This is a genomic window from Emticicia agri (assembly GCF_004168285.1).
Taxonomy (GTDB): domain Bacteria; phylum Bacteroidota; class Bacteroidia; order Cytophagales; family Spirosomataceae; genus Emticicia; species Emticicia agri.
Window position 1 is genome coordinate 173,015 of record NZ_SEWF01000003.1, and the last position, 57,671, is coordinate 230,685.

A 57,671-nucleotide genomic window follows, 5' to 3' on the forward strand; every position below is an offset into this window, starting at 1 on the left:
TACAAAATTAATAGCCAAAGCAAGATATACTCAATTTGGTGAAAAGTATCATTTTGATGAAATATTAAGTACCGCTATTTTTGAAAAAGGCACGGAATTTTACAGCAAGTTTCAAGAATTAGTTCCTATTTACGACTATAATAAAATTTATGACGAATGGTGGTATAAGGCACGTAATGGCGAAAAAAATGTTTGTTGGCCTGGTCGTATAAAATACTTTGCTTTAAGTTCAGGCACTTCAGATGCCGCTTCGAAAGCAATTCCGGTTACCAAAGATATGATTAAGGCTATTCAAAGAACCAGTATTAATCAGATTATTTCTTTAGGTCATTATAATAAGTTACCCTCAAATATCTACGAGACTGGGTACCTGATGCTGGGTGGAAGTACAGCACTTAACGAGGTAGATTCGCACTATGAAGGAGATTTAAGTGGTATCACTACAGGAACATTACCTTTCTGGTTTCAGAATTTTTATAAACCTGGACAAAAGATAGCAGCCGAACGCAACTGGGGCAACAAGCTTGAAGAAATTACAGAAAATGCCAAAAACTGGGATATTGGTTTTTTAGCCGGTGTACCAGCATGGCATACCATTCTCCTTGAAAAAATCATCAAGCGTTATAATCTTAAAAATATTCATGAATTGTGGCCTAATCTAACAGCCTTTGCATGGGGCGGCGTTTCCTTGGAGCCTTATAAACAAGGTCTGGAAAGGTTGTTTGGCAAACCAGTTATTTATATTGAAACCTACATGGCCTCTGAAGGTTTTCTCGCTTACCAAGACCGACCTGATGGAAATTTAAGATTAGTACTTAATCAAGGCCTTTTTTTTGAATTTATTCCTTTCAATGAAAACAACTTTGATGAGGATGGAAATCTTGTTGCAAAACCTCAGACCCTGATGGTACATCAGGTAGAAGAAGACATTGATTATGCTCTATTGATTTCTACGTGCGCAGGAGCGTGGAGGTATCTGATTGGTGATACAGTAAAATTCACCAACAAAAACCGGGCAGAAATAAAAATTACAGGTAGAACCAAGCATTTTCTGAGTTTATGTGGAGAGCATCTATCGGTTGATAATATGAATAATGCGATTGAATTGGTTTCTAAAGATTTAGGTATTGATATTCGAGAATTTACTGTTTTAGGCATTAAACATCCCCCGTTATTTGCTCATCAATGGTATGTGGCAACCGATGATAAAGTTGATGAAAAGCAACTGTGCGAGCTAATAGATAAAAAGCTATTTGAACTCAACGATGATTATGCCGTTGAAAGAGGACACGCACTAAGGAATGTTTTCTTAAAAGTTCTGCCAACCAAGGCATTTTATGATTGGATGAAACATAAAGGTAAAGAAGGCGGACAACATAAATTCCCGAGGGTTCTCAAAGGAAAATTAGTTGATGAGTGGCAAGATTTTATTAAAAAGAATTATGAAAAGGTTGGGGTTTAACCCCAACCTTTATTTTTTCTTATAAACATCATCACTTACCTCGTTAGGCTTTGCTTTCAGAAATTCTGCTATTTGCTGCTCTGTCATTCCTAAATCTACTTTTAAATCAGGCAAATTTTTCTTTAACGCCTCTACACCTTTAGGGGTTACTTCGGTTTTCCACAAATACAGTTTTTTAAGATTTTTTAAAGAAGCAAGTTGCTTAATACCAGCATCTGAAACTTTTGTACCTATAAGGTTGAGGTATTCCAGATTAGTTAATTTGCCTAACTGATTTAACCCTTGGTCGGTAATCTTGGTTTGTTCCAGATGTAACCTTGTTAAATTAGTTAATTTTACTACCTCTGCTAAACCCTTATCTGTAATCTGGGTATCGCTCAACCTCAGCCAGAGTGTCTGGTCCTGTACTTTCGAAATTCCGGTTATCTGGTCGTCAGTAAGTTTTGAATTATTAATATAACTGATTTCTACAAAATTATTATTCTGCGCAAAGGGCAAAATCAAGGCTCCTGATTTTTTCAATTCTACTAATATATTATCATTTATAGGTGATGTAGAACCACTCAGAATTTTTTCTTCTATCACAAACTTATCCTGTTGAACTCCTTTAGTTTGTTGAGTATTAACAGAATCTCCAACTCCCAAACTTGCCAGTACAGGCTTAATTGCATCAGTAACTGTTACTTGAGAAACTTTCTTATCAAAAGGGACACCTTGTTCAATCCACCATTTCATTAAAGCCAATTCATTTTCAGTAATCTGAATTTTGCCTTTAGGTGGCATATGGTCATCATCTGATTCCGGCAAAAGTATCCTTTTGATAAACTCACTTCCCTCAACGTTATTAGCTTCAAAAATAGCACCATGCTTCCCTCCTTTTTTCAATAAATCTATTTCATCCATTCTCAACTCACCTTTCATTTTATTGGCATTGTGGCAGGATTCACACTTCTGTTTAAAAATAGGCCGGATAATATCCTGATAAACCATTGCTTCATTGATATTCTGAATTTTAGGCTTATCGGTTAAACTTTCTGATTCTTTTTCAGTTTTTTCGGGCATTCCCAACCAGGCTCTGAAAGGTTGTGGAGTGTTATCAGTGAGGTAAGTTTCACCATGCGTCAGGTTGCCTCCATGATGGCCTGCCACCATCATCAAAATCAAAGATAAAATCAGAGCAGGGGCATAAAGTATTTTATTAACCCCTATTCTTTCATTCAGATATGTGTTTTTAGCCAACCATGCTACCCAACAGAAAACTGCTAACCATATACCCTGTATTTTGTGTTCTTCAAGCATTTCATCGTTGTAGCCCCCTTCTAATGATAAAAAGTATCCTGCAACACAGGCAAAAGTAGCACTAATCGCAGAAATAAATAATAGCACTCTGATTGTCTCCTGGCTGATAGTTAAGCGGCCGATGATTTTTAAAAGTTCAAAAACGCCGACAACAATCAGGAAACCTATGGGTAAATGAACCAGAATTGGGTGGAAACGGCCAAAAAAAGAAGTCCACTCTGAAATGGCAAGGATAGACATTAAAAATGGATTTAAGGTTAATTTGTTAAGGTTGATTTTTCTCAAAGATACTAACAATCAGCATAAAATAAAATAGCCAAAGTCTATGACTTTGGCCATTTTAAAATATTGAGCTTATTTATTAATACCCTGGGTTTTGAACTAATACCGGTTTGCCATCTTTCTGGCTATTCAGAATTTCATCCTGAGGAAGCGGATAATAGTTATTTTTAGAAGTAAATACCTTACCAGCCATATAACCGCGCTTAACGAATGTTCTACCTGATGGTTCTTTTCCAGGAACGGCCTCTTCTTGGGCATATTTGTTTAATACTTTCTCTGCAATTCCCCAACGAACTAAATCGAAGAAACGATGACCTTCCATAGCAAATTCCAAACGAGACTCCATGTGAACCGCATTTCTTGCAAAATCAGCACCTTTTGAGGCAAAAGTTCCGGCAGGATAAAGCTCAATCTTGTAATTTACCGAAGCATCCTGAACACTTCCGGTTTTTGCACGGTTACGAATCATATTTACTAACTCTTCACCTCTTGCCAGATTGCCCAATTCTATTTCAGCTTCAGCTAACCACAAAATTACACTCGACAACTTAATGACTCTAAAGTTATTATTCGTACTGCGTTTATTAGTTGAATGGGTACTGCTACCTTCTTCAGCTAAATAGTACATCCATTTTTTACCAATGAACGGACCTGCATAAGTCTGGTCACGTACCCAGGTAGAACCCGGCATGCCACCCCAATCAAGGAAGTTAACCCCTCTGCGACCTACTGTCCAGTCTAAACGAGGATCAACAGGAATTGATTTGTCTAATGTAAAAGCAGTACCTGCAGTAATACCCTGATCGTTTGGTAAATCGACCTGGTTGTAAGTGTCTTGTGAACCATCTACTGCACTACCAATTAATGGCAAACCGTTTTCATCAGTTTTGAACGCATTTACGAGGTTATGAGAAGGTTGATAGAAACCACAACATCCTCTACCAGGTCCTGTTGATGCGTAAGGCCAGTTAAGATTATCTCCTACATTACCGTTGTCACCATTAGTACCATCATTGATTGAGAACTGTACTTCAAAGATAGATTCAGCATTATTATTGGTAACATTTCTATAGTTATCATGATAATTTGTCATCAATCTTTTACCTGAATTAGCAAGCACATCATCTAACAAAGCTTTTGCTGGTGCCCATTTCTTTTGAAAAATGTAAGCCTTTGCAAGATAGGCTTTTGCGGCCCATTGCGTTGCTCTTCCTTTTTGCGTTTGAGTTGCAGGAAGGTTCTTGGCTGCAAAATCAAAGTCAGCTTCAATTTTTGGCCAGATATTTTCGCTATTAGGAATCTTTGTAGAATTAGGGTCAGCGGCTACGTACACACTTTCGTCAATGTAAGGAACGTTATTCCACATTTTCTTACATTCAAAATGGTAGTGTGCTCTTAAAAAACGAGCTTCGGCAATTACCACATTCTTTTCTGCTTCAGTCATATCCTTAATTTCAGGGCTTTTTACAATTTGAATGACTTCGTTGCAACGCGCTACTCCATCATACATACCCCACCATTTTCCAAGGAAATAAGTATTATCTGCCAGCCAGTTATATTGCTCAATGAACGATTGTTCTGGTTGATCACCTGCATCAGTACCTTTAACAGCGTCATCGGATGCAACCCCGCCGAATACATAATTAGAAACAGTAGATGTACGGCCCGTATTACCAGAACCAACACCGTCAAGTAAAGAGTAGGCCCCTACTAAAAGAGCTGTAACCCCGTTTTTATTCTTGAGCTGATCTACCGAGGCACGCCCTTGTGGTTTTATATCGAAGAACTCATCAGAACAGGCAAAGTTTGTTCCGATTAAGAGCGCTATTATAATTAATTTTTTCATTCTCTTTTTTGCTGTTTTTTTTAATAATTTTAGAATCCTAAACGCAAACCAACTAAATATGATTTTGCAACAGGGTAAGCACCTTCATCAATACCCATATGAATATCCTGGTTATCATTACCAGATCTTCTCAAGTTAATATCAGGATCAAGACCAGTATATTTTGTCAAGGTAAACATGTTTTGTCCTTGAACATATACCTGAGCTGAACCTAAACCAATTTTCTTAATCCAACCTGTAGGAAGTGAATAAGTTAACTGAACGTTTTTCAAACGGAAGTATGATCCATCTTCAATAAAGTAAGTAGAAATTTGTTGGCTGGTTGCATCACCCGAGTTTAGGCGAGGAAGTTTAGCCACATCACCAGATTTTTTCCATGAATTGTATAACATTTCATGTGATCTGTTGCCCTGGAAAGTATTGAAGTCTGTCCAGTATCTAACATAATTGAAGATTTCGTTACCTTGAGAGCCTTGACCGAATAAAGTCAGATCCCAGTTTTTGTAGCCTAAACTAATATTAACACCATAAGTAAAATCAGGATGAGGATTACCGATGATAGTTCTGTCGGCAGCTGTAATTACACCATCACCGTTTACATCTCTGAATTTGAAAGTTCCTGCTCTTGTATAGGTACCAAATTTAGGAGCTGCTGCTGCTTCGGCATCATCTTTAATAACGCCATCAACAATATAACCATAATAGCTTGCAATCGGTAAACCTGCTTTGGTAGCCGAAATAGCCGGAAGACGTGTGGCAAAACCAAAGATAGTAGCATTTGGATCATTGTTAAGTTTAATAACTTTGTTTTTATAATGAGCAAAGTTAACACCTACTGTATATCTGAAATTACCCACTTTATCTCTGTAATTCAGACCTATATCAATACCTTTGTTTTGTACTTCACCAATGTTTGTGAAAGGAATAGTACCTGTTCCGGCTGTTCTTGGGATAGCAATCTGAGTCAACATATCAGATGTTATACGGTTATACAAATCAACAACTACTTCTAATTTGCTGTTGAATAATACCGCATCTAAACCAATATTAGTAGAAGTAGTAGTTTCCCATTTACCATTAGGATTACCAAATTGGACAAGGTCAAATCCTCCTACAATTGAACTACCGGTACCATTAATATCATAAGCATTTCTAATAGGGTCAGCCGCATAAAGTGTGTAAGCATTATACACGTTAGGAATTAACTGGTTACCTGTTTTACCCCAACCTAAACGAACTTTCATATCGTTCAAGAACTTCAAATCTTTCATGAAAGCATATTCAGATAGACGAACACCTACTGAGAACGCAGGGAAAATACCATATCTGTTGGCAGCAGAGAAACGAGAAGAACCATCACGACGAAGTGTAAAGTCAGCCAGATATATATCTTTATATGAATAGTTAACTTTACCGAATTGAGAGAACAAGGCACTGATGGTAGCACCACCACCTGAGTTATTTAAACCAGAAGCCGAGCCTGCATCAAGATAACGATACTCTAAATCATCAAATGCGAAACCAGCTCTATTTGCCTGAAAGCCGAAAGAATAAGTTGTAACGGCCTCAGTACCTACTAAAACATTCAGGTTATGTGCTCCAAATTCTTTGTTATAATTCAAAGTGTTAAACCAGGTAACTGATCTATCGAAGTTATTGATAACGTTTAAGCTGTTTGCAGCTCTTGCTTCAGCCGCCTCAATATCACGGTGGAAATATTCAGATCTGTTATACAGGTTGTATTCAAGACCCAAACTTGTTCTTGCTTTCAAACCAGGGATAATGTCTAATTCCCCAAATACGTTTCCAAATACGTGAACACCTTTTGTAATATTGTCTTTTTCACGATACAATCTTGCTAATGGGTTGGGTGCGTTTCCAAGGTTAACACCTTTACTTCCTGCAAAACCATTGTAAGGCGAGCTGTTAGTACCGCCTAATTCAGCAGGACCACCTGTGATGTCAAATACAGGAATGATTGGGTGAACACGAATGGCAAACATAATCGGGTTTGACTCATCGTTGTTAGTTATACCTTGTCTTTCATCGTATGAAACGGTTAAGTTTTCACCAAAAGTAAATTTACCTTTCTTAAATTCAGTATTTGCTCTTACTGAATATCTGTTATATTTCGTATAACGCAAGATACCGTCTTGTTTGAAGTAGTTGGCAGAAATGGCATATTTAGCATTGTTTGAACCACCTGTTGCACCAATCTGATAATTTGAAATCGGAGCCGGGTCAAAAATTACATCTTGCCAGTCAGTACCTTCTTTATTAGCTTTAGTAATGTTAAATGCTGTTTTACCAAGGTTAGGGTCAGCAATATCATTGGTGTAAGTATAGTTAGCAGGTAGAGTTCCGTACACGTTTGGATAAATATAGTCAGCAATGGTTTGTTCACCATTAGGGCCAAATTTATACTGAACCGAAGGAGAAGTAACCGAAGGGTTTTTTCCTGCACCTAAATCAGCCTGATAAAGATATTCTCCCAATTCTTTCGTATTTAACAAATCAAGCATTCTGCCGGGTCTTTGTGTACCTGTGTAAAAATCGAACGAGAAGCTCGGCTCACCAGGTTTACCTTTCTTGGTTGTAATGATAACCACCCCATTGGCAGCACGTGCACCGTAAATAGATGCAGCAGAAGCATCTTTCAACACCTGCATAGACTCAATGTCGTTAGGGTTAATCTGGTTCAGCGTCCCTTGTGTTGGCACACCATCAATTACATACAATGGGCTGTTGTTGTTAATAGAGCCGAATCCGCGGATACGCACCATTGTACCACCACCTGGCGAGTTATCGTTTCCAACAACTACCCCTGATGCTCTACCTTGCAGCATTTGTGTAACACTCGCAGTTGGTGTAGCCGTCAATTCTTTGGCACCTACAACTGTTACAGCTCCTGTAATGTCTTTTTTACGTTGTGAAGCGTAACCTGTTACAACCACCTCATTAAGCGATTTGGTGTCTGCATTTAAAGAAACATTAATTTCAGAACGATTACCAACTTCCTCTTCTCTCGTTTCATAACCAATTGACGAGAAAACGATTGTACCTCCATTTTGTGGAACATCTAATGAATAATTTCCATTAGCATCTGTTGCAGTACCTTTTGTACCACCTTTGATGAGGACAGTAACCCCGGGAAGGCCAATCTGAGCATCGGCATCAACAACTTTACCGGTTACTTTTCTTTGAGCGAAGGCAGCAGACCCGAGAATAAAGAATAGCAGAATCAGCGCTCTCGCCCTGATAGGAATAGAGTAGGATTGTTTCATTGAAAAATATAAAATTAGGTTAATAAAAACAGTGCAATAATATTGCGTTTCAAATATAAAATTTTGCTTTATCTATTTCTAATATTGAATGAAGATTTTAACAAGAAAATGCTAATCCTGAAGCAACAAAAAAATAGGGTTAAAAGGTTAAGTTTTGGCGCAACATTAAAAACTATTACAATAGTATTATATTAAGAGTAAATATAAAAATATGCACATCAACAAAAAGGCACAAAAATCTATGCAAACGTTTTAAATTGATGTAATTAACAAAAAAATTACATTAAAAATTTCTATTTTTACACATTGCAAATTTATTAAAAGGTACTGTATTTCTTAATCCGGGTAAACTCTTATCAGGAAAGTTTTTTTTAATAAATTGAATTTCTCCGGCAATTAGCTAATAATTTTTAACCTAAAGTAAATTGTTATAATTTCGCAACCATGAATGAGAATAATAATCCCTGGACAATCCTTGACTCTGAGGTAAAATACGAGAATAAATGGATAAAAGTATTTCATCAGAATGTGCTGAATCCGAATGGTGGAAAAGGGGTTTACGGCACGGTACATTTTAAAAATGTGGCCATTGGCATAGTACCCATTGATAACGATGGAAACACCTGGCTGGTTGGCCAATACAGATTTCCGATTGAAGAATACTCATGGGAAATACCTGAGGGAGGAAGTCCTGAAGGAGAAGACATATTGGAGACAGCTAAAAGGGAGCTTTTAGAAGAGACTGGGTTGATAGCTCAAAACTGGACAATGCTTTCAAAGCTTCATACCTCCAATTCAGTCTGCCGTGAGGTTTCCTATATTTTTTTGGCTGAAGACCTTACGCAAACAGATAGCCAACCCGAAGAAACTGAACAATTGCAAATCAGGAAAGTACCTATCCTTGAGGCCTATCAAATGGTTTTGGCGGATAAAATTACAGACTCTATCAGTGTGGCAGGAATTTTGAAAACCATGATAGTAAGATTCTCTAATCTATTGTAGGTCTTCTATTAAATTAACACAACACCAATATGCTTGAAGCAATTTCTTTAGGTTTTCTAACAGGTCTCGTATTAAGTTTTGGGTTTGGAAGTGTATTTTTTGCTTTAATTCAGAACAGCATTGACTATGGTTATATGGCTGGTGTAAAAATATCATTAGGGGTTATTTTTGGTGACCTTATTATGATTGTTATCGCCTTTTTAGGCACTTCTTTTTTACCGGATATTCCACATTTCGCTACATATTCCCGTGTTTTTGGCTCTCTCTTATTGGTAGGCTTAGGTGTTGCGCAATTCAGTAATTCCAAACCTCCCGGAAAAATTCAGGATTTTAAGTTGGCTCGTTTCTTTTATTTCTTCGGAAAGGGATTTCTGCTGAATGTCATTAATCCGGTAAATTTTATTTCGTGGATGGTAGTATCAGCTACACTTAAGGGATATAAATATGATATTTATGACGAAACTGCCTTTTTTCTTACTTGTATCATTATAATTTTTGTAATGGAATCAGCCTTCGCCATTTTTGCTGATAGAATCAAAAGCAGGATGAATAATTTGACTATTCAGCGAGTTAAGTATTTTTCTGGAATAGTTTTTATAGGAATAGGAATGAAATTAATCTATGATATTTTCTGAATGAAAACGGGAGCCTTGCCGGGCTCCCGTTTTCAAGTATCTATTTCTTTGCACTCAGCTTTTCATTCGCATCTCTTTGGTGCATGGCCATCATCTGTTTCATAGTTCTGTCCATTCCCTCAACCGAGCCATCCAGAAAAATAACGTTGCCTTTCCCCTCTTCTGCAAAATGTTTCAGCGATTCAGTCCACAACGAAAACAGAATTAAAGAAGAATCAAGATTGGCTTTTTCCATTTCTTTGGCGGCTACTGCCATACCTTTGGCAACTTCTTCTCTGAATTGAGCCAAACCTTGCCCTCTTAACCGGGAAGCCTCACGTTCAGCTTCAGCCTGAATCCGAATATAATTTCCCTCTGCCTCTGCGGCTTTGGTTTTTGTAATTAATAAAGCCTGCCCCTCATTTTCAGCAGCAGCCCTTGAATTACTTGAAGCTACCACTTTTGCCATTGAGCGAATGATTTCTTCGTCAAAAGTGATGTCATTGATTTGCAAGTCTATTAAATGATAGCCCCAGCCTAATAATATATGGTCAAGGTTTTCTTTTACATCCAAAACGATTTCTGTGCGTAAACTCAAAATTTCAGCCTGCCTTTTTGTTGCTACAAAACTACGGATAGAACCCTCAATCGAACGAACTAAAGCCTGCATAAAATTGGCCTGGTCTATAAATTTGAATGCCACATTTTTGATAGACTCTTCCTGTTGGTCGGTTACTGTATAGAGTAACATGGCTTTGAAGTACACGTTAGCCTGATCGTTAGTGATAGCCTGAAACTGAAGTTCAGCAGAACGGTTCTGAATAGAAATAGTACGGAAAACGTACTCAATAAAAGGAATCTTAAAATTAAGTCCCGGAGTCATTATACGTTGATATTTACCAAAAACTGTAATAACCGCAACATTTCCTTGTTGTACTATTACAACTGATAAATAAAGAACAATTATTACAATAACAATACCGATTATGGCATTCATACGATTGAAAGTTTTAGTTAAATAATGAGTCAAATGTAATTTGCTTGCCGAAACCTACAAACTTTTTTAGGGATATATGGCAATTTTCAAGAAAATATAAGTAGAAAATTTATTTGACGCATGTTCTTCAATCATTTAGACCTAACAAGTCTCCTGAAAAAGAAATCGGTTCAGTTAAATTTGTTGTATTAACCGAACCCATTATAACTTAAATATCAGAAGGCATAATAATAAAGTACCTTATCGTCTTTAAAAACAGCTACTCCAACATAGTCTTTTGTAAAATCAGGTTTACCAATTAATTTCCCTTCAAAACGTCCGGTTATCACTACTTTCTCGCCTAACTCTTTGAACTGCATATTTGTAAAATTATACACTTCAAAATTATTTCTATGCTCCATAAAAGCCATAGCGCCTTCTTTTCCCTTAAAAACGGTTTTAGATGATTCTGCCCCATCTGTATAAATACTTATAACCACGTTGCTATCACATATTTCTTCAAAAGCAGTAACATCTTTATTAATAGCAGCCGTAAATCCTTTTCTGGCTATTTCCGCTTTAGAATTTTTTGGAAACTTGGCAGCAATTGAAATAAGTACAAGTACAGCTATGGCAATAATTTTTTTCATGGCATTTAAAAACTTTGATTGTTCGGTTTGATACCACAAATCTATTCCGAATCAAAAAATCACAAAATAAGCGATTGACGGGTGGTTTTATCAATCTTACAAGTGGTTAATTTTGGTTGAAATACGGCAAATAAAAAGAGTAGCCTTTAGAGCTACTCTCAGGACTCCATTTGACTTTATCAGTTAAATTTTTGTTTCCGGCTTATAAACAAAGCGTTCAATCGGGTTCTTAATCGGTTTTATAGTTTTTAAAAACTCATAAATAGCTCCCAAATCTTTCTCTGTCATTCCGGCATACATTGTCCAGGGCATAATCGTATTAAATTCCCCTTTACCAACAGTATGTGCTTTATAAGTACTATCGCCATAAGTTTTAAAACGGGTAATGAATGATTCTTTTGTATAATTACCAATACCTGATTCTTTATCAGGAGTAATGTTGGCAGAAGTAACAATTCTACCACCACCTATATTAAATGACCAACCACCTGCGAAATCCATTCCTGCTACTTTATTCCCTTTATCATCTGGCTTGGTATGGCATTCATAACAACCTGCACTATAAACCAGATATTTGCCATACTCTACCTCATTATTTGAATCAGGGATTTTTTGATGCGCAGGAGCAGTCGGAATAGTATTCAAAATAAAATTCATCGGAAAATCAGCCTTTGGCTCGTCAGTTACATTTTCAATTGGTTTTAATGTCCGTAGAAAGGCAATTATTGAGTACACGTCTTCTTTATCCATTTTTCCATAGTAAGCATAAGGCATCACCGGAAAGATAGGCGTTCCGTCCTTTTTTACACCTGATGTAATCGCACGATAAATTTCACCATCCGACCAGTCTTTCAAATTAAATGGGGTAATGTTTCTGGCAATGAATCTACCCGGAAAACCAAAACTCTGGTCAAATACCTCACCACCTTTTCCGTCTGAACCTGCCACTAACGGTGCCGAAAAAAGATTGTAATCACGGGCACTATGACAGTCCATACACACCGTAACATGATAAGCAAGATACTTACCCCTTTCAACTCTTTCCGGCGTGGCCTCCACCTGGAGGTCTTCGGGAGCATCAATATTAGGTAAAGCAAATTTTACATAAGCTAAGGCAATTCCAATGGCAATCACAACAAACAGAAGTGTAAAGCCAAGAATACGGAGAGTTTTTTTCATGATTTTAAGGAGTGGTAAATAACTGGTAGTAAATAAGTTGTAACAGAGTGGCAAGCTAAAAAAAGTTTTTTGCTACACCAAATTATTAAACTATCTATTTATCGAGTGGTAATATTCCTTAAAATCTGATAAAATCAAAGGCTCAAAACTTTCAGAAATTCATTTTTTTTCTCTTCTTCCTTGAACACTCCTCCGTAATAAGCTGTTATAGTTGAACTTGTCTGGTCAGCTACCCCTCTTGAAGATACGCACTGATGGTCTGCGTCTATCATTACAGCCACATCTTCTGTCATCAAAGCAGCCTTTAAAGCAATGCCAATTTGCATAGTCATTCGCTCCTGTACCTGTGGACGGCGGGCATAATAATTAACAATCCGGTGTAGCTTCGATAATCCTATTACCTTACCACCTGAAATATACGCAATATGAGCTTTACCAATGATAGGCACAAAATGATGCTCACAGTTAGAGTAAAACTGAATATTTTTCTCTACCAGCATTTCATTGTAATTGTAGTCGTTGGTAAACAATGTCATGGTTGGCTTATTGTCAGGGTTCAGTCCTGCAAAAGTTTCCTTCACATACATCTTAGCTACCCTGTGCGGCGTACCTCTCAGGCTTTCGTCTAAAAGGTCGAGCCCCAAGATGTGCATTATCTCCCTGAAATGTACTTCAATTAATTCTATCTTGGTCTCATCATCCATATCAAAGGCATCTTCTCGCAGAGGCGTGTCAGGATTTGCAGAAAAATGAGCCTCCCCTACTTCCTCAATAGATAAATGCTTGTAATCAGGATTTTTATTTTTGTCAATCATCAATATTTGTGCTATGATTTATGTACAAAAATAAGCGATTGTGTTACGAATAAAATAATATTTATACACTAAACTTTTGAAATTGCGTAATTAGTCTATTTTTTTGCAAAAAATCTTTCTTAACCAAACTATGAAAAGACGCGACTTTATCTCTGCCAGCCTGGCCACGTCAAGCCTGCCATTTATCGTGAAAAAGAAACCTATAGAAGACAAAAAAGTGAGATTAGGATTTATAGGTGTTGGTTTAAGAGGTAGAACCCACCTTCAACAAGTCATGTATCGACCTGATGTTGAGGTTCCGGCTATTTGCGATATTGATAAAAATTCCATAGCAGAAGCCAATAAGATTTTCCAGAAATTCAATAAACCTGCTCCAGCCACTTACACCAAAGGAGAAAGAGATTTTGAGAACATGGTGAAACGAGATGATTTGGATGGGATAGTGATATCTACACCCTGGGAATGGCACGTGCCGATGGCGGTAGCCACTATGAAAGCTGGCAAATATGCAGGTGTTGAAGTGTCGGCCACTGTTACTTTACAGGAATCATGGGATTTGGTGGATACTTTTGAGCAAACAGGTTCACATTGCATGATATTGGAAAACGTTTGTTACAGACGCGATATTATGGCTGTTTTAAATATGGTCAGAAAAGGAATGTTTGGCGAAATGCTTTATGGACACTGTGGCTACGAACACGATTTGCGTTTTGTAAAACTGAATGACGGAAAGTCAGCCTATGGCAAAGGAGTAGAATTTGGTGAAAAAGGATTTAGCGAATCTCGTTGGAGAACTCAGCACTCCATAGATAGAAACGGAGATTTATATCCAACTCATGGGTTAGGCCCTGTAGCCCACTGGATGGATATTAATTATGGAAACCAGTTTTTGTATTTAACCTCAATGGCAACAAAAGCAAGAGGTATGCACAATTATATTGTTGCCAATGGTGGTGAAAACCACCCCAATGCCAAAGTAAAATTCAAATTGGGTGATATTGTAACGACAACCATTCAATGTGCCAATGGCGAAAATATTGTCATTATCCATGATACAAGCAGTCCTCGCCCTTACTCATTAGGTTTCAGAGCACAGGGAACTAAAGGGATTTGGATGAACGACGGCAACCAGATTTATATAGAAGGAACTTCTAAGAAACATGATACCTGGGAGCCTTTTGCTGAGTATCAGAAGGAGTACGATCATCCTTTATGGAAAAGGTTTGAACAAGATGCCGTAAATGCCGGACATGGGGGCATGGATTTTTTTGTAATCCGAGCCTTTATTGAATCTATCAAAAGAAAAGTTGCGCCACCCATTGATGTGTATGATGCAGCAGCCTGGAGTGCCATCAGTCCGCTTTCTGAATTATCCATTGCCAGAGGAAGTTCTTCTGTTGAAATACCTGACTTTACCAGAGGTAAATGGCGTACCAGAAAAAGAATGTTTGGCCTGAATGATGAGTATTAACATTAATTATAACCTGAACAAATTTATCTTACAAATCAGTTACCTGATTTCTTAACCCTATTCATATGGAACAAAATAATAAAAGCTATCTTGGCCCTCTTTTTCTGATTGGTATCCTGTTTTTTGTATTTGGTTTTGTTACCTGGGTAAACGGTACGCTTATCTCGTTTTTTAAGCAGGCATTCGGGCTAAGCAATACCAGTTCATATCTGGTTACATTTGCCTTTTTTATTTCTTATACAATTATGGCAATTCCTTCTTCTTATGTACTAAAGAAAGTAGGTTTCAAAAAAGGAATGTCTTTAGGTTTGGGAATAATGGCTATTGGTACGCTCATTTTTGTTCCTGCCGCAAAAGCAGAGTCTTATGCCTTATTTTTAGTGGGTTTGTTTACAATTGGTATTGGCTTAACACTTTTGCAAACAGCTTCTAACCCATACGCAACTATTCTCGGGCCAAGAGAAAGCGCAGCTCAAAGAATCAGTTTTATGGGTATTGCCAATAAAACCGCTGGTATTATCAGTCAGAAGGTTTTTGGAGGTATTTTGTTAGCTGGCGGAGCCGCTGCTGCCACAGCGGCCGACCACTTAGATAAAGTAGTAGTACCCTACCTGATTCTTACAGGTGTACTAATTATTCTTGCCGTTTTAATACAACTATCAAAAGGTTTACCCGAAGTAAGTGAAGAGCAGGAAGGTATCGACGAACGTGCATTCAGCAATAAGAAAAGCGTATTCGATTTCCCTAACCTGGTTTTAGGATTAATTACATTGTTTTGTTATGTAGGGGTTGAGGTAATTGCTGGAGACACCATTATTAGTTACGGTATTTCATTAGGTTTTCCTCAAGAAGAAGCAAGCCAGTTTGGTACTTATACTTTATGGCTGATGATGTTAGGATATGTTTTAGGTATTTTCCTGATTCCCAAATATGTTTCGCAACAAACCTGGTTAAAACTATCAGCCATTCTTGGCGTAATCGTAACTATTTTAGCCTTGTTTACTACCGGATTCACTTCGGTGATTTGTATTGCCATTTTAGGTTTGGCTAATGCTATTATGTGGCCTGCTATCTGGCCTTTAGCCATAGATGGTTTAGGTAAATTTACCAAAATTGCTTCAGCATGGCTGATTATGATGATTGCTGGTGGAGCTATTTTACCATTAGTGTATGGTGCTGTGGCAGATGCTATCCAAAGTCCGCAACAGGCTTATGCAGTTATGATTCCACTCTATTTGTTTATTTTATATTATGCCATGAGTGGCCACAAGAAAAAAAGCTGGTGAAATTAAGTTTACAGATATTTTGTTTAACTGTTACAGGGAATCCTGTAACAGTTTTATTTTAATTCACATCTAATGGAAAAGGCTTATATTATTTCTGCTGTTAGAACTCCAATCGGAAGCTTTGGGGGTTCATTATCATCTGTTTCTGCCCCTCAATTAGGCGCAACAGCCATTAAAGCAGCCATAAAAAAAGCGAATATTGACCCTGACACCATCGATGAATTGTTCTTCGGAAATGTTTGTCAGGCAAATATCGGGCAAGCACCTGCCAGACAGGCCGCTATATACGGAGGGCTGTCAGTCAGAACTAATACAACTACTGTCAATAAAGTATGTGCATCTGGTATGAAGTCTATTGTTTTTGGGAGCCAGTCAATCGAATTAGGTGAAAATCAGATGGTAGTTGCCGGAGGGATGGAAAATATGTCAATGATTCCATTTTATCTTGAAAAGGCCCGATATGGCTATGGATATGGCAATAGCGTTCTGATTGATGGTTTGGCTAAAGATGGCTTAACAGATGCCTATCAGCCGCAGGCGATGGGATGCTTTGGAGATTCTACCGCAGCTAAATATAATATCAGCCGCCAGGAACAGGATGAATATGCTATACAGTCATACAAGCGCTCGGCTGAGGCATGGGAGAAAGGGTATTTCGAAAACGAAGTAACTCCGGTTGACGTAATTGATAGAAAAGGGAATATTAAAGTAGTAAGTCAGGACGAAGAATATAAAAATGTAATTTTCGAAAAAATCCCTACTTTAAAACCTGTGTTCACAAAAGATGGTACAGTAACTGCCGCCAATGCGTCAACCATTAATGATGGGGCTGCGGCTTTGGTATTAACTTCTGCAGCAGTTGTACAATCACATGATTTAAAACCAGTAGCAAGGATAATTGCTTATGCTGATGCAGAACAAGAACCTGAATGGTTTACAACCTCTCCCATTTTTGCGGCTCGCAAAGCGCTTGAAAGAGCTGGTTTAACAATTTCTGATATTGACTTTTTTGAGGTAAACGAAGCGTTTTCAGTAGTCCCAATGGTATTCTGCAAAGAATTTGGATTATCTTACAAAAATGTAAATATTTTTGGTGGTGCTGTTTCAATTGGGCATCCTCTGGGTTGTTCTGGAGCAAGAATTGTTACCACACTTATCAATGTACTACACCAGAAAAATGGCAGATACGGTTTAGCCGCCATTTGTAATGGTGGTGGAGGCGCAAGCGCATTGATTATTGAGAAATTATAAATCATTATATCTTTTTTAAGAGATGCCTGCTAAAGCATCTCTTTTATTTTTGTGTGTTTCTATGGAAATTAACTCAAATAGCTCTTCAGTTTTACGAAACTTTTTTGGTGATAATCAGGCTTTAATTCAGGCAAACTCAACAGGTCGGCTGGATGTGATGGGAGGAATTGCAGATTATTCGGGCTCAATGGTTTTGCAGATGCCAATTAAAGAAAAGGCCACGGTAACTATTGGGCATAGAAGCTATAATCAATTGCATATCAAAAGCCTTGACGTTGATGGTAACAACGAATTATTTATAGATTTGGAAGACTTACCTAAAAGCTATAAAGAGGCTAACCAATACCTGAAACAATTAGAAGGGGGCGACTGGGGTTCTTATATTGTCGGTTGTTTTTTGGTTTTAATGAATGAAAAGCACTTAAAGCCGGGCGGACTTGATATTCTGTTAAAATCTGATGTACCTTTTGGTAAGGGTGTTTCATCTTCAGCCGCTATTGAAGTAGCTACTCTGAAGGCATTAGGAGAATTATTTTCTATTGAATTTTCAGGAACAGAATTGCCAGTTCTTGCACAAAAAGCTGAAAATCTGGTTGTGGGTGCTCCCTGCGGCTTGATGGATCAATTAGCTTCCTATTTTGGACAGAACAATTATCTATTACCTATTTTATGTCAGCCTGATAAGGTATTTTCAGCCATAAAAATACCGCCAAATTTACATTTTGTAGGAATTGACAGTGGGGTAAAACATGCCGTAAGTGGTGCATCTTATGGAGAAGTACGTACAGCAGCTTCTATGGGCTTTTCAATCATTGCTCAAAAACAAGGTGTAGCTAAACATGACCTGAAAAGTGTTCAAAATCATCTTTTACCCTATTCCGGCTATTTAAGCAATATTTCACCCTCTCAATATGAAACAAGATTTGTTAAAAGCCTTGATTCTATGTATGGAAAAGATTTTATTAGTAATTATGGAGTCGTAACTGACCCATTAGCTATTATTAAACCTGATACTTTTTACAATATTAAAGCAAGTACTCAACACCCGATTTATGAGAATCATCGGGTGAGAATTTTTACTGAAATGCTCAAAAGTCTTTCACCGGAAAATTATTACGAAATACTGCCATTAATGGGCGAATTAATGTATCAGTCGCATCAAAGTTATAATCAATGTGGGTTAGGCAATGAGTCAACAGATATGATAGTCGAAATGGCTCATGCCAAAGGAGTAAACTCGGGAGTTTACGGGGCAAAAATAACAGGTGGTGGCAGTGGAGGCACTGTTTGTTTAATGGTCTATGGCATGCATGGGCTTTTAGCAGCTAAGGACATAATGAATAACTATAAAAAACAGACAAATCAGCAAGCACTTGTATTTTTTCAATAAGTTTGTCGGCCAATCACTTTATCACATTCTATAAAAATGAAATTCATTTATCTGCTTTTTTTTGTTTTAGTACTCTCCTGCCGACCTGTTCCTCAAAAAACGCATATTCCTGTTCCGAAGCAAGGATTGATGGTTTATTTAAAATACAGTACCGATTTTAAACCCATGATTTCCTCTCATAGAGGTGGTGGTGATATTCCGGGTTATCCTGAAAACTGCATTGAGTCGTTCGCATTTCTGTCAAGCAGAATTCCTACAATTATCGAGTGTGATATTGAAATGACAAAAGATAGTGTATTAATGATGATGCACGACAATACTTTAGACAGAACTACCACCGGAAAAGGAAAAATCATTGCACAGAATTGGAATGACATAAAAGATTTGAAGTTGAAAGACAATGCCGGAACCCTGACATCTTTTAAAATACCCACACTTGAAGAAGTATTGAAATGGGGTAAGAATAAGGTAATTTATGGTTTAGATGTTAAACGAAATACACCCTATGAAAAAGTGGTGGCAATGGTTAAAAAATTACATGCAGAGAATTACTGTATGATTATTGTTTACGATGCCAATCAGGCAAAAAAGGTGCATGAATTAGACCCAGGTCTAATGATTTCAGTAACTGTAAGAGACATGAAAGAATATGAGCGCCATCATGAGGCAGGTGTTCCTGATAAAAATATGGTAGCTTTTATAGGTACAAGAGAGCCCAATAAAGATTTTAATGCTTTTTTGCATCAAAAAGGTATCTGCACTATTCTGGGCACTTTAGGCAATCTTGACAAAATGGCCGCACTGAAAGGAGATAATCTTTATCGTAATTTTGTGAATAATGGAGCGGATATTCTATCAACCGACCGAATGGTTGAAGCCTACAATGCCATAAAATAGCTTGGAATTTTGAGCTAATCTCAGTAATTTAGCCGACCCGACCGCCTTCAATCAATTAAAATACCTAAATTAAATTTCATTAATGCGAAATCTCCTCATCAGTCTTCTTACAGTTTCCTGTAGTGTTGCCATTGGCCAATCAGCTTTAAAGCCTAAAATTAATATAGCAGCAGATGGTCTTGAAAAGAAAGTTGTTACATGGCGTCGTGATTTTCACGAAAATCCTGAATTAGGAAATCTTGAATTCAGAACCGCGAAAATTGTAGCTGACCATTTGCGGTCATTAGGAATTGAAGTGCAGGAAAAAGTTGGTGTAACCGGAGTAGTAGGAATTTTAAAAGGTGGTAAACCCGGGCCTGTTGTAGCACTTCGTGCCGACATGGATGGCTTACCTGTTACTGAGCGGGTTGACGTGCCTTTCAAATCGAAAGTTATGACTGAATATAATGGCCAGAAAACCGGAGTAATGCACGCCTGTGGCCATGACTCTCACGTGGCCATTCTGATGGGAGTAGCAGAGATTCTGACCTCTATGAAAAACGACCTGGCAGGGACCGTGAAATTTATTTTTCAACCAGCCGAAGAAGGAGTTTATGATGCTAAACTACTGAAGGACGGTAAATCAGGGGCAGAATTGATGGTAATGGAAGGAGTCATGGAAAACCCTAAAGTAGATGCCATTTTTGGTCTGCATATCAGTTCGGTAACCGAAGTGGGTAAAATCGGGTATCGTCCCGGCGCAACGATGGCAGCGGTAGATCAGTTAGGCATAAAATTAAAAGGCAAACAAACACATGGTGCAAATCCCTGGTCTGGTATTGACCCGATTGTTACTGCTGCACAGATTGTGATGGGTTTGCAAACCATTGTAAGCCGCAATGTCAATATTACTGAAAACCCTGCTATTGTTACGGTGGGTGCTATTCATGGCGGTATCCGTCAGAACATCATTCCTGAATCGCTTGAGATGATTGGCACTATCCGTACTTTTGGCACAGAACAACGTCAGTTAGTACATCGCAGAATCAATGAAGTGGCAACAAATATCGCAGAAAGTGCCGGAGCAACCGCAGATGTAAAAATTGAAACGGGCTACCCGGTTACCTATAATGACCCTGCTTTGACCGACAAGATGATTGGAACATTGGAAGCAATTGCCGGTAAAGAGAATGTAAATGTGCAACCCGTACAAACAGGGGCAGAGGACTTTAGCTTTTTTCAACAAAAGGTTCCTGGTCTATTCTTTTTCCTGGGTGGTAAACCAAAAGGACAAAGCAATCCTGCTCCGCATCATACACCCGATTTTTATATAGATGAATCAGGATTTACATTAGGCATGAAATCTCTCGCAAGCCTGACTGTTGATTATTTTGAAATGAATGCGGTAAAATCAACTGATTTACAAGCATCTAAAGGAAAAAAAGACAAGAAAAGTAAATGATTTAAGCACATAGATAAATGACAAAGAAAGGTTCGGGATAAACTTTACCCCGAACCTTTTTGTTTTATTGAAATGCTCAATTAAATTGCCCACACAATAGTAAATATATGGCTACCGAAATTATAGAAATATTTCCGACTAACCCCGATGAACGTAAGATTCGTCAGGTAGTAGATTGCCTGAAAGGTGGTGGAATAATCATTTATCCGACCGATACGGTCTATGCTATGGGTTGCGATATTTTCAGTACCAAAGCCGTTGAGCGGCTTTGTAAGATTAAAGGTATCAAACCCCAACATAACAACTTTTCAATTGTCTGCCACGATTTGAGCAATATTTCTACTTATGCCAAAGTATCCAATACCGCATTCAGACTACTAAAGAGAGCCCTACCCGGGCCTTTCACATTCATTCTTCCTGCTACTGCGGATTTACCTAAAATCATGCAGACCAACCGTAAGACAATAGGTGTAAGGGTGCCTGACCACCAGATTCCCCAGCGCATCATTGAACTTTTGGGTAATCCGATTATTACTACCTCTGTAAAAGATGATATTGACGATATTATTGAATATCCAAATGAAATAGAAATACTTTACGACCAGAATAAAGACAAGGCCGATATTATCATTGATGGTGGTTGGTGTGGCATTGAACCCTCAACCGTTGTGCTGGCTATTGATGATGATTTTGAAGTCATCAGAGAAGGGGTCGGGAATTTTGAAGAAATTAATAGATAATTTAAAAAGCCAAATAGTCTGATTAGTGCCAAATGGCGTAATTTAGTTTGCATTATTGTTATTACACTTATCCTATTCCCCATACCAAGCAATGCTTCATATTATGAAACCCTTACCTAAAAAGGTCTCTATCTTCTTATACCTTTTATTCAGTATTCAATTGGTTCAGGCACAAAATCCTAATAATTTAAGAACCCTTATCATTTTTTTTGATGGATTACGACCTGATTATATCACCCCTGAGAATATGCCGAATCTGTATGCTTTCAGTAAAAATGGAGCGTATGGCAAAAATCACCATAGTGTATTTCCAACGGTAACCCGAGTTAATTCTTCTTCTTATGCAACAGGCAGCTACCCTAAAACGCATGGCCTGATGGGAAACACCGTTTATTTTCCGAAAGTCGATAAAAAACAGGGCTTAAATACAGGAGATGCTGAGAATCTGAATAAAATCAATGAATCGGAAAATGGAAATCTTTTGACAACCATTTCTTTGGGTGAAATATTGACAAAGGCTGGTAAGAAAATGATGGTTTTCAGTTCAGGTTCCACCGGTTCAGCATTATTACAGAACCATAAGGTTGGTGAAGGGGCAGTTATTAACACCAGTATGATTTTGCCTGAAACATTAAATGAAAAAGTTTTAAAGGAAATTGGTCCAATTCCGGAAAGTGTGAAACCCAAACCCAATTTGCTACAGAATAAATGGATTACTGATGCACTGATTAAATATGGCATTACATTAGACGGTCCTCTTGTAAGTTCTGTATGGTTTACTGATCCCGATGGAACTGCTCATACATTCGGAATTGGTTCTGACTTTGCCATGGAATCAATCAGAATTGTTGATGAGCAGTTTGGTCGGATTATTGCGGATATTGAGCAAAAGGGTCTCACTAATAATTTTAATATCATCATATCTGCCGACCACGGTTTCGCAACTTTTATAGGTAAAACCAATGTCGCTGATTTTTTGATAAAAGAAGGGCTAAAACAAAATAAAGATAGTGAAGATGTAGTGGTTTCGGAGGGAGCTATTTATGTACAAAACCATGACAAAGCTAAGATTCAACAAATAGTAAGCAAATTACAGGCACAGGAATGGGTAGGTGGTATTTATACCAAAGCACTGAAAGCCGGAGATAATAAGGGTTTTATTGATGGAACACTTTCTTATGACGCCATTCACTGGAATCATGCAAGCCGAACAGCAGATATTTTAGTGGATTATAATTGGAATGATGATAAAAACGACAAGGGTTATGCCGGAACAAGTTATGCTAAGGGTGTAGCTGGTCATGGCAGTTTAAGTCCTTACGAAGTAAAAATTGCCTTACTTGCTTCAGGGCCAAGTTTTAAAAAAGCCTACGAAAGTCAGTTGCCTACCTCTAATGTTGACCTTGTCCCCACCATTTTACATTTGCATAAACTTCCTATTCCGGCTTCTATGAACGGAAGAGTTTTCCACGAATTGCTAAACGAGAATAGCAAAGAAAAGTTACCGGAATTAAAAATTGAGAAAATAAGCGTTAAAGCCGCTTATGAGAGTGGCTCCTATGAATTAAGTCTTCAACAAAGCATTTTAGGAAAGTATAGATACCTTGATTTTTCTAAGGTAACCCGGAAGTAAAATTAGAATTCCCCAAAATCACTTACTTTTACTTTGTTCTAAACTAACAACCTTTCAACTATGATAAAAAAGTCCTTCATTATTCTATCCTTTGCTATTAGTACCGTTCAAATCCAGGCACAAAATTCTTTTTATATTGCCAACAAAGCACCTCTTGCACCGCTTAAATATATTGAATTGCCTTTGGGTGCTGTAAAACCCAAAGGCTGGTTGCATACCCAGTTAGCAATCATGAACAATGGTACAACGGGGCACCTGGATGAGTATTATCCGAAAATCATGAACGATAATGGTTGGTTAGGTGGCAAAGGAGACGCATGGGAAGAAACCCCCTACTGGCTTGATGGCGCTCTGCCCCTTGCCTATCTATTAGACGACGAGAACTTAAAAAAGAAGGTTAAAAAATACGTAGATTGGGTACTGGATAACCAACGTCCTAATGGATATATTGGAGGCATTACTAAAGATGAACGAGCAGGCAAAACGCTGTCAGACTGCCAGCAAGGCGACGACTGGTGGCCCAAAATGGTGATGATAAAAGTTTTACAACAATATTATACTGCCACAAACGATAAGAGAGTTATAAGATGCCTAACCAATTATTTTAAATACCAGCACCAGAACCTTAAAACTTGCCCATTAGTCAAGTGGACAGAATGGGCACAAGCTCGGGGTGGTGATAACCTGATGTCGGTATATTGGTTATACAATATTACAGGCGATAAGTTTCTATTAGAATTAGGAGACACTATCTATCAACAAACAACTCCCTGGACGTACCTTTTAGGTAAACGCAACTGGGTGATGCAGGCCGCTTCTAACCAGACAGATGAAAAATGGATGGACAGGCACGCAGTCAATGTGGGCATGGGTATCAAACTACCTGCCATTTATTATCAGTCAAAAAAGAATCCTGATTTATTAAAAAGCCTGAAAACAGGTTGGACAGATTTAATGACTTTGCATGGCTTACCGCATGGCATGTATTCAGGTGACGAAGACTTACATGGCAATGACCCGACTCAGGGTATTGAATTATGCTCCATTGTAGAAACGATGTTTTCGTTGGAACAGATATTAGGAATTACCGGAGACCTCACTTATGCCGATGCACTGGAACGCATGACTTATAATGCACTACCCACCCAGACTACCGATGATTACAATTCAAGACAATATTTTCAGATAGCCAATCAGGTACAGGTAAGTCGTGGAGTGTTTGATTTTTCTTTGCCTTTTCAGCGTGGTATGTGCAACGTTTTCGGGCCTTATGCGGGTTACACCTGTTGCACAGCCAATATGCACCAAGGATGGACAAAATTCACCTCACATCTATGGTATGCAACCCCAGATAAGGGTCTGGCAGCTTTATTATTTGCCCCAAGTACTATTAAAGCCAAAGTAGGTAATGGTACAGAAGTAAGCATCGAAGAAGAAACCAACTATCCGTTTGAAGACCAGATAAACTTTACCATCAATACCCCCAAATCAGTTGATTTTCCTTTAGAAATAAGAATACCTGTCTGGTGTAAGGAAGCTACTTTGTTACTGAACGGGCAAAAACTTAGCGTTGAAAAAGGAGGTAAAATAGCCCGAATCAAAAGATTATGGGCTAATGGTGATAAACTCACTTTACAATTACCGATGGAAGTTACTACCTCAAATTGGGCTAAAAACTCCCGGGCAATTGAAAGAGGGCCGTTAGTATATGCCTTAAAAATTGAGGAAGAATGGACTAAAAGGGAAATTAAGGAAGAAGGTACTTATTATGATATTCAGCCTAAGAGCGATTGGAATTATGGTTTACCTCGCGCTGTCATTCAAAAGACTATAGAAAATTCAAGTGTAACAATCAAACCTAAAACTGAAGCATTTGTGTGGAATAGTGTCAATGCTCCAATTGAAATACAAACCATTGGAAAGAAAATCCCAAGCTGGAAAATTATAGAGGGCGTTGCCCGCCAACCTGTAACAGCCCGTGATGGCGTTTACTTAGGTGAGGTTAATGATAAGACAGAAAAAATTACTTTAATTCCTTATGGTTGCAGTAAGTTGAGGATAGTGGCTTTTCCTGTGGTAAAATAATATTCACTGCTAACAGTCTTTTTATAAGGCTGTTAGCAGTTTTCCAACCAAATCAATGATTTAAGAATCTTTAGATAAAAAGGAAGTATTATGGAAAAGAAGCTTCAATCGTTAGTTGTCTTATCACTTACAATTCTGCTGAGTTCTATGAGTTGCGGAGATAACTCTCCAAAGCCTGAATCAATTGATTTTCAGTTATTTCATAACTTACCAGGTAGTTGTCCAACCTATTTTTTTAATTCTCTAAATACGCAAGAATCTCATATACCTATTGAGTCTTCCAAACCTGTTATTGAGTCCTTCTTGCAAGCCCACCCCGATGCCTCTAAAGTTAAAATTTCTCTTAAAAAAACAGGGAAAATCATACAACATACTTGCGGCGACAGAGAAGCTCATCCAAAACTTCACCCTTTTGTTGAGATAGAGGTTATTTCTATGAAAGAAATTTGAATCTCTTATTTGCAATTCCTGCCTGATATTTTGTTCTGAAAAGATTAATTCCGAAATTGTCAATTATTGATTAATTTCTGAAAAACCTATTACCCTCATCTTTCACTTTATGAAAAGAATTAATGCCATTGACTTTACCCGTGGATTAGTAATGGTTATAATGGCACTTGACCACTGCCGAGACCTCTTGCATATCGGAACCAACCCAACTGATTTTAGTGTTACCACACCCATTTTATTTTTCACTAGGTGGATAACCCATTTATGTGCGCCAACCTTTGTATTCTTATCGGGAACCTCTGCCTATTTATCCTATAAAAATCAAAATGCTGGTATTAAAGAGAGTCAGAGGTTTCTGTTAAGTCGAGGGTTGTGGCTCATCTTTCTTGAATTTACAGTGATTGGCTTTGGACTTTGGTTCGATTTTAAATTCAGAATGTTTTTCTTTCAGGTAATCGCTGCTATTGGCTTTGGTATGGTGATACTTTCATTTTTAATGAAGCTCTCCTTTAAAACTATATTAATTATCGGTTTGGTGATTGTCTTTTGCCACAATCTTTTAGGGCTTTTGCCATTCAATCAACCTCCGTTTTCTTACTTAGCTCCACTTTTCAGCTTTTCGCTTTTTCCTCTTTCTTCAAACTCTACTTTCGCCATAGGGTACCCTCCTATTCCGTGGTTAGGCATTATGTTAGTCGGTTATGGCTTTGGCGAAGTTGTCTTTGATAAGCCTCTGAACCAAAGGAAAGCAACCTTACTGAAATTAGGATTAGGTTCTCTGGCGCTTTTTGCAGTTTTACGCTTTATCAATATTTATGGAGACCCTGTGCCCTGGGCAACGCAGAAAGATGGTCTCTACACTTTTCTGTCTTTTATGAATCTCACCAAATATCCGCCTTCTCTTTTATATACTTTAGCCACGCTGGGAATAAGTTTTATCATCCTTTCTGTTAGTGATGGGGTGAAGAACAAATTCATTGATATGATGTCTGTTTATGGCAAAGTACCGCTCTTTTATTACATTATCCACTGGTATCTGATTCATACCATCATGTTTATTATGCTCTATTTGCAGGGTTTTACAAACAAGGATTTTGTGTTTGGACCTTTTCAGTTCGGCAGGCCGCAACAACCCTCAGGTCTTGAATTAGGTGGCGTTTATTTAGTATGGTTAGGCGTGGTAATAAGCCTTTATCCCTTATGCAAGTGGTACAATAAATACAAAGCTACTCATAAAGAAAATAACTGGTTAAGGTATTTGTAAATATAAAATGATAGATGATTAAGCTAAAGTAAAAGGTCTTATAATAGGGTCTTTTACTTTAGTACTCTTATACCAGCATCCTCGTACTGTTTCATCAGTTCTTCATCTGCTCCATTATCGGTTATCAGATAATCAGCCATATCCAGCGTAGCAAACGGGAGATACTTATCCTTTTCAAATTTGCTTGAGTCACATAAAAGAAAGGTTTCTTTTGAGTATTTGGCAATAGCAGTTGAAATTTCGGCTTCTTTTTCACTTGAGGCACTCAGGCCATTAGCTAAAGAAATGCCATCAACGCCTAAAAATGCTTTGTCTGCCCTGTAGCTGGCAAAATGCTCAACCGCAATATAACCATGACTTGCCTGCCGCTCCATGTCAATTTCTCCACCGGCAAAATTTAAGCTGACAGTAGAATTCAGTAAAGCATTTACTATAGGAATCGAATTCGTCACTACTTTAATCCTCATGTTTCGGATAAACGGACAAATTCTATAAACTGTACTGCCGCAATCTAAAAAAATCACCTCTCCTTCTTTAATATAAGATGCCGCTATCTGGCATATATAATCTTTCTGCTCTCCTCTCACAGCCGATTTGTTTACAAAATCAATAGGGTCATAACTCAGGCTCAATTTCATTGCTCCCCCATGAGTTCTAAAAATAAGCCCTTTTTCTGCTAAAACGGCTAAATCTCTGCGTATGGTTATTTCCGATGTTTTTAATAAAACAGCCAGTTCTTTTACATCAGCACTACCAGAAGTTTCTATTTTTTCAATAATAATCTGCTTTCGTTCTTGGAAGTTCATAGATATTTAATAATTTTGTTCAAAAATAATCAAAATAATTCAAAAACAATCAAAATGAATAATCGTGTTAGAAATTTGAATACCGAAGTCCTTTCTGATAATTGGTATGTGCTTCGTAAAGTTACATTTGAATGGCAAGCTAAAAATGGAAATTGGCAAAAACATAGTAGAGAAGCCTACGACAGAGGCAACGGAGCTACTATTTTACTCTACAATAACACTACAAAATCTGTCATCTTGACCAATCAGTTCAGAATGCCTACTTATGTGAATGGTAATGAGAATGGAATGTTGATTGAAGCATGCGCAGGACTATTAGATAAAGATGATGCCGAAAATTGTATCAAAAGAGAGACAGAAGAGGAAACCGGATATAAAATCAGTCAGGTTAAGAAAGTATTCGAAGCTTATATGTCTCCCGGTTCGGTTACAGAAATCCTTTATTTTTTTGTGGCCGAATACACCAAAGAACAGAAAGTAAACGATGGTGGTGGGGTAATTGATGAAGAAGATATAGAAGTATTAGAACTGGATTTTGCGAAAGCAATGGAAATGATTAAAAATGGTGAAATAAAAGATGGAAAAACCATTATGCTTTTACAGTACGCCATGCTGCATCAATTGGTACAATACAATTAATCAGCTCGGCTAACTTCAGTTCTCAAAAAAATCTCCTTTCTGAAAAACTAAATCATTCATACATTTGAAATGACCCTTCGGGCATTTATCATAGCCTATTTTTGAACATGGCCTACAGGAAAGGTTTTTATTTTCAATGATTTTAAATTCAGTCTGGTATGGATACATTCCAAACTCAGGCACAGTATTACCCCAGATAGAAATAATCCGCTTTTGCAAGGCCGAGGCAATATGCATAAGCCCTGTATCATGGCTTATGACATATTCAGCCTGTTTAAGAATGGAAGCAGACTGATGAAGGCTAAATTTTCCACAAGCATTAAAGATTTTATTTCCAAGTGCCTGTTCAATTATCTCCCCGGCTGCTGCGTCTTCCTTACCACCCAAGAGAATAATTTTCTTATCAATTTTACTGCAAAGTTCAATAATTCGGTCAGTAGGCAATTTTTTAGTAAAATGTTGTCCACCAATGGCATACGCCACAAATGGCTGATTGTTTTCAACTATAGTTTCAAGGTTTACTTCGTGCTCAGCCGGAATAAAATAATCCAGCCCCTGATTATCGTTTTTTATACCCAATGTTTCTACAATTTTCAGGTTCCTGTCTACTATATGCAAATCTGGTAAACGGTTTATTTTAAAATTAACTAAAAGCCATTTTTCAAAATTCAGCTTATTGTAACTGAAAGATTTTTTTCCTAAACGAAACTTGATAATTGATGTACGCAGATTGTTATGCAAATCAATTACATAATTATAGTCCTCACCTTGTAATGTTTTAACAAAGGAAGCAAGAGGCTCCTCTAATAAGAAAAATTTATCAATGTAAGGGTTGCTTTCAACTAATATCCTGAATTGTTTTTTAGTGGCAAAATGGACTTCTGCATCGGGGTATTGCAGTTTAATACATCTAATAACTGGAGTGGTGAGTATAATATCTCCGATAGATGAAAAACGCAGGATTAAAAACTTGGTTTTCATTCTCTATAATTTACATCTATATACTGACCATTTATTTTCTGGTATTTCCAGCGCTTATGAGACCACATCCAGGGCGTTGGGTCTTGTTTTATATCTCTTTCAAGTTTCTTGGCATGTTCTTCCAGTATTTTACCTTTAGGCATTTCTTTAGGTGCAGTAGTTATCATATCAAATACGGCTCTGTACCTGCCTCTGGCAACTCTTTTAATACATACATAAACAACCGGAACATTGAAGCGATGTGCAAACACTTCGGTACCTGGAAAAAAAGAGGTTTCCTGATTCAGAAAAGTAGTCCAGAAAGCCTTATCTGCAGGTGCTGACTGGTCATTCGCTAAAATTAACAAATAGGGCTTGTCTTCTTTTGTATTAATTTTTCTGTAGGCTTCATTCATGGCAATCATTTCAACCCCGTATTTAGAGCGAAAATCTAAAAATAGCTGATTGAAATACGCATTGTGCTGAACACGATAAATGGTCTTTATCTGAAAAGGTAACATAAACGGTAAAACCTGATTGACCCACTCATGATTACCATAATGCCCGGTGGAGACAATAATGCTTTTTCCTTGATTAAATAGTTCTTCAACTACTTCCGGGTTTTCAATGCTTACTCTTTTAAGAAGTGATTCTTTTGAAATCGTCAGGCATTTGAGCATTTCCAAGAAGAAATCGACAATGTAACGAAAGAAAGCCTTTTCTATTTTTATTAACTCCTCTTCACTCTTTTCCGGAAAACTGTTACGAAGATTAGTTCGTACTACAGATTTTCTATATCCGACTACATAATAAATGATTAAATAGCAAAAATCAGATAGTAGATATAATAGCGGAAACGGTAAAACAGATATAAAATAGAGAAAAGGTAATGATAGATAATAACCAACTGCTTGCATTAGTTCTGATTGTAGTTAGACAAAAACTTCCTGTACTCCTCCATTGTATCCAGGTCAATTTTTCCCTCTGGAAAATCAATTGTGGCGGTATGCTCTTTATTGGCCAGAATTACTTTTTTTGCGCCATTATCGCCTTTCAACTCTAACAACTGATTAAACATTTTCCTTTTAAATAAAACCGGAATACCTATTTGCCCATTGTATTTACAAGCCACAATATCAGGGCTTTCTTTCCTATCCTCTGCCACTATTTCTGCCTTTTCAATCATTTTCTGAATCAGTTCAACCGAGACTAACGGCATATCAACTGTCAGAAAAATGACTGCCTCTAATTCTTTAAAAGTCATATACGAACCAACCAAACCCATTTTTAATGAACTTGACATGCCGTTTTCCCACTGAGGGTTATCTATGATAGTAATGGGCATTCGCTCCAATTCTTTACGAATCAACTGACGATTAGCCCCCAACACTACCACCACTGGGTAGCATGGCGTATCCATCGCCATTTCAGTCATACGTTTAATCAGAGATAGCCCATCTATATGAAGCAACTGTTTGGGAACACCCATTCTCGAAGACGCACCAGCCGCTAAAATTACAATTCCTACATTCATCTATATAAAAAACTTTCAAGTAGTCTCTTCTGCACAAACTACTTGACTAATAATTAAAAAAAGGAACTAAAAGGTCTGAATCGGCAAATATTAATGCGCCTCAAGCCAGTTATTACCTACTCCCATACCAGTTTCCATCTTAACAGGTAACGGAATAGCTGTACACATTAGTTCATCAACTTTCTGCTTCAGGTAATCAACCTCACTCAGATGTGCATCAAAAACTAACTCATCATGTACCTGCAATATCATTTTTGAATGCAGTTTTTCCTGTTTTAGGAACTCGTGAATATTAATCATTGCCACCTTAATCATATCTGCGGCCGACCCCTGAATCGGGGCATTAATGGCATTTCTTTCAGCAAATCCTCTGTCAACCAGATTTTGCGAATTTATATCTCTTAAATACCTTCTTCTGCCTAATATAGTTTCTACGTATTTGGTTTCACGGGCTTTGTTGATAGCAGAGTCCATAAAAACTTTGATTTTAGGAAACTCCATCCAGTAAGCATCAATAATTTCTTTTGCTTCACCACGTGGAATACCTAATCTTTGTGCCAGTCCAAAAGCCGAAATACCATAGATAATACCAAAGTTTACCATTTTTGCTTTTCTTCTCATATCAGAGGTTACTTCGGCAAGAGATACTTTAAAAACTTTCGAAGCTGTGGTAGCATGAATATCAATTCCCTCGTTAAATGCGTTCAGCATACTTTCATCTTCGCTAAAAGCTGCCATGATACGCAATTCAATCTGAGAATAATCGGCAGAAAGAATAACAAAATTTTCATCACGGGGAATAAACGCTTTGCGAATCTCACGCCCACGAACCGTACGGATAGGTATATTCTGCAAATTGGGGTTAGTCGAACTCAATCGCCCGGTAGCAGCCACAGCCTGATTGTAAGAAGTATGTATTCTACCTGTCTTTTTAGAAATCAGGGTAGGTAAAGCATCTACATACGTACTTTTCAGTTTGACTAACTCTCTGAAATCTAAAATTTTTCTTACAATTTCATGCTCGCTTTCTAACTTCGATAGTACATCTTCACCCGTGGCATATTGCCCGGTTTTGGTTTTTTTGGCATTTTTATCAAGTTTGAGCCTCTCAAACAAAATTTCCCCCAATTGTTTTGGTGAGGATACATTAAATTCTCCTCCGGCAAGACTATAAATATTCTTTTGAATCTCCTGAATGTCGGTGTCTAATACTTTAGACATATCATGTAAAGTATCAACATTCACCCGAACGCCCGACAATTCCATGTCTGCCAAAACTTCAACCAATGGCATTTCTACATCCATCAATAATTTTTCCTGCTGCCCGCTGGCACTCAATCTGGGTTGTAGCACCTGCTTCAATTGTAAAGTAATATCGGCATCTTCTGCTGCATACTCTTTTACTTTCTCAATATCAGCTTCCCGCATGGTCAACTGGCCTTTTCCCTTTTTTCCAATCAGCGTTTCTATTGAAACAGGGTCATAATTGAGGTATACATTGGCCATGTAGTCCATGCCATGTCTTTGCTCAGGTTCAATAATATAGTGCGCCAGCATGGTATCATACATTTTGCCTTTTACTTCTATGCCATAGTTTTGCAGAATCATCAAATCATATTTTATGTTCTGACCTATCTTCATGATTGCTTGGTTTTCAAAAACCTCTTTAAATTCTTGTAGAAGTTCATAAGCCTTCTGTTGATTTTCCGGAAATGGAATATAATAGGCTTCTCCTTTACGGTAAGCAAACGACATTCCTACAATTTCAGCATCTACTGCATCTACAGAAGTAGTCTCTGTATCAAAGCAGAACTCATCTTGTTGTGATAAGTAGTAGAGCAGGCTCTTTCTAAGCTCAGGGGTATCTATCAGATGATATTCATGAACAACTGTATCAATGGTATCTTTTGAAGAGGCATATTGCCCGGTAGTTGCTTCCCCAGAATCCTCAGGAAAAACAGCATTCGTTGAAGTATCCGCCTTAAACATAGAAATCTGTTGCCCTGATTTTGCTCCAATAGCCGATTTTTTTTCTGCTGAAACCACCCCTGGTTTAATTACTGAACCTACTGTTGTGGTAGATGGCTCATCTGGCAATAATCTTTTGCGTAGTGTCCTGAACTCTAATTCATCTAACAATTGCGATAAAACCTCTGTATGGGGAGGCATAATTTTCAGCCTGTCGGCGTCAAACTCAATGGGTACATTCAATTCAATCTTAGCCAGTTCCTTCGAAAGTAATGCTATCTCTTTGCTATTCCTGACAGATTCACCTAATTTACCTGTAACTCTGTCGCTATTAGCTATTAAATTTTCTACAGAATCATACTCCGCAATGAGTTTGGCAGCAGTTTTTTCTCCTACCCCCTGAATACCGGGAATATTGTCAACGGCATCACCCATCAGTCCAAGAATATCAACAACCTGCTCAACCCGTTTGATTCCCCATCGGTTGCAAACCTCGTTCACACCTAATATCTCAACATCTTTCCCTCCGATTGCAGGTTTATATAGATAAATGTGTTCTTCAACCAGTTGCCCGTAGTCTTTATCGGGTGTCATCATAAATACCTCAAACCCTTCTAAAGCCGCCTTTTTAGCTAATGTGCCTATCACATCATCTGCCTCATAACCTTTCAGACTAAGGCACGGTATATCCATTGCTTCAACCAGTTTCTTTACATAAGGAATCGCTATGGTTATATCCTCCGGTTGTTCCTGGCGGTTAGCTTTATATTCAGGGAACATGGTATTACGGAAAGTACCTCCAGGCAAATCAAAAGCCACACCTATATGGGTCGGTTTTTCTTTCTGAATTACCTCAAGTAATGCATTAGCAAACCCGAATACACAGCTTGTATTTAAACCTTTTGAGGTGATGCGTGGAGCTTTAAGAAATGCAAAATGCGCTCGGTAAATAAGCGCCATAGCATCAAGAAGAAATAGTTTTTTGTCGGGCATTGTGTAATTTATCGGTATAATTGTTGCAAAATCCTTTTCTAAATCAGATTTTTGTTTGGAATAGAAAACAGGTTCAAATATTCGTCTTTTTATTAAAATAATCTCTCAACTATGAAGAAATCTTTTTTAAGTGTTTTGTTTATCATAGTATGTTTAGGAGTATTTGGGCAACAAAAGAATCCGCCTAAAACAACTCCCAAAAGTAAGCCTGCAACGGCTGCTAAAAAAACACCTGCTCCTAAAACTCCCACAAAGGTAACTCAACCACAGGCAAATTCACAAACAGAGGTTGAAAATGAAGAAGTAAATAATGAACCTGCTCCACAAATTGGAAATCCTACTTTTGTCAGAGTTGAACCAGCAAGAAAATATAATTACGACTCTTCAGATCTGGTTGTCCGGTGGCATGAGTTAATTTTTGATTTAATTGAGCAAACGCAGGGATACAGTCCTAATGTGGCTGCACGCAATATGGCTTATATTAATCTGGCTGCCTATGAATCCATTCTCGCGGCTTATCCTGATAATTTCTCCTTATCAGGACAGTTACAGGGTCTAAAAAAGCCTGACAGTCTTTTTGACGTTAATACCAATTTCAATGCCTCTGTGGCTGTTTCAAGTGCTATTTTCACTATGGTAGATAAACTATTCATCTCGTCCCCCTTTATATGGATGGAAAAAGTGTATGCCTTGAATGACACCATTAATGCCCATTTTTCTCAGAAACTACCTGCCGAAGTATTTGAGAAGTCAAGAAAGCACGGAGAAAAGATTGCTAACTGGATTTATCAGTATTCAATGTCTGACGGCGGGCATAATACCTTTTTACGAACCTATGACATGAATTATAAATTGCCTGTATGTACCTCCTGCTTTGAAATTAATAGAGTAGCAGACCTCGAAAATACTGGTCCGCTACACCCGAACTGGGGTAAAAACAGAACTTTTCTGAAAGAAAACCAGAATGGTGTAGATATTAAACCTAAAGTAGAATTTTCTATTTATCCAAACTCGCCTTTCTACAAAATGGCCATGGAAGTTTATACTATTTCAAAAGAGGTAAAACCTAACAGCGAAAAATTGCAGATTGCCAATTTCTGGGACGATGCTGCCACCTTTACCTATTCCGCCCCCGGCCATTCGGTTTCCATACTTACGCAAGTGCTTAAACAAAACCCTAAAGGATTAGATGAAGCTACAGAACTGTATAGCAACCTCACCATTGGTTTGAATGATACCTTTATTGCTACCTGGAAGATTAAATATGAGCAAAACTTTATAAGACCCATTGCGTATATTAAAAGGTATATCGACAGCAAATGGGAAGCTGCTCTTTTAACTCCACCCTTTCCAGAATTTCCTTCCGGCCACTCAGCACAGTCGGCTGCTATGGCAACAATTCTGACCGAAAAAATGGGAGATTCGGTCAACTATATTGATTACTCTAAATACTTTGTCGGGCCACCCAAGCAGTTTAACTCGTTTTGGGCTGCTGCAAGAGAGTGTAGTATTTCAAGAGTTTATGGCGGTATACATTTCAGAGATGGGATTGACCAGGGCTTAGAAGTAGGCAAGATTGTTGGAAAGAATGCACTAAGTTTACATTATAAGAAATGAGTTTAAATTCTGACACCTATGTATGATGCCATTATTATCGGAGGAGGACTCGGAGGGTTAACCGTTGCAATTGAGCTTGCAAAAAATGGCTTTTCTGTAATAGTTATTGAAAAACATACTTATCCGTTTCATAAAGTATGCGGCGAATACATCTCTAATGAAGTCAGGCCATACCTTGAGCATATAGGGTTGGATATTGACAAATTAGGAGCTTCATCTATCAGTAAATTTCAATTATCTTCTGTGAGGGGGAAATTACTTCATTCACCATTAAAGATGGGAGGATTTGGTATAAGCCGTTATTCTCTTGATTATGAACTCTACAAAATTGCCATAAACTTGGGTGTACACTTTGAACTCAACGCAAGCGTAGAGGATACCCAGCGTATTAACGAAACTTTCTTTGTGGATACCAATACCAGTAAAACATTTCAGGCTAAATTACTGATTGGCTCGTATGGAAAACGGGCTAAAATAGATAAAATCATTCAAAGACCCATACCTAAACAAACCACCAGTTATTTAGGAATAAAATATCATATATCGCTCGACTTTCCGAAAGACCTGATTGCACTTCATAATTTTGATGGAGGCTACTGTGGTATTTCAGCCATAGAAGATAATAAGTTCTGCCTTTGCTATTTATGCGTAACTTCCAACCTGAAAAATAAAAGCGGAGTGAAACAGATGGAGCAGGATATTCTTTATAAGAATCCGTTTCTGAAAGAAATTTTTACCCAAGCTGATTTTCTGTTTAAAAAGCCTGAGGTCATAAACGAAGTGGTCTTTGTTACCAAATCCAAAGTTCACGAAAACATCATCATGGTTGGCGATTCGGCAGGTTTAATTACACCACTTGCTGGCAATGGAATGTCAATTGCCATCAGGTCTGGTTTTTTAGCTGCCCAACTAATAACAGAATTTTTTCAGGGAACTATTAACAGAAATGAACTGGAAAAGTTATATACATCAACCTGGAACGATAATTTCAGAAATCAACTCTGGCGGGGAAGACAATTACAAAAATTATTCGGTAAAGAAAAAACAGCCGAATTAGCCATCAATTTCCTAAATAACCTACCAGTCCTGATGCCCTTGATAATCAGAAGTACTCACGGAAAAGTATTAAAATTCTAAAAATTATAAACCCTGTGCACAATGGAAGCAAATGATGACTCATTAAAAGAAAAAAACTTTACACTTAAAAGTAATAACCTGAAAGGACAGGCTACAGCCAAAGAGTTTTTTAATAGTTTCGGATGTACGGGGCAGAACACGTCCCCTCATTTATCATGGTCAGGCGCACCTAATGAAACAGAGAGTTTTGCTGTTACTATTTATGATACTGTGGCTCCGTCTGGAAGTGGATGGTGGCATTGGCTAATTTTTAATATTCCTGCTGATGTAACAGAATTAGAACCAGATGCCGGAGACGTAACTAAAACCATTGCACCTGAAAGGTGTGTGCAGAGTATTAATGATTACAGCACTTTGGGCTATGGTGGGCCTTGTCCTCCTCCGGGTAATCTACATCAATACATCATCACGGTATTTGCGCTAAAAACAACTTTAGATTTAGATAAAAACACAAATCCAGCTGTTGTTGGCTTTAATATCAATGCCAATACCATTGCCAAAGCCTCTATGGTGATTTATGGAAAGAGATAAAATCCTTCAATTTCAATTCACTGTTTTATAAAGTGTTTTTTTGAAGATTAGGGAATATCCATAAATTTATGTGTTTGTAAACTCACTTTCCATTCAGGATTTTCTTTCACGTAATCAATAATTAAAGGCAACATCTGACTTTGTTTGCTCCATTCGGGTTGAAGCAATAGCATACAATCTTTATTAACTAAATCAGCATATTTTTCTGCAAATGCAAAGTCAGACTTATTATAGACAATTACTTTTAACTCATGAGACGCACCATAAATGCTCTCATGAGGTTCTTTAAATTTTTTAGGGGAAAAACATACCCAATCCCAAACACCCGAAATTGGATATACACCTGATGTTTCAATATTGGTCTGAAAGCCCACCTCTTTTAAGGCTATAGTTAAAGCATCTAAATCATACATGAGAGGTTCCCCTCCTGTAATGACAGCCATACGTCCGGTATATTTTTCAGCCTCTCTTACAATCTCCTCAATCGAAAACTTTGGGTGAATACTTGCATCCCAAGACTCCTTTACATCACACCATACACAACCCACATCGCACCCTCCTAAACGAATAAAATACGCTGCCTTTCCTGCATGGTAACCTTCACCCTGCAGTGTATAAAACGACTCCATTACTGGCAACTTCACTTCTTCTGAAATCATTAAATGCTAACTTTTTCACAAAATTATTAATATTCTCCCATTTTTGGTAATAAGGTCTCGTTTACTACTTTACAATCATGGAAAATTGAAATTTCTTATACTAAAATCACAATTTCTTCAGATATTTTGTACTTTTTCAAGAACCAACTAATTACATTCTTAATTTATCTGAAATTTTTCAACCATTTTTTCATAAAAGACGTTATATTCATGTTTAGATTTGTGCGAAAAAAACTGAAACACTGAATGTCTGAGTCTGAAAAAAAATATTGTGATTCTTTAACTGAATATGCCCGAAGAAAAACGAATCAAGTACAGGTAGGCGATGTATGGATAGGCTCTGATTATCCGATCAGAATTCAATCCATGACAACCATCGATACAATGGACACGGCTGGCTCTGTAGAGCAGACCATCCGCATGATTGAGAGCGGTTGCGAAATAGTCAGAATTACTGCGCCCAGTGTAAAAGAAGCACAAAATCTTGAAAATATCAAAAAAGAGCTTCGACTCAGAGGTTATTCTACGCCATTAGTTGCGGATATACATTTTACTCCGAATGCCGCCGAATTAGCTGCCCGTATCGTAGAAAAGGTACGTGTTAATCCGGGTAATTATGCTGATAAAAAGCGTTTCGAAATTATTGACTATACCGAAGAAAATTATCAGGCTGAATTAAATAGAATCAGAGAAAGATTTATGCCTTTGGTGAAGATTTGCAAAGAATATGGTACTGCTATGCGAATCGGAACGAATCATGGTTCTCTTTCAGATAGAATATTAAGCCGTTATGGTGATACTCCTTTAGGAATGGTTGAATCAGCCCTTGAGTTTTTGAGGATTTGTGAAGATGAGAACTATTTCAATATAGTTATTTCTATGAAGTCCTCTAATCCGCAGGTGATGGTTGAGGCTTATCGGCTATTGGTTCAAAGGCTCGATGCTGAAAAACTAAAACCTTATCCACTCCATTTAGGGGTTACTGAAGCCGGAGAAGGTGAAGACGGGAGAATAAAATCTTCAATGGGAATAGGCACATTATTGGAAGATGGCCTTGGCGATACGGTTCGTGTAAGTTTAACAGAAGACCCTGAATTTGAAGCACCTGTGGCTAAAGTTTTAGTTGATAGATATAAGCAGAGAAAAGAAAAAGAATCATTTATTCAGCCCGTTATTACCAACCCGATTAATCCGTATCAATACCATCGTAGAGATACATCTGAGGTTGAAAATTTCGGAGGAATGAATGTACCGAGGGTAATTGCTGATTTTTCAGCCATTACGGTAGAAAAACACGAAGATTTAAAACCAATCGGTCATTTCTATTTGCCATTACCAGATAAATGGCGAATGAACGACATAGGGTCTGATTACGTATATAGTGGAAAAACACCTATCCCTTTTATGCTACCTAATGGCCTAAAAGAGATTTTAGACGCTGACTCGTGGTTTTTGCAGGAAGATAAAACGCATAAGCTACCCTTATTTGTGGCCGGCACATTTATTGAAGCAAGTGAGCAGAATCTACTTCATAAATCAATAAACTTTGTAAAAATCACAATCAATGATTTAAAGGCTGATTTTGTTGAAACACTTAGAAAAAAACCAGAAGTGGTTCTGATTGTAGAAACAAATAACGAAGCAGCGATGCCTGAGTTAAGGAGATTATATTTTGATTTGCTCCAGTTCGGAATTAAAAATCCGGTCGTTTTAAAGAGAGATTACAGGAATATTACTGAAATAGATGGCCAGTTGTATGCTGCAACTGATTGTGGCGGATTACTGGTAGATGGCTTTGGTGATGGTATTTTATTATCGTTTGATAATCCTGCCATTGCCAATAGTACTTCATTCGGCATTTTACAGGCCGCTCGTACACGAATGAGCAAAACTGAGTACATCAGTTGTCCGTCTTGTGGCAGAACCTTGTTTGATTTACAGGAAACAACAGCCATGATTCGTAAAACGACAGACCACCTGAAAGGAGTTAAAATTGGCATTATGGGTTGTATTGTCAATGGTCCGGGTGAAATGGCAGATGCAGATTACGGCTATGTAGGAATAGGAAAAGATAAAATAGCTTTATATAGAGGGCAGAATGTAGTAAAAAAATCGGTACACGCCGATAACGCAGTAAATGAATTAATAGAACTAATTAAAGAAGATGGTCGTTGGTTAGAACCGGAAGTTTTGGAAATGGAACTGATGAACGAATAATAAAATAATGATACAAAAACTTAAACACTTTTTTTCAATTGGGCCTGTTTTTGCGTATTTTTTTAGAATATTCCGCAAAGACACAGAGGGTAAATATCCCCATAGTTTCAATCTGAAAATGATGCATGGAATTAATAAAATTTCAATTATCATGTTTTTAATTTGTGTAATTGTGATGGTAACACGTTGTGCAAGTAGATAAAAATATGGATATTGAATCATTCAGAGAATATTGTTTATCTAAAAAAGGAGTTACCGAGGAGTTACCTTTCGGGCCTGATACTTTAGTTTTTAAGGTAATGGGTAAAATGTTTGCCCTTACAGGCCTCAATAACGAAAGATTAAAAATAAGTCTGAAAAATACACCGGAAAAAAATGAGGAATTAAGGGCTGAATATGACTGTATAGTAGGTGCTTACCACATGAATAAACGCCATTGGAATACAGTTACAGTAGACGGGCGGGTAAAAGACAATTTATTGAAAGAATGGATTAGTGAATCTTACGAGATAGTTGTAAAAAGTTTGACAAAGAAAATTCAAGAAGAACTCAATAAACTATAATATAATGGAGGCGCTATTGATAGGCATACCATTTTTGATTTATATCTTTCTCAGAATCAGATTGGGGAATGATATTACCCCACAGGAATACGATGAGATAATCTTCAAAGAAGGGGTTGATGCCTACAAATCAGCAGATTATCTGACTGCATTCAGGTATTTTGACGCCGAAGTTTATGAGTATCCCAAGTCTTCAACAGCTTATTTGTACAGAGGAAAATGTCATTATTATTTTGAAAACTGGGAAGCAGCACTGGCAGACTTTGAAAAATCTATGCGATTAGACAATTCATTAGCTGAAACCTTTTATTGGAAAGGTCTTTGCCACTATCAGTTAGAAGATTATAATTTGTCACTTTTTGAACTGAAACGCTCATCAAGAATGTATTTAGATAAAAATGCCGAAGTAATGCGTTTTGTAGGTGAGTTAGAGTTCAGAAAAGCCGACTTTGAAAGCGCAGAAAAAAGCCTTAAAATAGCTGCCGAATTAGGCGATAATAAATCCAATATACTGTTACAAACGCTTTTTTATGGCAACATTAGAAAAGCATCAAGTTGAACCAAAGAAATGACTGAAACAGAATACCTTTTTGTTTACGGTACTCTATTAAGCGAGTACGGTAATATTGAATCGCACGAGTGGATAAATAAGTTTGCTGAACCATTGGGAAAGGCTATCATGCAAGCCAAGATGTATATGGTCGATTACTACCCTGGTATAGTACCTTGCCAGAATGGAGAAAAGTATTTTGTAAAAGGAGAATTATATCGCTTGAAAGAACCTAACAAACTCTTTTCTTTATTAGATAAATACGAAGAGTATAATCCTATGGACCCTGCACATTCAGAGTATGTCCGTAAAAAAGCAACCGTAATTCTGAAAAGTGACGGGCAGGAATATGAAGCCTGGGTTTATTACTTCAATCAATCAGTTGAGGATTTAGAGTTTATGCCGAAAGGAGATTTCATTAATGAATACCACAAATAAAAAAAATCGCATTTTCGATTGATTCAGTAATGAATAAGCATTTTCTAATGAAATTCATTTCCGGAATAAAAGTTATTACCGGTCTGAATGTTTTTGCATTTTTCAAACAATAACTATCAAAATACAACGTATTTCATAAAATGGAGCAACCATTTTTTGGGCATACTCGTTTTATCTTATAGATTAGAGTATTGAAAAATTATGAAATGAAGCAACTATATTTTTTAATCTTATTTTTATCCTCCACTTTAGTTTCTGCGCAAATCACTTATACAATCAAAGGTAAGGTTACAGACTTTGTTACACATGACCCCATACCCTTTGCTGCTGTCAGTATCAAAAACACTACAATTGGAAGAAACACAGATTTTGAGGGCAATTTTTTACTACAATTACCAAATATCAGTTCCGACTCTTTGCTTATCAGTTGCATGGGTTATACCAGTAAAACCGTTTTAATTCGTCGTGATTCTGTTACCCAAACCATCAACATCCAACTCAAACCATCAGATATATTACTGCATGAAGTAACGGTACATGCCGGCGAGAATCCAGCCTGGCGAATCATCAGAAATGCAGTATCGGCCAAACCAAGTAATAACTATAAGAAAATCAGTGCTTATGATTACGTCAGTTATAATAAGATTGAAGTTGACCTCAATAATATTACTGATAAACTGCGTAAACGTAAAATAGCCAAAAAAATCAATACGGCTATTGAGGAGATAGGTACTTTAACAGATGATGAGGGAAAAGCCCTGATACCTACTTTTATCTCAGAATCAATGTCACATTACTACTTTAGAAACGACCCGCGCTTATCTAAAGAAACCATAGAAAAAACCAACATTAAAGGCATAGCTGTAACTGATGGGAGTTTAACTGCACAATTGATTGGTTCTACTTTTCAGCAATACAATTTCTATGTCAATCAGGTGGATGTGCTTAACAAAAATTTTGCCTCCCCTATCGCAGACGACTGGCGCCTTATTTACGATTATTATTTAGCTGACAGTAGTTACATAGGTGAAGATTTTTGTTATAGAATTGAATTTACTCCTAAAAGAAAACAGGATTTAGCTTTTGCAGGCACTATGTGGATTCATAAAGACTCCTGGGCTATTGCACAAATTGATGCTTCCATCAGTAAAGATGCCAATCTGAATTTTGTAGAGCGTATCAAAATTCAACAGGAATTAGAACCTATTGATGGTATCTGGATACCTGTAAAAAATAGAATTGTGGTTGACGTATCTGAAATAACCAAAGGGTCGGCAGGTATGCTCCTTAAGTTTACTAATTATAACGAAGATGTAATAATTAACAGACCCAAAGACCTAAAGTTCTATGATAGAGGCATTGAGATTGCTACAGACTATATAGAAACAGACAAAAAGTATTGGCAATCTGTAAGGCCTGAACCTTTTTCTGAGAAGGAACAATTAGCCTATACCATGATTGATACAATCAAGACAATTCCTGCCGTTAAAACCTATACCGAAATTGCCAAGATATTGTCAAGTGGTTATACTCGTTTATTTACAGGCATCGAATTAGGGCCATTAGTATATTCGGGAGCGTTTAACAATGTAGAAGGTGTAAGAGCAAGGTTAGGATTAAGAACCAATTATGAATTTAGCAGAAAATGGGTTTTAGAGGGTTATCTCGCTTACGGAACGAAAGACAATGCCTGGAAGGGAGGTGGAGAAATTACCAAGATTTTTTCCAGAAAACCATGGACAACCCTTAACCTAAAGTTTGTCCATGATATAGAGCAAGTGGGGCTGCGTAAAGAAGATTTAGGCTTGGGGGCAGTATTTTCAGCTTATATGCGCTTTTTCACATTGATGCGTCCCTATTATGAAAATGAAACCAGGCTTCAGTTTCAACGGGAGGTATCCAAAGGTATTTTCACAACTTTCGGTGTCAGAACCAGAAGTTTTGAGCCTTTATATCCTTTCGAATATAGAACGCACCCTCAAATGGCTGATGCATCTCCTACCACAACCCGTTTTAATACCTCCGAATTTTTATCTGAAATCACTTTTGCCAGAGATGAACTGGCAGTTATTAACGATAACGAACGATTGAGTTTTGGGACAGTTAAATCCCCAACTATTACTTTTAAATATGTATTGGGAGCTAAAAATGTACTAAACAGTGATTTTACCTATCATAATATTTCGGCCAAGTATAGTCATACATTAAATTTAGGGTATTTTGGAAAAACCTATTATAGAGCAGAAGCCGGAGCAATTTTAGGTACAGTCCCTTATCCGCTTCTGAAAAGCCATTTAGGTAATGAAACCATTTTCATTGTAGGTAACTCATTCAACCTGATGAATAATTTTGAATTTATCAGCGACCGATATGCGTCATTAAGATACACACATGATTTCGAAGGATTATTATTTAATCGTTTTCCGCTTATCAAAAAATGGAAATGGAGAACATTTACTACCGGGAAATTTCTTTGGGGTACACTCACAGATAAAAACTATGATATTACTCCGCAAAGAACAGAAACAGATTTCAGAAATTTTTCAGGTCTTGGCAAAGCCCCTTATATTGAATTAGGTTATGGTATAAGCAACATCTTCAAGTTTTTGCGTATCGAAGCCATGCACAGACTTACCTACTTAGACAAACCGGATATTAAAAAATTCGGGGTTAAATTTTCGGCTGAAATATCCTTGTAGATTAACGATAGATTCTATCCATAATGTCTCTGGCAACATTAGGTTTATAATGATAAATTTCATAATAATTTGTTTTATCATTGGTATATTCATTCTGACCTGAGAAGTCATAAATATGCTCTTCACCAAAGAAATTCTGCAGAACCTTTAAATCATCAGTATTAAAATATTTCTGGTCATAGGTTGGGCCTAAAACAATTTTATAGTTGGTGTTATTCCTTTCCAATACGGCTTTTATTCTTTTAAGATATTGTTGCTGGTAAGGTTTGATTACTTTGCCCACTAATTGTTTTTCAGGACTCCGTTTGTAAAATAAAGTTGGATGATTATAGTATTTTACTGAATCACGCTTGATTTCATCTATGTAACTGGTAAAAATAAAATCGTTTACCACAGGCGTATAATTAATTTTCCTGAACTCAAGATAAGTCATCATATAATCCCGGTAATTTCTGAACAGCATATAGTCATAAAAAGCCGTAAAGAACCCTTGCGAAAAATAAGAGTTCAAAAAAATGGTATGGTATTTTAACCAGGGCAGCTGACTAACCCGATAATCCTGAATAAATACGCAGCCCAAAGTATCTTGCTCATATTCAAAAATACTTCTATCCCACACAAGCAAAACATTATCTAATTTGTTGCCTTGCTTCTCAATAAATTCCAGCTTTGTGGCTATACCATAAACCGTTTCGCAGGAAGCATCAAAATGATAAGGCGTTTTATCATTAATATGCTTGCCCCAGTCTTCAGTGTAAAAAACACTGGAGCGAGAGCTGCCAAAAATAAATGACTTATAGTTATATTTAGGATTATTATTAAGGAAAATCTGCGTACTTATACGGTCTCTGTTCAGACTTTTAGCAAAATTATCAGGATAAGCCTCATAAGCTTTTAATATCTGAAATGGATCAAATACAAAATAGCCAATTCCCAATACGACAACCGGAGATAAAAAAATCAATATTTTTTTAAAAAACTTTAAGAACATTGAAAAGCAGAATTTAAAACAAAAATTAATCGATAATTATCTTTTTGATAATTTTCCGGTTTTCGTTCCCTATACCTTCCAGTATATAAACGCCGGGATTCAATTTTGAAGTAGGAATAGTAATTTTTTCACCATTAACAGGTATTTTCTGAACAATATTCCCAACATTATTAGATAAAACTATTTCTTCAACATCAGATTGGATGGTAATGTTCAGGTCATTACCTTTTTCAACCGGATTCGGATAAATAACTAATTCATCATCAGATTGTATAAGACCGGATAATTCTAACGGTACTGAAACCTCCATGATATTACTGAAAATCTCATCATCAATATTCAGTCGGTAATAATATTTTATACCTTTCTTTACCTTAAAATCCCAGTATAATCCTTCTGTTGTGGTAGCAATCTTTACAAAATTATTTGCTGCACCAACCGATTTTTCTATGGCATATAACAGATTATTTTGTTGTGCCCATTCCAGATTTACCCGCTTGATTGTTCCCCCACTCCATTTTGCTGACAGTAGTGGTTTTGGCGTATTAACGTGCAAAGTAATCGGAAAATTTTTGAAGGTAAATGCACGCAAACCTCTCGAATTTTTAAGATAAGGTATGCCCATCAACGACTCCGAATTAAGTGTAAAGTTATCAGGGCAATAGGTTACCTGCTTGGCATTACTTGCTTCTCCTAATTTTAAGAATATTTTATTACCTATGGCTGTACCATTAACTATCTTTCCTCCTACTCCGTCCAGATAAATATAGTCTTTCAAAAATGCCTGTCCTCCATTATTTTTTATAATGCCGTTAGTAGGAAACTGCATTTTCTGATTTTTATCAAATTCCAGAATCAAAGAATCACGATTATCTGAAAAATAAGCTTTTTTGATATTGGGTGTACGCACTTCTAAAGTATCAGTACTATTCATAAAATCTTTGGCAATAAGCCTTGATACTTCTTGTCCATTAAGCAGATAACCTTCATAAGAATAATGTAAACCATCAAAACCGGGTGTACCAATCGTAGAAATTCCCTCACAATCAGGGTATAGTTGATTGACATTCCTTTGAAAATCACGCAAATCTCCGGCCTTATTATTATCAGTCCAGTAAATATTATTCTGAAAAACATAGATTTTCTTTACCCCCGGATAATCCTCTAATATTTGTTTTCTCAACTGTGTAAACTTAGCAGGATAAACTTCTGCCCGCTTTGCTTCAAAAGCTTCGCTCTCACCTTGTCGCCAGATAAATATTCTGGCAGTTTTACTCAACCCTACCTTATTGGCCTTTTTGAGCATCTGACCGTAATAATATTGAATATCTTCATGATTTTTCTCATTCCGAATCATCAATTCATCAATACTTTTATTACCCACAGCACCATTAATAATCCCTATTGGCACTTTAAACTTCTCTATCAGTTGTCTCTGAATCTCAAGCCCAATTAAGCCCGACATATAGTAGTTCCATTTCATTGTCGGAAACCATGAATAATCATTTGTCTGAAAATTAGCAAACGTGGTACGACCGTACTTAAACTCATCTTTAAATTTGGCTAATTCAGTAACATCATTAGCCTCCGCATTTGATTGTCCATAGATAATTACATTATCACCACATAGTACCTGAGAGGCTTCTCGCACAAGTACAGAATCCTTTCCTCTGAAAGCATAAAAATAAAACTCATATTCTACCAAACCTGCAGTAACTATTGGCTGGAACAAAAAAGGCGCATTGAGTAAATCTCCTGGCTGAAAGGTCAGTTTTTGTTTTTTATAATAAATATCCTTTTTATCTTTTTTAGCTATTACAGCAACATCTGTAAACCCTTCTGTATATAATCTTCCTTTAATCGTAACAGTACCACTGTTCAAATCGTCTCGTTGATATATTTGAGCGGAAATGGGAAATTCGTCATAAATTACAGCCTGAGCATGTAAAAAAGTCGGGAGAACACTAAGAATAAACCCTAAAATAAAAAAAGTTTGTCCAACCATAAGAAATTGGACAAACCTTAATTTTTGTATGCAGATTGTTATTTTATTCATTCAATATTGCTGACAAGTAATATTTAGCGAATATACAACAATTCTCTATATTTCACAAGCGGCCAGTCTTCGTCATCTATCAGCAACTCTAACTTATCAACAGGGTATCTGATTTCCTCAAAGAAATTCTTAATATCATTCCCATATAATTTAGCTCTTTGCTCTAAATCTTCTACAGCGTTAGCATGTTTACGGGCCTCTGTCATTTCTTCCACCTTCTTTGATATTTCAGAAACACGGGCAGAAATTTCTTTAATAATATGTACCACTGGCTCAGCCTCCTGATGCAATTCCATATCTTTTAATGATTTGGCTGTCTGTACCAGTTTAGCCTGATAATTAATAGCGGTTGAGACGACATGGTTCATAGCTAAATCACCAATCAAACGAGACTCTATCTGAATTTTCTTGATATAGTTTTCTAATTCAATCTCATAACGGGCGTGTATTTCTCTTTCGGTCAATACCCCTAATTTTTCAAAGATCCCGATAAACTCAGGTCTCAGATAAGCTTTCAAGGCTTCCGGTGTACTACCTACATTTGAAAGTCCTCTTTTGGCTGCCTCTTCCTTCCATTCCTCAGAGTAACCGTTTCCTTCAAACAATATCTTTTTAGATTCTTTGATATAACCTTTCAGAATTTTCACTATCACTTCTTCCTTCTTGCCCTCATGTTCAGTCATTTCAGCATCATAAGTTTCCCGGAATTTAATAAGTTGATTAGCAACTATGGAATTAAGCACCATCATCGGCTGTGCTGAATTGGCTGAACTACCCACCGCACGGTATTCAAACTTATTGCCGGTAAAGGCAAATGGTGAGGTACGGTTTCTATCAGTATTATCCAATAAAATTGAAGGGATTCTATTTAAACCTAATTTGATATAGGCATTTTCTCCTTTTTCAATTGAAACAATATCTTTATTCTCAATATCCTCTAATACCTTAATCATTTGCGTGCCAAGAAAGATAGAAACAATGGCAGGAGGCGCCTCATTGGCACCTAAGCGGTGTTCATTGCCTGCAGTAGCAATACTTGCTCTCAATAAATCGGCATTATCGTGTACCGCTTTAATAACATTAACTAAAAAAGTTACAAATCTCAGGCTTTCTTTAGGTTTTGTACTTGGCCCTAAAAGATTTACTCCTGTATCGGTTCCTAAAGACCAGTTATTATGTTTACCGCTTCCATTGATACCTGCAAACGGTTTTTCATGGAAAAGCACCTCAAAATTGTGTTTTTTAGACACCTTACGCATCACATCCATCAATAAGATATTATGGTCGCAGGCAAGATTTACTTCTTCAAAAGTCGGTGCCGCTTCAAATTGTGCAGGTGCTACCTCGTTATGACGGGTTCTGATTGGAATACCTAATTTCAGACATTCAAACTCAAAGTCAACCATAAAAGCATTTACTCGCGGTGCAATACTTCCAAAATAATGGTCTTCTAATTGTTGCCCTTTGGCTGGCGCATGACCAAAAACCGTCCGACCCGACATCATCAAGTCAGGTCTTGCATTAAACAAGGCTTTATCTACCAGAAAGTATTCTTGTTCTGCCCCTAAAGTAGCTGAAACCTTTTCTACATGACGGTCGAAAATAATGGCAACCTCTGTTGCTGCTTTATCTAAAGCATGTAAAGACTTGAGTAAGGGAGACTTAGAGTCTAACAATTCACCTGTGTACGATACAAAAATAGATGGCACGCAAAGGGTTCCTGTACCTGCTTCATTGTAAATAATAAATGCCGGAGAAGTAGGGTCCCATGCCGTATAGCCTCTGGCTTCGAAAGTAGCCCTGATTCCTCCGCTCGGAAAAGAAGAGGCATCTGGCTCTTGTTGTACCAATGAACTGCCTTTGAATTTTTCTAAGGCTTTTCCATCGATATTAATATCAAAAAAAGCATCGTGTTTTTCTGCCGAGCCACCTGTTAATGGCTGAAACCAGTGCGTATAGTGCGTGGCTCCTTTAGATACTGCCCACGATTTCATGGCAGAAGCTACCTCATCTGCAATTTCCCGGTCAATTTTTTCACCACTCTTAATGGCTGTAGTTACTTTCAAATACGCTTCCGGCGAAAGCATGGCACGCATTACATCATCATTGAAAATATTAGCTCCATAATATTCGGTTACTTTGCCTGCTGGTATATCTACTTTAATTGTCTGGCGGCTTTGTGCTTCATCAACCGCTTTAAATCTTAATCTTGCCATTTTATTAGTAGTTTTGTTGAGATGTCCTATATTTGGGGTTAAAAATAGAGAAAGAACGTTGATAAAAAAAGCATTTATGCGTTTGATTAAGTAATAAAATATGGCTTCAACGTTCTTCTAAGGCAATTTTGTTCAAATTTAGTTAGGGTTAAACCATAACCATAACTGATTCTAATTTTACTAAACCGATTCAATGAAAGAACGCTTACAATTTTTACTTATTTATTATGGTTTTTGGGTAATTTTTTTTCTGGTTGCCAGAGTAATATTTTTAGGTTATCATATTGAAGACACAAAGTTATTGACACTGCAAACCATATGGGGAATTTTCTGGAATGGCATCAGAATGGATTTTTCAATGGCCGGTTATCTTTCCGTTATTCCTTTTTTATTAGTTTCATTTTCGAATTTTATCAAAAAAAGCAGACTCGAAAACTGGATTTTCACCTATACGTTTCTTCTGGTATTAATTGCCAATCTTATAATTGTTATTGATTTACAGGTGTTCAATACCTGGGGCTACCATTTAGATGCTACGCCCTTACGCTATCTCAAAACACCACGCGAGGCGTGGGCATCAGTTAGTTCCTCGCCCCTTTTTCAGCTGTTTATTAGTTTTCTGATATTATTGATTGTTGCTTCTTTAATAGTTTATAGAATTATCACTAAAAACATTGATAACTGGAACTATATAGACAATATCCCTTTTATTCCTGTGTCCATTTTGATTACGCTGGCATTGATTATCCCCATAAGAGGCAGTACCGGAATTTCGCCAATGAATCAGAGTACTGTTTACTTTTCAACTAATAATTTTGCCAATATAGCAGCAGTCAATCCAACCTGGAACTTCTTTAGTTCATTGGTCAATGGCTCTTATGATAAGGTAAATCCTTATACGTATTTGCCCAAAGAAGAATTGAGCAACAATATTAAAGAATTATACGAAACTTCAAACATCACTAATAAAGTATTAAGAGCCGATGTTAAGAAACCCAATGTACTAATAATTATATGGGAGAGTTTTACCAGAAAAGTAACTGAAAGAAAGATTAATGGGCTTGAAATAACACCAAGGTTTAATGAACTGAAAAAAGAAGGCATTTATTTCTCCAACATGTATGCCAGTGGAGATAGAACAGATAAGGGAATTCCGGCTATTTTAAGTGGTTATCCTGCCCAGCCAACTGCTTCTATTATTACTGAACCAAACAAATCAGCCAAATTACCCGTTTTAAGTAAGGATTTTGAAAACAATTCGTATTCTACTGATTTCTATTATGGTGGAGAAGTGGAGTTTGCGAATATAAAATCTTATTTGTTTTCGTCAGATTTCCAGAAGATTGTCAGTAAACAGGATTTTGACTCACAATACTGGACTTCGAAATGGGGTGCGCATGATGATATAGTTTTTAAAAGGTTTTTGGCTGACCACACAAAGGTAAATCAGCCATTTTTTTCAACAATTATGACTTTGAGCAGCCATGAACCCTTTGAAATTCCGATTCCGGATAAATTTGAGGGGGACGACGAACATTCAAAGTTCATGAATGCCATGTATTATACAGACCAATCGTTAGGCGATTTTATCGATTCGGCAAAAAAACAATCTTGGTGGCCAAATACGTTGGTAATAATAGTAGCCGACCACGGTCATAGAATACCAGAAACCGGAAAAAAAGTTGAAGACTTTACAATTCCAATGCTTTGGTTAGGAGGCGCATTGGCTAATCAAGGGCTTGAAATACCCAAGATTGCCTCGCAGATTGACATTTCATCTACACTGCTCAATCAGGTCGGTCTGAATTCGTATGCATACAACTGGAGCAAAAATATTTTTGACCCTAAAACAAAACCTTGGGCGTTCTTTTCGTTTAATAATGGATTTGGTTTTATACAACCAAAACAGGAATTAGTTTTTGACAATGTAGGCAAAAAAATGATTCAATTGAATGGGTCTATTAGTACACATGATATTGATTTGGGTAAGGCGCTAATGCAGAGAATGTTTCAGGATTATTTAGATAAATAGCAATGAGCAAAATTGAGACACCCAGCCACGTTATTTTCGTTTGTGATGGGAGTAAATGTGGTAAATACAGCAAAGATGTTCGTAAGGTTTTTAAAGAAAAAATCAAAGAAAACCATTTAAAAGGAGATGTAGTACTCATAAAAATGGATTGCTCTGATAACTGCGACCATGCCCCGATCGTAAGTTTTCAGCCGGAGAATTTCTGGCTTGGAGAGGTAACAACCAGAAAGGCTGAAAGATTTTTCGATAAATATATATTAGAGGAAGAAGAATAAGTAATGGGTAGGTGCTACCTACCCATTCTGTTTATGAGTTTATCTGAACTGATTTTCTGATAAACCTTGCTGCTGCAATCATATTTTTTAAAGCCTCATCAGTTTCGTGCCAACCTCTGGTTTTAAGCCCGCAATCAGGATTTACCCAAATGTTTCTTGCAGGAATTACTTCTAATGCTTTTTCAAGCAATATTACCATTTCTTCTGTACTTGGGATTCTTGGAGAGTGAATATCATAAACCCCCGGCCCAATCTCGTTCGGATATTTAAAATCGGCAAATGCTTTCAATAATTCCATTTGCGAACGGGAAGTTTCAATGGTAATTACGTCTGCATCCATCGCAGCAATATGCTCAATAATGTCATTAAACTCTGAATAACACATATGGGTATGGATTTGTGTTTCATCATTTACACCCGATGCACTTAGTCTAAAAGCATTTACAGCCCAACGTAGGTATTCATCCCATTTTGATTTTCTTAACGGTAAACCTTCTCTGATTGCTGGTTCATCTATCTGAATTACTTTTATCCCTGCTTTCTCTAAAGCCTGTACTTCATCTCGAATAGCTAACCCAATCTGAAAAGCGGTTTCAGAACGAGGCTGGTCGTCTCTAACAAAAGACCATTGCAAGATAGTTACAGGGCCTGTTAACATACCCTTCATTAATTTATTGGTTTTTGACTGTGCCAGAGCTGACCATTTCACTGTCATGGCCTCCGGACGTTCTATGTCACCATAAATGATGGGAGGTTTTACACAACGGCTTCCATAACTTTGTACCCAACCATTTTGTGTAAATACATAGCCGGATAATTTTTCACCAAAGTATTCAACCATATCATTGCGCTCAAATTCGCCATGTACCAATACATCTATCCCTAATTCCTCCTGCCAACGAACAGATTTCTCTATTTCTGATTCTATCAACTGATTGTACGTTTCTTCTGTCAACTCTCCTTTCTTTAATCTGGCTCTTAGCTGTCTGATTTCAGTAGTCTGTGGGAATGAGCCGATAGTAGTGGTTGGGAAGGCTGGCAATTTCAATGCTTTTGCTTGTGTTTCCTGTCTCACTTCAAAATCATTGAGTCTGTTAAAATCAGTATCATGCAATGATTTAACCCTTTCACCCACATGCGGTTTATGTATTTTAGCAGATACTTTTCTTTGTTCAATAGCTAATTGATTTTCGGTTAGCTGTGAAAGGTATTTTTTATTGGTTGTTGAATCTGACAGTTTGGCCAGTGTTACCACTTCTGATAACTTTTGTTTAGCAAAAGCCAGCCAGTTTTTTATTTCGGCAGGCAAAGTTTCTTCATCTTTCTCTAAATCTAAATCACATGGTGCATGCAACAAAGAGCAGGAAGGTGCAATCCATACTTTCTCTTTTCCAAGTACTTTGGTAGCTTTTACAATAGTATTTAAAGATTTTGTAAAATCATTTTTCCATACATTCCGACCATCTACAACACCAAGAGAAAGAATTTTATCAGATTTTCTGAAAGACGGATTTTCCAAAAAGGAGTTTAATTGTTGCGGAGCTCTAACTAAATCAATATGCAGACAATCAACAGGTAAAGAAACGGCTAACTTGGTATTTTCGTCTAAATCTTCAAAATAAGTGGCAATAATGAATTTCTGCTTAGGAAGGGCATTTCTAATGAACTGATAAGCTTTCTGATAAGCAATCTGTTCATCAGCATTTAAATCCATTACTAAAAACGGTTCATCTAATTGAATCCATTCGGCACCGGCAACAGAAAGTTCTTTTAACACTTCTACATAAACCGGAAGTAATTTGTCTAATAAGTCTATTCTATTGAAACCTGTTTCCTTCTCTTTACCTGATAACAAATAGGTAACAGGCCCGATAAATACAGGTTTGGTTACAATCCCTGCCGATTTTGCCTCTGAAAACTGATTTATTGCCTTTTTTAAGAAATATCTAAATTGTTGGTCTTTGACAAACTCAGGAACAATGTAGTGATAATTTGTATCAAACCACTTCGTCATTTCCATAGCACTAATGTCAATCCCGTCTTTTTGTACGCCACGAGCCATAGCAAAATAAAGACCTAATTCGTCGTTCTGCAGAGCCTGATAGCGAGCCGGAATTGCCCCAAGCATTAATGACATATCTAATACCTGGTCGTATAATGAAAAATCGTTTGATGGAATCAGGTCAATTCCTGCTTCTTTTTGGGTCTGCCAGTTTTTTAATCTAATTTGTGCTGCCGTTTCTAATAGTTCAGCCTGTGTTGCTTTACCAACCCAAAAAGATTCTGACGCTTTTTTTAATTCACGCTTGATACCAATACGTGGGTAACCTAAATTCTGAGTGCGCATTTTTGATTGATTTGTTAAAGGTTATTTATACCCCGAACCCACCAATATTCTCTTTTGGCAAGAGAATCTTTATAGAAATAGCAAAGCGATGCCAATCGGGCCATTTTCTGATAGCTCAAGATCTAAATTATTTCTATAAAATCAATGCTTGACCAGAGCCCTATTCGTGAAGGCATAGTCATTAAGATTAACGGCAAGTCTCCTGACTTATGAATATTGCTCTGTCGTCCTTCTCATTTTTCAAAACAATGGACTTTACTGACAAAACCTGTTCTTTAAAAACATTCATTTACAGTAGCACGTCTGTTCGTGATTTGCACACGATTCCTTTTTTAATTTGCTCAATTTTAATTAAACAAAAACCGTCAACCCGATTGAAAGGTATTGCGAAGACAGCACAAATGTAGAATGTTTTATCTAAATAAAAAACAATTATTAGGTAAAAAATCTAATTATATATTTTAATTTAGATTTTTTAACCAATTAATATCCAAACATTAGACAATATCATTACTCTATATTTACAATTAAAACAAAAAAGCACGAGTTGTAGCCCGTGCTTTCAATATCGTAAGTTATAAACTATTCTATTTCACCACTACCAATTTTACCAATTTCTTTGTCTATCACAAATAATCCAGTACCTTCTTTTCCTATAACGTCAAATAATTCAACGGCACGACGAGCATTTGCTTCTTCTTCTACTTGCTCTTTCACAAACCATTGCAGGAAATTTTCTGTGGCATAGTCTTCTGCATTGCGTGTTTTGGTTACTAATTTATTAATGGCATGTGTTACATTGATTTCGCTTTGAAGTGCATCTTCAAAAACGCTTTGGAAAGTACCCCACTCTAATTGCGGCGTTCCTACTTCCGGACTGATTGCTGTACCACCTGCTGCTGCAATATAGTGGAATATTTTGAGCATGTGCTCCCGTTCTTCGTCCGATTGTTTGTATAAATAAGCAGCACTTTTCAGGTAACCATTACGCTCACACCATGAAGCCATTGATAAATATTTGGCAGAAGCCTCTGCTTCCATTTTTATCTGACCATTCAATGCAGTTTCTATTTCTTCTTTTAAAGAGGTGCGAAGTCTTACTAAATCTTTCATATGTATAGTATTATTTTTTTCAAATGTATAACAATACTACAAACCATTATAGATTTTTGTTCAAAATGTGGTTTGGAAGGGCAAAATTTAGAGATATTCTAAATATAAATAGGCTTAAATCACCTCGTACTCGCCTAATACTTCATTCAGGAATGTATTTACATATAGGGCAAATTTAGCACCCGATAATAATTCTCTTAAATGAATGAGGTCGCAAAGATGTAGTGTAAAAGTCTGATTTGAATTAGGAGCTTCAATAATATCGAAATCAGCATCGTCAGATAAATCGTAGAGTTTATCTATAATATTTATATTGTCTATTAGTCTTTTGAAATTAATAAAATTATGAACCTTAAAAGCTGTAGTAATCCCTCCGAATTCAAGGAAGATTCTGTTTGTCAGATTACATTGAAAAGCCTGGCCTTTATTAGTTCTGTATAACTCTACTTTTGAAGATTCAATCATTGGTTGACACTCCATTTCTACTTGACCCATTTAACGATAAAAATTTTCAATACAAAAGTATATGTAGTTTAGAATAAATCCAAATATAATTAGGTATTATTTGGAACAGGTCTAAATAATTTTTATTTGATTGTCTTTTTTCTTAAAATCCAAATAGCTAATTATTAGCTCATATTGGGAAAATCATTATGAAAAGCTTTTAAAACAGTCAAAAAACTAATGAGATACCGTAGTTATTTATACTCATCATCTGCTTGAGAAATTAAATTTTATTTCTTGGAAAAATCAAATCAACTAAAAATACAATTTTCGCAATTATTAGTGCAATTCTTCGTTAATTCATAAATATTTTTTCATATTTACAAAAAATAAGGTTTCAAAATGTAGCCTATTGCTTACTTTTTTATAACTTTGAATTAAAATAAGATTAGATAGTAGTTACTAATGAAAGTGCAGTTTTTCTATTTCGATAATAAATTGCATTTTTTAAAGAAAATGAAATTTTTAACTAAAATAATTACTATTTAAAGAATCTTATATTGTTTTTTGCTTATATATTTGTATCATATTCTTTGATTAATAACCGAAACATATTAAAAAATTACAACAATGGCAGTAGCTAAATTAGAGTACATTTGGCTTGATGGATACAAACCAACTCAAAGCCTTCGCAGCAAAACCAAAATAGAAAAAAATTTCAGCGGTAAATTGGAAGATTGTGATATGTGGTCTTTTGATGGTTCATCTACAGAACAAGCTCCTGGTGGTTCATCTGACTGTTTATTGAAACCTGTTTATATTTGCCCGGATCCAACTCGTTTAGGAACAGGATACTTAGTAATGTGTGAAGTATTAAATGCAGACGGTACTCCTCATGAATCAAACGGCCGCGCTACCATTGAAGATGATGACAATGATTTCTGGTTTGGTTTTGAACAAGAATATTTCTTGTGGAATCCTGAAACTAATAAACCACTTGGTTTCCCTGCAAATGGTTACCCTGCTCCACAAGGACAATACTATTGTTCAGTAGGTGCAAACAATGCATTTGGTCGTGAAATTATCGAAGAACACCTTGAAATCTGTTTACAGGCAGGCTTAAACGTTGAAGGTATCAATGCTGAGGTTGCTGCTGGTCAATGGGAATTCCAGGTATTTGCTAAAGGTGCAAAACAAGCAGGTGATGAAACCTGGATTGCACGTTATTTCTTAGAAAGATTAGGTGAAAAATATAATGTTGCTATCAACTGGCATTGTAAACCATTAGGTGCAACAGACTGGAATGGTTCTGGTATGCATGCTAACTTCTCAAACACTATTTTGAGAACAGCAGGCAAAAAAGAAACTTACGATATTATCTGTCAGGCGTTCGCTCCATTCGTGAAAGAACATATTGCGGTTTACGGTGCTGATAACCACCTTCGTTTAACAGGTAAGCACGAAACGCAATCAATTGACAAATTCTCTTACGGTGTTTCTGACCGTGGTGCTTCAATCCGTATCCCGATTGCAGCGGTTCAGAAAGGTTGGAAAGGCTGGTTAGAAGAC

At 37.0% G+C, this 57,671-nt stretch carries 46 protein-coding genes and 1 riboswitch (2 of these 47 running past the window's edge); of the genes, 27 read left to right on the plus strand and 19 right to left on the minus strand.

What is annotated here, in order from left to right; genetic code table 11:
* Positions 1-1,462 carry the 3' portion of a GH3 family acyl-acid amido synthetase gene (locus EWM59_RS02970; protein WP_130019457.1) on the plus strand. It extends 101 nt beyond the left edge of the window, so only the last 1,462 of its 1,563 coding nucleotides appear in the window; its start codon lies off the left edge, out of view; it ends in the stop codon at positions 1,460-1,462.
* 9 nt (positions 1,463-1,471) lie between these two features.
* On the opposite strand, the gene EWM59_RS02975 is transcribed toward EWM59_RS02970, so the two are convergent.
* The 3 genes from EWM59_RS02975 to EWM59_RS02985 form a co-directional block, all read right to left on the minus strand.
* Complete coding sequence (locus EWM59_RS02975) at positions 1,472-3,001, minus strand: c-type cytochrome domain-containing protein (RefSeq protein WP_130019458.1); 1,530 nt, start codon at positions 2,999-3,001, stop codon at positions 1,472-1,474.
* A gap of 121 nt (positions 3,002-3,122) precedes the next feature.
* A complete protein-coding gene (locus EWM59_RS02980) occupies positions 3,123-4,889 on the minus strand; it encodes a RagB/SusD family nutrient uptake outer membrane protein (RefSeq protein WP_130019459.1) in 1,767 nt (588 codons plus the stop codon).
* A 29-nt stretch (positions 4,890-4,918) separates the two neighbouring features.
* The gene (locus tag EWM59_RS02985; RefSeq protein WP_130019460.1) at positions 4,919-8,173 is read right to left on the minus strand and encodes a SusC/RagA family TonB-linked outer membrane protein; all 3,255 of its coding nucleotides are present in this window, start codon (positions 8,171-8,173) and stop codon (positions 4,919-4,921) included.
* A gap of 444 nt (positions 8,174-8,617) precedes the next feature.
* Here EWM59_RS02985 and EWM59_RS02990 point away from each other — a divergent pair, with 444 nt between their 5' ends.
* The gene (locus EWM59_RS02990; protein ID WP_130019461.1) at positions 8,618-9,175 is read left to right on the plus strand and encodes an NUDIX domain-containing protein; all 558 of its coding nucleotides are present in this window, start codon (positions 8,618-8,620) and stop codon (positions 9,173-9,175) included.
* Between the two features lie 29 nt (positions 9,176-9,204).
* The gene (locus EWM59_RS02995; RefSeq protein WP_130019462.1) at positions 9,205-9,810 is read left to right on the plus strand and encodes a LysE family translocator; all 606 of its coding nucleotides are present in this window, start codon (positions 9,205-9,207) and stop codon (positions 9,808-9,810) included.
* Between the two features lie 40 nt (positions 9,811-9,850).
* Here the strand turns inward: EWM59_RS02995 and EWM59_RS03000 are convergent, their stop codons facing one another.
* The 4 genes from EWM59_RS03000 to folE form a co-directional block, all read right to left on the minus strand.
* Positions 9,851-10,786: an SPFH domain-containing protein gene (locus EWM59_RS03000; protein ID WP_130019463.1), complete on the minus strand. Its 936-nt coding sequence runs from the start codon at positions 10,784-10,786 to the stop codon at positions 9,851-9,853.
* A 215-nt stretch (positions 10,787-11,001) separates the two neighbouring features.
* Positions 11,002-11,415, minus strand: coding sequence for a nuclear transport factor 2 family protein (locus EWM59_RS03005; protein WP_130019464.1), 414 nt, complete (start codon positions 11,413-11,415; stop codon positions 11,002-11,004).
* A 183-nt stretch (positions 11,416-11,598) separates the two neighbouring features.
* A complete protein-coding gene (locus EWM59_RS03010; RefSeq protein WP_130019465.1) occupies positions 11,599-12,594 on the minus strand; it encodes a c-type cytochrome in 996 nt (331 codons plus the stop codon).
* A gap of 134 nt (positions 12,595-12,728) precedes the next feature.
* Positions 12,729-13,409, minus strand: coding sequence for a GTP cyclohydrolase I FolE (folE, locus tag EWM59_RS03015; protein ID WP_130019466.1), 681 nt, complete (start codon positions 13,407-13,409; stop codon positions 12,729-12,731).
* 130 nt (positions 13,410-13,539) lie between these two features.
* Between folE and EWM59_RS03020 the strand changes: the two genes are divergently transcribed.
* The 11 genes from EWM59_RS03020 (at position 13,540) to EWM59_RS03070 (ending at position 27,317) form a co-directional block, all read left to right on the plus strand.
* Positions 13,540-14,880 (plus strand): Gfo/Idh/MocA family protein, encoded by a 1,341-nt coding sequence (locus EWM59_RS03020; RefSeq protein WP_130019467.1) that lies wholly within the window; start codon positions 13,540-13,542, stop codon positions 14,878-14,880.
* A gap of 65 nt (positions 14,881-14,945) precedes the next feature.
* Entirely contained in the window at positions 14,946-16,166 is a 1,221-nt protein-coding gene (locus EWM59_RS03025; RefSeq protein ID WP_130019468.1) for a sugar MFS transporter, read from the plus strand.
* A 72-nt stretch (positions 16,167-16,238) separates the two neighbouring features.
* A complete protein-coding gene (locus tag EWM59_RS03030; protein ID WP_130019469.1) occupies positions 16,239-17,417 on the plus strand; it encodes a thiolase family protein in 1,179 nt (392 codons plus the stop codon).
* A 22-nt stretch (positions 17,418-17,439) separates the two neighbouring features.
* Entirely contained in the window at positions 17,440-18,807 is a 1,368-nt protein-coding gene (locus tag EWM59_RS03035; RefSeq protein WP_130019470.1) for a galactokinase, read from the plus strand.
* A gap of 36 nt (positions 18,808-18,843) precedes the next feature.
* Positions 18,844-19,704, plus strand: a complete 861-nt coding sequence (locus tag EWM59_RS03040) for a glycerophosphodiester phosphodiesterase family protein (RefSeq protein WP_130019471.1) — start codon at positions 18,844-18,846, stop codon at positions 19,702-19,704.
* An 82-nt stretch (positions 19,705-19,786) separates the two neighbouring features.
* Positions 19,787-21,145 (plus strand): amidohydrolase, encoded by a 1,359-nt coding sequence (locus tag EWM59_RS03045; protein WP_130019472.1) that lies wholly within the window; start codon positions 19,787-19,789, stop codon positions 21,143-21,145.
* A 107-nt stretch (positions 21,146-21,252) separates the two neighbouring features.
* Complete coding sequence (locus EWM59_RS03050) at positions 21,253-21,885, plus strand: L-threonylcarbamoyladenylate synthase (RefSeq protein ID WP_130019473.1); 633 nt, start codon at positions 21,253-21,255, stop codon at positions 21,883-21,885.
* 103 nt (positions 21,886-21,988) lie between these two features.
* Positions 21,989-23,518, plus strand: a complete 1,530-nt coding sequence (locus EWM59_RS03055) for an alkaline phosphatase family protein (protein ID WP_130019517.1) — start codon at positions 21,989-21,991, stop codon at positions 23,516-23,518.
* 60 nt (positions 23,519-23,578) lie between these two features.
* Entirely contained in the window at positions 23,579-25,603 is a 2,025-nt protein-coding gene (locus tag EWM59_RS03060; RefSeq protein WP_130019474.1) for a beta-L-arabinofuranosidase domain-containing protein, read from the plus strand.
* Between the two features lie 90 nt (positions 25,604-25,693).
* Positions 25,694-26,053 (plus strand): hypothetical protein, encoded by a 360-nt coding sequence (locus EWM59_RS03065; RefSeq protein WP_130019475.1) that lies wholly within the window; start codon positions 25,694-25,696, stop codon positions 26,051-26,053.
* A gap of 109 nt (positions 26,054-26,162) precedes the next feature.
* Positions 26,163-27,317: an acetyltransferase domain-containing protein gene (locus tag EWM59_RS03070; RefSeq protein ID WP_130019476.1), complete on the plus strand. Its 1,155-nt coding sequence runs from the start codon at positions 26,163-26,165 to the stop codon at positions 27,315-27,317.
* Between the two features lie 53 nt (positions 27,318-27,370).
* Here EWM59_RS03070 and EWM59_RS03075 read toward each other — a convergent pair whose 3' ends face one another.
* Entirely contained in the window at positions 27,371-28,123 is a 753-nt protein-coding gene (locus tag EWM59_RS03075) for a DeoR/GlpR family DNA-binding transcription regulator (RefSeq protein WP_130019477.1), read from the minus strand.
* Between the two features lie 54 nt (positions 28,124-28,177).
* Between EWM59_RS03075 and nudK the strand changes: the two genes are divergently transcribed.
* Positions 28,178-28,762: a GDP-mannose pyrophosphatase NudK gene (nudK, locus tag EWM59_RS03080; protein ID WP_130019478.1), complete on the plus strand. Its 585-nt coding sequence runs from the start codon at positions 28,178-28,180 to the stop codon at positions 28,760-28,762.
* A gap of 15 nt (positions 28,763-28,777) precedes the next feature.
* Here nudK and EWM59_RS03085 read toward each other — a convergent pair whose 3' ends face one another.
* From EWM59_RS03085 to polA, 4 genes are all read right to left on the minus strand, one after another.
* A complete protein-coding gene (locus tag EWM59_RS03085) occupies positions 28,778-29,743 on the minus strand; it encodes a glycosyltransferase family 9 protein (RefSeq protein WP_130019479.1) in 966 nt (321 codons plus the stop codon).
* Positions 29,740-30,639 carry a lysophospholipid acyltransferase family protein gene (locus EWM59_RS03090; RefSeq protein ID WP_130019480.1) on the minus strand — a complete coding sequence of 300 codons (900 nt, stop codon included), beginning with the start codon at positions 30,637-30,639 and terminating at the stop codon, positions 29,740-29,742. Before EWM59_RS03090 ends, EWM59_RS03085 begins: the two co-directional genes overlap by 4 nt.
* Positions 30,639-31,256 carry a nucleotidyltransferase family protein gene (locus EWM59_RS03095; protein WP_130019481.1) on the minus strand — a complete coding sequence of 206 codons (618 nt, stop codon included), beginning with the start codon at positions 31,254-31,256 and terminating at the stop codon, positions 30,639-30,641. The genes EWM59_RS03090 and EWM59_RS03095 overlap by 1 nt, the downstream gene beginning before the upstream one ends.
* Positions 31,257-31,346: 90 nt before the next feature.
* The gene (gene polA, locus EWM59_RS03100) at positions 31,347-34,217 is read right to left on the minus strand and encodes a DNA polymerase I (protein ID WP_130019482.1); all 2,871 of its coding nucleotides are present in this window, start codon (positions 34,215-34,217) and stop codon (positions 31,347-31,349) included.
* 111 nt (positions 34,218-34,328) lie between these two features.
* Here polA and EWM59_RS03105 point away from each other — a divergent pair, with 111 nt between their 5' ends.
* Genes EWM59_RS03105 through EWM59_RS03115 form a run of 3 tightly spaced genes read left to right on the plus strand, consistent with a single transcriptional unit; the run spans position 34,329 to position 37,502 of the window.
* Positions 34,329-35,834: a vanadium-dependent haloperoxidase gene (locus tag EWM59_RS03105; protein ID WP_130019483.1), complete on the plus strand. Its 1,506-nt coding sequence runs from the start codon at positions 34,329-34,331 to the stop codon at positions 35,832-35,834.
* A gap of 18 nt (positions 35,835-35,852) precedes the next feature.
* On the plus strand, positions 35,853-36,971 hold the full coding sequence (locus EWM59_RS03110) for an NAD(P)/FAD-dependent oxidoreductase (protein WP_130019484.1): 1,119 nt from the start codon (positions 35,853-35,855) through the stop codon (positions 36,969-36,971).
* A gap of 21 nt (positions 36,972-36,992) precedes the next feature.
* The gene (locus EWM59_RS03115) at positions 36,993-37,502 is read left to right on the plus strand and encodes a YbhB/YbcL family Raf kinase inhibitor-like protein (RefSeq protein WP_130019485.1); all 510 of its coding nucleotides are present in this window, start codon (positions 36,993-36,995) and stop codon (positions 37,500-37,502) included.
* A 47-nt stretch (positions 37,503-37,549) separates the two neighbouring features.
* Here EWM59_RS03115 and EWM59_RS03120 read toward each other — a convergent pair whose 3' ends face one another.
* Positions 37,550-38,161, minus strand: a complete 612-nt coding sequence (locus EWM59_RS03120) for a 7-carboxy-7-deazaguanine synthase QueE (RefSeq protein WP_229239268.1) — start codon at positions 38,159-38,161, stop codon at positions 37,550-37,552.
* A 246-nt stretch (positions 38,162-38,407) separates the two neighbouring features.
* Here EWM59_RS03120 and ispG point away from each other — a divergent pair, with 246 nt between their 5' ends.
* The 6 genes from ispG (at position 38,408) to EWM59_RS03150 (ending at position 44,628) form a co-directional block, all read left to right on the plus strand.
* Positions 38,408-40,378: a (E)-4-hydroxy-3-methylbut-2-enyl-diphosphate synthase gene (ispG, locus tag EWM59_RS03125; RefSeq protein WP_130019486.1), complete on the plus strand. Its 1,971-nt coding sequence runs from the start codon at positions 38,408-38,410 to the stop codon at positions 40,376-40,378.
* A gap of 7 nt (positions 40,379-40,385) precedes the next feature.
* Positions 40,386-40,580: a DUF6728 family protein gene (locus tag EWM59_RS28340; RefSeq protein ID WP_130019487.1), complete on the plus strand. Its 195-nt coding sequence runs from the start codon at positions 40,386-40,388 to the stop codon at positions 40,578-40,580.
* Between the two features lie 4 nt (positions 40,581-40,584).
* Complete coding sequence (locus EWM59_RS03135; protein WP_130019488.1) at positions 40,585-40,941, plus strand: MmcQ/YjbR family DNA-binding protein; 357 nt, start codon at positions 40,585-40,587, stop codon at positions 40,939-40,941.
* A gap of 4 nt (positions 40,942-40,945) precedes the next feature.
* A complete protein-coding gene (locus tag EWM59_RS03140) occupies positions 40,946-41,500 on the plus strand; it encodes a tetratricopeptide repeat protein (protein WP_130019489.1) in 555 nt (184 codons plus the stop codon).
* 9 nt (positions 41,501-41,509) lie between these two features.
* Positions 41,510-41,929: a gamma-glutamylcyclotransferase family protein gene (locus tag EWM59_RS03145; RefSeq protein ID WP_130019490.1), complete on the plus strand. Its 420-nt coding sequence runs from the start codon at positions 41,510-41,512 to the stop codon at positions 41,927-41,929.
* A 206-nt stretch (positions 41,930-42,135) separates the two neighbouring features.
* Positions 42,136-44,628, plus strand: coding sequence for a DUF5686 and carboxypeptidase-like regulatory domain-containing protein (locus EWM59_RS03150; protein ID WP_130019491.1), 2,493 nt, complete (start codon positions 42,136-42,138; stop codon positions 44,626-44,628).
* 1 nt (position 44,629) lies between these two features.
* On the opposite strand, the gene EWM59_RS03155 is transcribed toward EWM59_RS03150, so the two are convergent.
* From EWM59_RS03155 to EWM59_RS03165, 3 genes are all read right to left on the minus strand, one after another.
* Complete coding sequence (locus EWM59_RS03155) at positions 44,630-45,619, minus strand: hypothetical protein (protein ID WP_130019492.1); 990 nt, start codon at positions 45,617-45,619, stop codon at positions 44,630-44,632.
* A gap of 25 nt (positions 45,620-45,644) precedes the next feature.
* The gene (locus EWM59_RS03160) at positions 45,645-47,501 is read right to left on the minus strand and encodes a sialate O-acetylesterase (protein WP_165372090.1); all 1,857 of its coding nucleotides are present in this window, start codon (positions 47,499-47,501) and stop codon (positions 45,645-45,647) included.
* Between the two features lie 197 nt (positions 47,502-47,698).
* On the minus strand, positions 47,699-49,891 hold the full coding sequence (locus tag EWM59_RS03165; protein ID WP_130019494.1) for a glutamine synthetase III family protein: 2,193 nt from the start codon (positions 49,889-49,891) through the stop codon (positions 47,699-47,701).
* Positions 49,892-50,084: 193 nt separating this feature from the next.
* Here EWM59_RS03165 and EWM59_RS03170 point away from each other — a divergent pair, with 193 nt between their 5' ends.
* The gene (locus tag EWM59_RS03170) at positions 50,085-51,923 is read left to right on the plus strand and encodes an LTA synthase family protein (protein WP_130019495.1); all 1,839 of its coding nucleotides are present in this window, start codon (positions 50,085-50,087) and stop codon (positions 51,921-51,923) included.
* 2 nt (positions 51,924-51,925) lie between these two features.
* Complete coding sequence (locus EWM59_RS03175) at positions 51,926-52,198, plus strand: (2Fe-2S) ferredoxin domain-containing protein (RefSeq protein ID WP_130019496.1); 273 nt, start codon at positions 51,926-51,928, stop codon at positions 52,196-52,198.
* 31 nt (positions 52,199-52,229) lie between these two features.
* On the opposite strand, the gene metE is transcribed toward EWM59_RS03175, so the two are convergent.
* The 3 genes from metE to EWM59_RS03190 all read right to left on the minus strand — a co-directional run bounded on the left by metE (position 52,230) and on the right by EWM59_RS03190 (position 56,153).
* Complete coding sequence (gene metE, locus EWM59_RS03180; RefSeq protein WP_130019497.1) at positions 52,230-54,545, minus strand: 5-methyltetrahydropteroyltriglutamate--homocysteine S-methyltransferase; 2,316 nt, start codon at positions 54,543-54,545, stop codon at positions 52,230-52,232.
* Positions 54,546-54,720: 175 nt separating this feature from the next.
* Positions 54,721-54,927, minus strand: a riboswitch (cobalamin riboswitch).
* A 200-nt stretch (positions 54,928-55,127) separates the two neighbouring features.
* Positions 55,128-55,658, minus strand: a complete 531-nt coding sequence (locus EWM59_RS03185; RefSeq protein WP_130019498.1) for a ferritin — start codon at positions 55,656-55,658, stop codon at positions 55,128-55,130.
* 114 nt (positions 55,659-55,772) lie between these two features.
* On the minus strand, positions 55,773-56,153 hold the full coding sequence (locus EWM59_RS03190; protein ID WP_130019499.1) for a hypothetical protein: 381 nt from the start codon (positions 56,151-56,153) through the stop codon (positions 55,773-55,775).
* 579 nt (positions 56,154-56,732) lie between these two features.
* On the opposite strand from EWM59_RS03190, the gene EWM59_RS03195 reads away from it, so the two are divergent.
* On the plus strand, positions 56,733-57,671 hold the 5' portion of the coding sequence (locus tag EWM59_RS03195) for a glutamine synthetase beta-grasp domain-containing protein (protein ID WP_130019500.1). It continues 78 nt past the right edge of the window; the window shows 939 of its 1,017 coding nt (coding positions 1-939); the start codon lies at positions 56,733-56,735; the stop codon falls past the right edge of the window.

Excerpts from the sequence above, each read along its gene's own strand:
- EWM59_RS28340 (WP_130019487.1), top strand. The coding sequence starts at position 40,386 with ATGATACAAAAACTTAAACACTTTTTTTCAATTGGGCCTGTTTTTGCG.
- EWM59_RS03110 (WP_130019484.1), top strand. The coding sequence starts at position 35,853 with ATGTATGATGCCATTATTATCGGAGGAGGACTCGGAGGGTTAACCGTT.
- EWM59_RS03050 (WP_130019473.1), top strand. The coding sequence starts at position 21,253 with ATGGCTACCGAAATTATAGAAATATTTCCGACTAACCCCGATGAACGT.
- EWM59_RS02995 (WP_130019462.1), top strand. The coding sequence starts at position 9,205 with ATGCTTGAAGCAATTTCTTTAGGTTTTCTAACAGGTCTCGTATTAAGT.
- EWM59_RS03170 (WP_130019495.1), top strand. The coding sequence starts at position 50,085 with ATGAAAGAACGCTTACAATTTTTACTTATTTATTATGGTTTTTGGGTA.
- EWM59_RS03140 (WP_130019489.1), top strand. The coding sequence starts at position 40,946 with ATGGAGGCGCTATTGATAGGCATACCATTTTTGATTTATATCTTTCTC.
- EWM59_RS03045 (WP_130019472.1), top strand. The coding sequence starts at position 19,787 with ATGCGAAATCTCCTCATCAGTCTTCTTACAGTTTCCTGTAGTGTTGCC.
- EWM59_RS03135 (WP_130019488.1), top strand. The coding sequence starts at position 40,585 with ATGGATATTGAATCATTCAGAGAATATTGTTTATCTAAAAAAGGAGTT.
- EWM59_RS03090 (WP_130019480.1), bottom strand. The coding sequence starts at position 30,639 with ATGCAAGCAGTTGGTTATTATCTATCATTACCTTTTCTCTATTTTATA.
- EWM59_RS03185 (WP_130019498.1), bottom strand. The coding sequence starts at position 55,658 with ATGAAAGATTTAGTAAGACTTCGCACCTCTTTAAAAGAAGAAATAGAA.
- ispG (WP_130019486.1), top strand. The coding sequence starts at position 38,408 with ATGTCTGAGTCTGAAAAAAAATATTGTGATTCTTTAACTGAATATGCC.
- EWM59_RS03085 (WP_130019479.1), bottom strand. The coding sequence starts at position 29,743 with ATGAAAACCAAGTTTTTAATCCTGCGTTTTTCATCTATCGGAGATATT.
- EWM59_RS03095 (WP_130019481.1), bottom strand. The coding sequence starts at position 31,256 with ATGAATGTAGGAATTGTAATTTTAGCGGCTGGTGCGTCTTCGAGAATG.
- EWM59_RS03000 (WP_130019463.1), bottom strand. The coding sequence starts at position 10,786 with ATGAATGCCATAATCGGTATTGTTATTGTAATAATTGTTCTTTATTTA.
- polA (WP_130019482.1), bottom strand. The coding sequence starts at position 34,217 with ATGCCCGACAAAAAACTATTTCTTCTTGATGCTATGGCGCTTATTTAC.
- EWM59_RS03105 (WP_130019483.1), top strand. The coding sequence starts at position 34,329 with ATGAAGAAATCTTTTTTAAGTGTTTTGTTTATCATAGTATGTTTAGGA.
- EWM59_RS03065 (WP_130019475.1), top strand. The coding sequence starts at position 25,694 with ATGGAAAAGAAGCTTCAATCGTTAGTTGTCTTATCACTTACAATTCTG.
- EWM59_RS03010 (WP_130019465.1), bottom strand. The coding sequence starts at position 12,594 with ATGAAAAAAACTCTCCGTATTCTTGGCTTTACACTTCTGTTTGTTGTG.
- EWM59_RS03030 (WP_130019469.1), top strand. The coding sequence starts at position 16,239 with ATGGAAAAGGCTTATATTATTTCTGCTGTTAGAACTCCAATCGGAAGC.
- EWM59_RS03035 (WP_130019470.1), top strand. The coding sequence starts at position 17,440 with ATGCCTGCTAAAGCATCTCTTTTATTTTTGTGTGTTTCTATGGAAATT.
- folE (WP_130019466.1), bottom strand. The coding sequence starts at position 13,409 with ATGATTGACAAAAATAAAAATCCTGATTACAAGCATTTATCTATTGAG.
- metE (WP_130019497.1), bottom strand. The coding sequence starts at position 54,545 with ATGCGCACTCAGAATTTAGGTTACCCACGTATTGGTATCAAGCGTGAA.
- EWM59_RS03190 (WP_130019499.1), bottom strand. The coding sequence starts at position 56,153 with ATGGGTCAAGTAGAAATGGAGTGTCAACCAATGATTGAATCTTCAAAA.
- EWM59_RS02985 (WP_130019460.1), bottom strand. The coding sequence starts at position 8,173 with ATGAAACAATCCTACTCTATTCCTATCAGGGCGAGAGCGCTGATTCTG.
- EWM59_RS03145 (WP_130019490.1), top strand. The coding sequence starts at position 41,510 with ATGACTGAAACAGAATACCTTTTTGTTTACGGTACTCTATTAAGCGAG.
- EWM59_RS03025 (WP_130019468.1), top strand. The coding sequence starts at position 14,946 with ATGGAACAAAATAATAAAAGCTATCTTGGCCCTCTTTTTCTGATTGGT.
- EWM59_RS03040 (WP_130019471.1), top strand. The coding sequence starts at position 18,844 with ATGAAATTCATTTATCTGCTTTTTTTTGTTTTAGTACTCTCCTGCCGA.
- EWM59_RS03060 (WP_130019474.1), top strand. The coding sequence starts at position 23,579 with ATGATAAAAAAGTCCTTCATTATTCTATCCTTTGCTATTAGTACCGTT.
- EWM59_RS03165 (WP_130019494.1), bottom strand. The coding sequence starts at position 49,891 with ATGGCAAGATTAAGATTTAAAGCGGTTGATGAAGCACAAAGCCGCCAG.
- EWM59_RS03070 (WP_130019476.1), top strand. The coding sequence starts at position 26,163 with ATGAAAAGAATTAATGCCATTGACTTTACCCGTGGATTAGTAATGGTT.
- EWM59_RS03155 (WP_130019492.1), bottom strand. The coding sequence starts at position 45,619 with ATGTTCTTAAAGTTTTTTAAAAAAATATTGATTTTTTTATCTCCGGTT.
- EWM59_RS03120 (WP_229239268.1), bottom strand. The coding sequence starts at position 38,161 with ATGATTTCAGAAGAAGTGAAGTTGCCAGTAATGGAGTCGTTTTATACA.
- EWM59_RS02990 (WP_130019461.1), top strand. The coding sequence starts at position 8,618 with ATGAATGAGAATAATAATCCCTGGACAATCCTTGACTCTGAGGTAAAA.
- nudK (WP_130019478.1), top strand. The coding sequence starts at position 28,178 with ATGAATAATCGTGTTAGAAATTTGAATACCGAAGTCCTTTCTGATAAT.
- EWM59_RS02975 (WP_130019458.1), bottom strand. The coding sequence starts at position 3,001 with ATGTCTATCCTTGCCATTTCAGAGTGGACTTCTTTTTTTGGCCGTTTC.
- EWM59_RS03175 (WP_130019496.1), top strand. The coding sequence starts at position 51,926 with ATGAGCAAAATTGAGACACCCAGCCACGTTATTTTCGTTTGTGATGGG.
- EWM59_RS03020 (WP_130019467.1), top strand. The coding sequence starts at position 13,540 with ATGAAAAGACGCGACTTTATCTCTGCCAGCCTGGCCACGTCAAGCCTG.
- EWM59_RS03055 (WP_130019517.1), top strand. The coding sequence starts at position 21,989 with ATGAAACCCTTACCTAAAAAGGTCTCTATCTTCTTATACCTTTTATTC.
- EWM59_RS03075 (WP_130019477.1), bottom strand. The coding sequence starts at position 28,123 with ATGAACTTCCAAGAACGAAAGCAGATTATTATTGAAAAAATAGAAACT.
- EWM59_RS02980 (WP_130019459.1), bottom strand. The coding sequence starts at position 4,889 with ATGAAAAAATTAATTATAATAGCGCTCTTAATCGGAACAAACTTTGCC.
- EWM59_RS03115 (WP_130019485.1), top strand. The coding sequence starts at position 36,993 with ATGGAAGCAAATGATGACTCATTAAAAGAAAAAAACTTTACACTTAAA.
- EWM59_RS03005 (WP_130019464.1), bottom strand. The coding sequence starts at position 11,415 with ATGAAAAAAATTATTGCCATAGCTGTACTTGTACTTATTTCAATTGCT.
- EWM59_RS03150 (WP_130019491.1), top strand. The coding sequence starts at position 42,136 with ATGAAGCAACTATATTTTTTAATCTTATTTTTATCCTCCACTTTAGTT.